The 57,671-nt window shown below is 67.3% G+C and carries 28 protein-coding genes, 1 pseudogene and 1 riboswitch (2 of these 30 running past the window's edge); of the genes and pseudogenes, 14 read left to right on the forward strand and 15 right to left on the reverse strand.

Features of this window, described 5'->3' with window-relative positions; translation table 11 throughout:
- The 7 genes from odhI to ACWDXS_RS02940 all read left to right on the forward strand — a co-directional run.
- On the forward strand, nt 1–238 hold the 3' portion of the coding sequence (gene odhI / locus ACWDXS_RS02910; RefSeq protein WP_101462719.1) for an oxoglutarate dehydrogenase inhibitor Odhl. The gene continues 248 nt to the left of window position 1, outside the view; the window shows 238 of its 486 coding nt (coding positions 249–486); its start codon lies beyond the left edge, outside the window; the stop codon is at nt 236–238.
- 70 nt (nt 239–308) lie between these two features.
- Nucleotides 309–1,097, forward strand: coding sequence for a transcriptional regulator FtsR (gene ftsR / locus ACWDXS_RS02915; protein WP_449961327.1), 789 nt, complete (start codon nt 309–311; stop codon nt 1,095–1,097).
- 159 nt (nt 1,098–1,256) lie between these two features.
- Nucleotides 1,257–1,730, forward strand: coding sequence for a bifunctional nuclease family protein (locus tag ACWDXS_RS02920; protein ID WP_067446263.1), 474 nt, complete (start codon nt 1,257–1,259; stop codon nt 1,728–1,730).
- A 158-nt stretch (nt 1,731–1,888) separates the two neighbouring features.
- A complete protein-coding gene (locus tag ACWDXS_RS02925) occupies nt 1,889–2,446 on the forward strand; it encodes a MerR family transcriptional regulator (protein ID WP_131816826.1) in 558 nt (185 codons plus the stop codon).
- Nucleotides 2,447–2,609: 163 nt separating this feature from the next.
- A riboswitch (glycine riboswitch) is annotated at nt 2,610–2,709 on the forward strand.
- A gap of 164 nt (nt 2,710–2,873) precedes the next feature.
- Complete coding sequence (gene gcvP, locus ACWDXS_RS02930) at nt 2,874–5,684, forward strand: aminomethyl-transferring glycine dehydrogenase (protein WP_449961333.1); 2,811 nt, start codon at nt 2,874–2,876, stop codon at nt 5,682–5,684.
- Between the two features lie 870 nt (nt 5,685–6,554).
- The gene (locus tag ACWDXS_RS02935; protein ID WP_449961335.1) at nt 6,555–30,926 is read left to right on the forward strand and encodes a non-ribosomal peptide synthase/polyketide synthase; all 24,372 of its coding nucleotides are present in this window, start codon (nt 6,555–6,557) and stop codon (nt 30,924–30,926) included.
- Nucleotides 30,926–31,699 carry an FkbM family methyltransferase gene (locus tag ACWDXS_RS02940; RefSeq protein WP_378991914.1) on the forward strand — a complete coding sequence of 258 codons (774 nt, stop codon included), beginning with the start codon at nt 30,926–30,928 and terminating at the stop codon, nt 31,697–31,699. Before ACWDXS_RS02935 ends, ACWDXS_RS02940 begins: the two co-directional genes overlap by 1 nt.
- A 31-nt stretch (nt 31,700–31,730) precedes the next feature.
- Here the strand turns inward: ACWDXS_RS02940 and ACWDXS_RS02945 are convergent, their stop codons facing one another.
- Nucleotides 31,731–32,321, reverse strand: coding sequence for a TetR/AcrR family transcriptional regulator (locus tag ACWDXS_RS02945; protein ID WP_378991915.1), 591 nt, complete (start codon nt 32,319–32,321; stop codon nt 31,731–31,733).
- A gap of 61 nt (nt 32,322–32,382) precedes the next feature.
- On the opposite strand from ACWDXS_RS02945, the gene ACWDXS_RS02950 reads away from it, so the two are divergent.
- Together ACWDXS_RS02950 and ACWDXS_RS02955 are read left to right on the forward strand one after the other, a co-directional pair.
- The gene (locus tag ACWDXS_RS02950) at nt 32,383–33,870 is read left to right on the forward strand and encodes an ABC-F family ATP-binding cassette domain-containing protein (RefSeq protein ID WP_449961338.1); all 1,488 of its coding nucleotides are present in this window, start codon (nt 32,383–32,385) and stop codon (nt 33,868–33,870) included.
- Nucleotides 33,854–34,708, forward strand: a complete 855-nt coding sequence (locus ACWDXS_RS02955) for a Vgb family protein (RefSeq protein ID WP_449961341.1) — start codon at nt 33,854–33,856, stop codon at nt 34,706–34,708. The genes ACWDXS_RS02950 and ACWDXS_RS02955 overlap by 17 nt, the downstream gene beginning before the upstream one ends.
- 19 nt (nt 34,709–34,727) lie before the next feature.
- Here ACWDXS_RS02955 and ACWDXS_RS02960 read toward each other — a convergent pair whose 3' ends face one another.
- The 9 genes from ACWDXS_RS02960 to ACWDXS_RS03000 all read right to left on the reverse strand — a co-directional run bounded on the left by ACWDXS_RS02960 (nt 34,728) and on the right by ACWDXS_RS03000 (nt 44,900).
- On the reverse strand, nt 34,728–36,395 hold the full coding sequence (locus tag ACWDXS_RS02960; RefSeq protein ID WP_449961343.1) for a VWA domain-containing protein: 1,668 nt from the start codon (nt 36,393–36,395) through the stop codon (nt 34,728–34,730).
- A 176-nt stretch (nt 36,396–36,571) separates the two neighbouring features.
- Entirely contained in the window at nt 36,572–36,826 is a 255-nt protein-coding gene (locus ACWDXS_RS02965; RefSeq protein WP_378991918.1) for a WhiB family transcriptional regulator, read from the reverse strand.
- Nucleotides 36,823–37,365 (reverse strand): HNH endonuclease, encoded by a 543-nt coding sequence (locus tag ACWDXS_RS02970; protein WP_379312263.1) that lies wholly within the window; start codon nt 37,363–37,365, stop codon nt 36,823–36,825. The genes ACWDXS_RS02965 and ACWDXS_RS02970 overlap by 4 nt, the downstream gene beginning before the upstream one ends.
- Before the next feature lie 59 nt (nt 37,366–37,424).
- The gene (locus ACWDXS_RS02975; RefSeq protein ID WP_378991921.1) at nt 37,425–37,655 is read right to left on the reverse strand and encodes a hypothetical protein; all 231 of its coding nucleotides are present in this window, start codon (nt 37,653–37,655) and stop codon (nt 37,425–37,427) included.
- Nucleotides 37,656–37,695: 40 nt separating this feature from the next.
- Nucleotides 37,696–39,249, reverse strand: coding sequence for a GMC family oxidoreductase (locus tag ACWDXS_RS02980; protein WP_449961348.1), 1,554 nt, complete (start codon nt 39,247–39,249; stop codon nt 37,696–37,698).
- Nucleotides 39,246–40,760, reverse strand: coding sequence for an aldehyde dehydrogenase family protein (locus ACWDXS_RS02985; protein WP_449961351.1), 1,515 nt, complete (start codon nt 40,758–40,760; stop codon nt 39,246–39,248). Before ACWDXS_RS02985 ends, ACWDXS_RS02980 begins: the two co-directional genes overlap by 4 nt.
- A gap of 10 nt (nt 40,761–40,770) precedes the next feature.
- A complete protein-coding gene (betT, locus tag ACWDXS_RS02990) occupies nt 40,771–42,924 on the reverse strand; it encodes a choline BCCT transporter BetT (protein WP_449961353.1) in 2,154 nt (717 codons plus the stop codon).
- A gap of 42 nt (nt 42,925–42,966) precedes the next feature.
- The gene (locus ACWDXS_RS02995; RefSeq protein ID WP_379312258.1) at nt 42,967–44,256 is read right to left on the reverse strand and encodes an acyl-CoA dehydrogenase family protein; all 1,290 of its coding nucleotides are present in this window, start codon (nt 44,254–44,256) and stop codon (nt 42,967–42,969) included.
- Between the two features lie 2 nt (nt 44,257–44,258).
- Nucleotides 44,259–44,900: a TetR/AcrR family transcriptional regulator gene (locus ACWDXS_RS03000; RefSeq protein ID WP_379312257.1), complete on the reverse strand. Its 642-nt coding sequence runs from the start codon at nt 44,898–44,900 to the stop codon at nt 44,259–44,261.
- Nucleotides 44,901–45,134: 234 nt separating this feature from the next.
- Between ACWDXS_RS03000 and ACWDXS_RS03005 the strand changes: the two genes are divergently transcribed.
- Together ACWDXS_RS03005 and ACWDXS_RS03010 are read left to right on the forward strand one after the other, a co-directional pair.
- A complete protein-coding gene (locus tag ACWDXS_RS03005) occupies nt 45,135–47,312 on the forward strand; it encodes a malate synthase G (protein WP_449961357.1) in 2,178 nt (725 codons plus the stop codon).
- Nucleotides 47,313–49,247: 1,935 nt separating this feature from the next.
- Nucleotides 49,248–49,691: a hypothetical protein gene (locus ACWDXS_RS03010; RefSeq protein WP_449961360.1), complete on the forward strand. Its 444-nt coding sequence runs from the start codon at nt 49,248–49,250 to the stop codon at nt 49,689–49,691.
- 83 nt (nt 49,692–49,774) lie between these two features.
- On the opposite strand, the gene ACWDXS_RS03015 is transcribed toward ACWDXS_RS03010, so the two are convergent.
- Both ACWDXS_RS03015 and ACWDXS_RS03020 read right to left on the reverse strand, forming a co-directional pair.
- Entirely contained in the window at nt 49,775–50,077 is a 303-nt protein-coding gene (locus ACWDXS_RS03015) for a hypothetical protein (RefSeq protein WP_449961362.1), read from the reverse strand.
- 147 nt (nt 50,078–50,224) lie between these two features.
- Nucleotides 50,225–50,554, reverse strand: a complete 330-nt coding sequence (locus tag ACWDXS_RS03020) for a class I SAM-dependent methyltransferase (protein ID WP_449961364.1) — start codon at nt 50,552–50,554, stop codon at nt 50,225–50,227.
- 805 nt (nt 50,555–51,359) lie between these two features.
- Here ACWDXS_RS03020 and ACWDXS_RS03025 point away from each other — a divergent pair.
- A complete protein-coding gene (locus tag ACWDXS_RS03025; protein WP_449961367.1) occupies nt 51,360–51,767 on the forward strand; it encodes a hypothetical protein in 408 nt (135 codons plus the stop codon).
- A gap of 348 nt (nt 51,768–52,115) precedes the next feature.
- Here the strand turns inward: ACWDXS_RS03025 and ACWDXS_RS03030 are convergent, their stop codons facing one another.
- The 3 genes from ACWDXS_RS03030 to ACWDXS_RS03040 form a co-directional block, all read right to left on the reverse strand.
- Complete coding sequence (locus ACWDXS_RS03030) at nt 52,116–52,952, reverse strand: hypothetical protein (protein ID WP_449961369.1); 837 nt, start codon at nt 52,950–52,952, stop codon at nt 52,116–52,118.
- A gap of 1,000 nt (nt 52,953–53,952) precedes the next feature.
- Nucleotides 53,953–54,864, reverse strand: coding sequence for a tyrosine-type recombinase/integrase (locus ACWDXS_RS03035; protein WP_449961371.1), 912 nt, complete (start codon nt 54,862–54,864; stop codon nt 53,953–53,955).
- Entirely contained in the window at nt 54,861–55,364 is a 504-nt protein-coding gene (locus ACWDXS_RS03040; RefSeq protein ID WP_449961374.1) for a hypothetical protein, read from the reverse strand. The genes ACWDXS_RS03035 and ACWDXS_RS03040 overlap by 4 nt, the downstream gene beginning before the upstream one ends.
- Before the next feature lie 837 nt (nt 55,365–56,201).
- On the opposite strand from ACWDXS_RS03040, the gene ACWDXS_RS03045 reads away from it, so the two are divergent.
- Together ACWDXS_RS03045 and ACWDXS_RS03050 are read left to right on the forward strand one after the other, a co-directional pair.
- Entirely contained in the window at nt 56,202–56,330 is a 129-nt protein-coding gene (locus tag ACWDXS_RS03045; RefSeq protein WP_449961376.1) for a hypothetical protein, read from the forward strand.
- Nucleotides 56,331–57,187: 857 nt separating this feature from the next.
- Nucleotides 57,188–57,671, forward strand: a pseudogene (locus tag ACWDXS_RS03050) (recombinase family protein) (its annotated part continues 425 nt past the right edge of the window); the annotation flags it as partial.

The following is a 57,671-nucleotide window of genomic DNA, read 5'->3' on the forward strand; positions in this document are numbered from 1 at the left end:
CATTTTTCTGGATGACGTCACGGTCAGCCGTCGGCATGCCGAGTTCCGTCAGGACGACGACTCGTTCCAGGTCGTCGATGTGGGCAGCCTCAACGGCACCTACGTCAACCGGGAGCCGGTGGACTCCTCGGAGCTGCAGAACGGCGACGAGGTCCAGATCGGCAAGTTCCGGCTGGTCTTCCTGACCGGTCCGCGCACGCAGGCGAACGAGTCGGCGTCGGGCGCGGGGTCGCGATGACCCCAACGGTACTGGTGCCCGTAACGGGCACAGTGCTGTGACAGGGGCGGCGCAGTGGGCGCGCGGAGGGATGTCGATCGGCTCCGTACTCGACCTGCTGCGACCAGATTTTCCTGATATCACCATCTCCAAGATCCGGTTCCTCGAATCCGAGGGCCTGATCCGGCCGGAACGGACACCGTCGGGATACCGGCGGTTCTCGGTGGCCGACTACGAACGGCTGCGCTTCGTACTGACCGCGCAACGCGATCAGTACCTGCCGTTGAAGGTGATCAAGGAGCAGTTGGAAGCGATCGACAGTGGTGCGGCGACGTTGGGCGTGCGTGAAGCGCGCGCCCGCGCGCACTCCCACCACGGCTCCGCGGAGGCCGGGCACGGTGTGTCCGGCTCCGCGGAGGCCGATACCGAGGCGACGAGCCGCGCCGAGCCGCGCCGCCTCGGCATCGTGACGGGCGCCATCACGCCCGAGGAATTGCGCGTCGACGTCGGCGTGCGGCTCACCAGGTCCGACCTGCTCGCCAAGGCCGACATCGACGACCGTTTCCTCGACGATCTGCTGCGCGCGGGACTCATCGTTCCCGGCGCGGGCGGATTCTTCGAGTCCGATGCGGTCACGCTGGCACACGCGGCGAAGGCGATGGCCGAATTCGGCCTGGAGGCTCGTCATCTGCGCGCCTTCAAACTCGCCGCCGATCGCGAGGCAGCGCTGATCGCGCAGATCGCCGCGCCGATCGCGAAGAGTCGCGATGCCGATGCGCGCGCTCGCGCCGAGGAGACCGTGCGCGAACTCGCGGCGCTGTCGCTGAACCTGCACGCCGCATTGGTCAAAGCCGCGGTGCGCACAGCCCTCGGCGGCTGACACACCCGGCCCGGTGATCAGGTATCGCCCCGGCTACACACCGATTTCGGCGCGAACGTCTTTCTTGCACGCCCCAGAATTCGCCTAGACTCGTTGATACGGCGAGCTGTGCAGCTGTCGTGCCGGCCGGCGGCCGAGTATGGGAGGCAGGACTTACTCATGAGCGAGATGCGTGTCATCGGCATCCGTGTCGAGCAGCCACAGAACCAGCCCGTGCTGCTGCTGCGGGAGGCTTCGGGGGAGCGGTATCTGCCGATCTGGATCGGGCAGGCCGAGGCCACCGCGATCGTGCTCGAGCAGGAGGGGGTCACGCCGATCCGTCCGCTCACTCACGATCTGATCAAGATTCTGATCACCGAGCTGGGACACACACTCAAGGAAGTGCGGATCGTGGATCTGCAGGAGGGCACCTTCTACGCGGATCTGGTCTTCGACGGCGATCTACGGGTCTCGGCGCGACCGTCGGACTCGGTGGCGATCGCCTTGCGCGTCGGGTGCCCGATCTACGCCGAAGAGCCGGTGCTCGCCGAGGCGGGCTTGGTGATGCCCGACGAACGCGAGGACGAGGTGGAGAAGTTCAAGGAGTTCCTGGAGTCGGTCTCGCCCGACGACTTCAAGGCGACCGACAGCTGATCACGATCTTCTAAACCTTAAGTAGAGGTCCAGGGAATCGCGGCGTTTGGTGCTTGGTGTGACAACACCGCAGGTCCGACAATGGCAGGAGTAACCTCGAAAGTCGGGCAACATCCGTCGTGACTCCGACCCGAGAACGTCGGCAGAAGGAGCGATCAGTGGAAGAACAAACGCAGGATGTCGTACAGCCTGGCTTGTTCCCGGACGACTCGGTTCCGGACGATCTGGTCGGCTACCGGGTGCCGAGCGCGTGTCAGGTCGCCGGTATCACCTACCGTCAGCTCGACTACTGGGCCCGGACCGGGCTGGTCGTGCCGTCGATCCGTGGTGCGGCGGGGTCGGGCAGCCAGCGGCTGTACTCGTTCAAGGACATCCTTGTCCTCAAGATCGTGAAGCGGCTGCTGGACGCGGGCATCTCTTTACAGAACATCCGGATCGCCGTCGATCACCTGCGCAGTCGTGGCGTGGGCGATCTGGCCGGGATCACCCTGTTCTCCGACGGCACCTCGGTGTACGAGTGCACCTCACCCGAGGAAGTCGTCGATTTACTGCAGGGCGGCCAGGGAGTCTTCGGGATCGCCGTCGGTGGCGCCATGCGTGAGCTGACCGGCGCGATCGCGGACTTCCCGGCAGAACGAGCCACCGCCATCACCGACCGCCCCGAAGACGAGCTCTCTTTTCGACGCAAGGTGAGGGAGAACCGGAAAACCGGTTAGTCGTGCCGACCGGCCGTCTCCACTCGGCCGCGTTTGCCGCCCAGCCCCGCACCTGAGTCCGGCCCGAAGGCGCGGAGAGGCGCGACAGTGATCAGCACTACACCCCCGGCGGGCCCCTGGTGGCGCGACCGGGGGTTCGCTGCATCTAGAATCGGTGGTGCGTCGCCGCCGTGCGGGAGAGTCCTCGGTTCGTGAGAATCGGGGCGCCGAAGGAGCAGCACCTCCCCGTCAATCTCTCAGGCAACAGGGACCGCACGGTGATTCGACGCCTCTGGAAAGCGGTGGCATCCGGCTGCCCGCCCACGGGGAAAGGGGCACGGTCTTCCCGTTTCGGGGGCCGGGTTTCCGAATCTCTCAGGCGCACAGACAGAGGGGGAGGGCTGGTACCCGTCGACCATGAGGTCGACCCGCCCGACCTGGAGCTGCCGTGACCCGTTCGTTCGCCGACCGCCACATCGGACCCGATTCCGGCGAACTCGCCCGGATCCTCGCGACCATCGGCGTCGAGTCCCTCGACGCGCTCGCGACCACGGCGTTGCCCGCCACGATCCTCGACGAGTCCGGCCTCGGCGCGCTGCCCGCGCCCGCCTCCGAGCACGAGGTGCTCGAGGAACTGGCCACGCTGGCGCAGGCGAACACCGTCGCCACCTCGATGATCGGTCTGGGCTACTACGACACCCTCACCCCGCCGGTGCTGGTGCGCAATCTGCTCGAAAACCCCGCCTGGTACACCGCCTACACCCCGTACCAGCCCGAGATCAGCCAGGGCAGGCTCGAGGCGCTGCTCAACTTCCAGACCATGGTGTCGGATCTGACCGGCATGGACGTCGCCAACGCCTCCATGCTCGACGAGGCCACCGCCGCGGCCGAGGCGATGACGCTGCTGCGCCGCGCGGGCAAGTCCAAGTCGAACCGGCTGCTGATCGACGCCGATCTGTTCCCGCAGACCAAGACCATCATCGGCACCAGGGCCGAGCCGCTCGGCATCGAGATCATCGAGGCCGACCTGTCGACCGGGGAGCTGCCGGAGGGCGAGTTCTTCGGCGTGATCGTGCAGACCCCGGGCGCCTCGGGCCACATCGTCGACTGGACCTCGCTGTTCGCCGCCGCCCACGAGCGCGGCGCACTGGTCGCCGCCGGCGCCGATCTGCTCGCGATGACGTTGAGCACCCCGCCGGGTGAACAAGGTGCCGACGTGTGCTTCGGTACCACCCAGCGCTTCGGCGTGCCGATGGGCTTCGGCGGCCCGCATGCCGGTTACCTCGCCGTGCGCACCGCCTTCGCCCGCCAGTTGCCCGGTCGCCTGGTCGGCGTGTCCGTCGACGCCGACGGCGCGCCCGCATACCGTCTGGCGCTGCAGACCCGTGAGCAGCACATCCGCCGCGAGAAGGCCACCTCGAACATCTGTACCGCCCAGGTGCTGCTGGCGATCGTCGCCGCGATGTACGCGAGCTACCACGGTGCCAACGGCCTGCGCGCCATCGCGCGCCGCGTGCACCAGCACGCCGCTGCCGTCGCGACCGGCCTCGGTGGGGCCGTGGTGCACAGTGCCTTCTTCGACACCGTGCTCGCCCACGTGCCCGGCGGCGCGGAAGCGGTTGTCGCCAAGGCGAAGTCGAAGGGGATCAACCTGCGCCTGGTCGACGCCGACCACGTCGCCATCGCCTGCGACGAGGCCACCACCGACGCGCATGTCGCGGCCGTCGTCGAATCCTTCGGCACCGCACTGACTCCCGACGCGGGCGCGGGCGCCGAGCCCGCTGCGATCGAGACCCGCACCTCGGACTACCTGACCCACCCGGCGTTCACCCGCCACCACACCGAGACCGCCATGTTGCGCTATCTGCGCGCGCTCTCGGACAAGGACATCGCACTGGACCGCAGCATGATTCCGCTCGGTTCGTGCACGATGAAGCTCAACGCGACCGCGGAGATGGAGCCCATCACCTGGCCCGGCTTCGCCCGCCTGCACCCCTTCGCGCCCACCGAGGACACCCCCGGCATCCGCACGCTGATCGCCGACCTCGAGCGGTGGCTGGCCGAGATCACCGGCTACGACGCGGTGAGCCTGCAGCCCAATGCGGGTAGTCAGGGCGAGTACGCGGGCTTGCTCGCGATCCGCCGCTACCACCTCGATCGCGGTGACGACCACCGCGACACCTGCCTCATCCCGTCCAGCGCGCACGGGACCAACGCCGCCTCGGCGGCCATGGTCGGCATGCGCGTCGAGGTGGTCAAGTGCCGTGCGAACGGTGACGTCGACCTCGACGACCTGCGCGCCAAGATCGCCGACCACGCCGACCGGCTGGCCTGCATCATGATCACCTACCCGTCCACCCACGGCGTCTACGAGCACGAGGTCGCCGAGTTGTGCGCGCTCGTGCACGATGCCGGCGGCCAGGTGTACGTCGACGGCGCGAACCTCAATGCCCTTGTCGGCCTTGCCCGTCCGGGCCGGTTCGGCGGCGACGTGAGCCACCTGAACCTGCACAAGACCTTCTGCATCCCGCACGGCGGCGGCGGCCCCGGCGTCGGCCCGGTCGCGGTGGGTGCGCACCTGGCGCAGTACCTGCCCGGTGACCCGCTCGAAGCCGGTTCGCACGCGGTGTCGGCGGCGAACTACGGTTCCGCGTCGATCCTGCCGATCACCTGGGCCTACATCCGGATGATGGGCGCCGAGGGCCTGCGCGCGGCGACGCTGACCGCGATCGCGTCGGCCAACTACATCGCCCGCCGCCTCGACGCTTACTTCCCGGTGCTCTACACCGGCGAGAACGGCATGGTCGCCCACGAGTGCATCCTGGATCTGCGGGAGATCACCAAGCAGACCGGCGTCACCGTCGACGATGTGGCCAAGCGACTGGCCGACTACGGTTTCCACGCGCCGACCATGAGCTTCCCGGTCGCGGGCACGCTGATGGTGGAACCCACCGAGAGCGAGAACCTCGAGGAGATCGACGAGTTCATCGCCGCCATGATCGCCATCCGTGGTGAGATCGACCAGGTGGCGGCCGGGGTGTGGCCGGTGACCGACAACCCGCTGCGCGGTGCGCCGCACACCGCTGCCAGCCTGGTAGCCGAGTGGAACCATCCGTACAGCCGGGAGACCGCGGTGTACCCGCGCGGTATCGGCCATGCTCGTCCGAAGGTTTGGCCTTCCGTGCGGCGCATCGACGGTGCGTTCGGCGACCGTAATCTGGTGTGCTCGTGCCCGCCGCTGGATGCCTACGAAGACTGACCGGTAGTCCTGACAACGGGCCCCGCCGATAAGGTCGGCGGGGCCCGTTGTCGTCTGTGCGGGCCAGGTGACGTTGCAGTCGCGGCATGGTTGCCGAAAGTGAATTCTCATCGGCCGTAATGGCGGCGCGTCACATACCGATTGCCTCGTTTTCGGCTATTCAGGGAATGTCCAGTATGTCTCGCGCCGTCAAATGGTCTCACTATTGAGTCAAGCCCCAAATGTTGGTGGCAACCGAATTGGTATATCCGCCGCGCGACACGCGCACAATCGGGATGTCCCCAACAAATCCGGGCTCTGGTTTCGCTCTCGGCATTCCGGGGGAGTGTCGAATGTCGACGCGGCAGTAATCGACAGATTCGGTCAGTCGATCAGTTCGGCTGAATTGTTTGCAAAATTTGCCGTACACGCTGGGGATGTGCGGTATCGAGACCGGAGATCGCACAGGTGGCGATCGGTCCGCATCGCGAGCGGCAGCGCTATGTCTGCGAACCTAGCGCCTGGACCTGCAGTGCTCTCGGAATATTGGTTTCGCGTGGAATGTCCGGATTCGTGATCGATCTGAATTGAATTGTTACTAGTGTGTTCCCCGTAAATCGTATGCCGGTTGTTAGCTGTCAGGCTAATCTCGGGGAGATGTTTCGGGTAGTAACCGGATGGGTACCGCACCTCGCGGGATGTCGGATCGGTGTCTAACGGATCCGTATCGGTCCTGAGAACAGCAAGGGGAATACGTATGGCTGCTCGGCAGTGAACGGACCCCGCATTCGGCGGTTGTGGTACACGTTGTTACGTGGGGTAGGAAAGCGCACGGATGTCCATACTCGGGGTCCGTGTTAGGTCGATAGCCATGCGAGGGGTCGGGTAATCATGGAGTCTGTCGAGAGCTGTGCCGGTAATCAGGATCTTATTCCGCTTTCCTCTGCGCAATATGGCATGTGGTACGCGGACGGCGCGCATAGTGGACCGGCGACGAACATCGCGCAGTACGTCGAGATAGCGGGGCGGATCGACGTCGCCCTGTTCAATACGGCGGTGCACGAGGCGGCCGAAGAGACCGAGTCGCTCATGGTGCGGGTGGTCGAGGTGGAAGGGCGTCCCTACCAGGTCGTCGACCGCGACATCACGTTCAACGAACTCGTGCTCGACTTCGGCACGCACAGCGATCCGATGGCCGCGGCGCTGGAATGGATGCGCCGCGACTACACCCGGCAGGTCGACATCACCCGAGATCAACTCGCGGTCACACGGCTGATCAGAATCAGCGATGACCTGCACCTGTGGTACGCGCGCGCCCACCATCTCGTGATCGACGGCTACGGCGCGTTCAGCGTGCTGTGCCGGGTCGCCGAGCACTACAACGCGCTGTCGGAAGGCAGGCCGCCCGCTCGACTGGTGGCCGCGCACCTGCGCGAAATCGCCGCCGACGAACAGGCTTATCGGGAGGGCACGAGGTTCGAGGCCGATCGACAGTACTGGCTGGACAAGGTCGCCGATCTCCCCGCGCCCGCCGGTCTGTCCGGTCGGTCGGCGCGCGCGGGAACCGTGGACGAAGTTGCGGCGCGCGAACTTCCGGCGCAGCTGTGCGCGCTGCTCGATCGTCGTTCGGCCGAACTCGACGCGTCGGCCGCGCAGGTCGTCGTCGCGGCGTTCGCGGCCTTCTTCACGCGGATGACCGGTGCCGACGAGGTGGTGCTCTCGGTCCCGATGAGCGCCAGGGTCACCGTGAAACTGCGCAACGCCGCGGCGATGCTGGCCAATATGGTGCCGATCCGCTTCGCGATCGATGACGCGACCACAGTGGAGCAACTGGTCAAGGCGTCGATCAGCGAGCTGGTCTCCGCGCTGCGTCATCAGCGCTACCGCTTCGAGGATCTGCGTCGCGAATCCGCCTCGATCGACAACTCCGCCAACACTTTCGGCCCCGTTGTCAACATCTTGTTCTTCGACTCCGAGATCCGTCTCGGCGACGCCGTCGGGCGCTATCACGCGCTCACCTCGGGCGCGCTCGAGGATCTGCAGATCAACCTCTACCGGACCGGGCCGGACACGCCGCTGCTGATCGAGCTGCACGGCAACGACAACCTTTACAGTCAGCGCGATATCGACGCGCACGCCGACCGATTCATCGATTTCCTGCACCGATTCATCGAGGCCGACTCCGGCGAGCGGGTGGTGGAACTGCCGCTGGTGTCCGCCGCGCAAGAGCTCTCGATCATCGGCGAGTCGGCCGGTGCCGAGAGTGTCGCCCCGGTCGAGACGCTGGTGGATTCGCTGTCGCGACAGGCTCGTTCGGCCCCGCTCGCGGACGCGGTCACCGCCGGGGACAAGACGATCACGTATCGGGACCTCGACGAGCGTTCCACCCGGCTCGCCCGGCGTTTGATCGGCCGTGGCGCGGGTCCGGGCACGCTGGTCGCCATTGCACTGCCGCGTGGCACCCAGCTGATCGTCGCGATGCTCGCCGTGCTGAAATCCGGTGCCGCGTATCTGCCACTGGATATCACCCATCCGCGGGAGCGGCTGGAATACGTTGTCGGCCAGGCGGATCCGACAGTTGTCATCGTCGAAGAGGTCGGACTGCCGGTAGGTCGGGGCCAGACTCTGGTTCTCGGGCAAGACGACGACCTCGACGGTGCCGCGGACCCGATCACCGATGACGAGCGCACCGCACCACTGCGGCCTGACGACGCCGCCTACGTCATTTTCACCTCCGGTTCCACGGGGCGGCCGAAGGGCGTGGTGATCAGCCACCGCTCGGTCGTCACCTACTTGGCGAATGCGTGTGCCGCCCTGGACATTCGGGCCGACGACGTGTGGACATGGCTGCACTCGATGGCGTTCGACTACTCGATCTGGGAGGTTTTCGGCCCGCTGGTCACCGGCGGCCGAGTCGTGGTCGCCGATACGCCGGCCACGCGCGCGCCCGATGAACTGGTGCGCCTGGTCGCCCGTGAACGCGTCACCGTGTTCAGCCGAACTCCCTCGGCGTTCTACCAATTCGCCGCAGCTAACCGGCGCTACCTTGCGGCGGGTGCGCCCGAGGGTGAGCTGGGGCTGCGGCTGGTCGTGCTGTCGGGCGAAGGTCTGGATCCGGCGGCGTTGGCGCCCTGGTACGTGGACAACCCGGAGGGGCCGGTCGTCGTCAACAGCTACGGCATCACCGAGACCACCGTGTTCGTCACCCACACCGACATGAGCGGCGATCTGGCGGTACCCGGCGCGCCCAGCGTGATCGGCGCGGCGCTCCCCGGCCTTCGCGCCTACGTGCTGGATCGGCGGCTGCGACCGGCGCCGGTGGGCGCGTGGGGTGAAATCTATGTAGCGGGAACACAATTGGCTCGCGGCTATCTCGGGCAGGCGGCATTGAGTTCGGGTCGATTCGTCGCCGACCCGTGGGGTGCGCCGGGGGAGCGGATGTACCGCAGCGGGGACGTGGCCCGCCGCGATCACCACGGCGCTCTCGAATACCGCGGGCGTGCGGATCAGCAGGTACAGCTGCGCGGGTTCCGCATCGAACTCGATGAAGTCCGTGCCGCGCTGCTGGCCCACCCGGCGGTGGCCGCGGCCGCGGTGGTGGTGCATCGAGCAGGCACCGACACGGCGCGTCTGGTGGGGTACGTCGTACCGGCGGGCGCCGACTGCGATGTCGAGGCCGTTGTCGCGCAGGCGGGTTCGTTGCTGCCGGACTACATGATCCCCAACGTCGTGCTGGTCGTCGATGAACTGCCGCTGACGGTGAACGGCAAACTCGATCTGCGTGCATTGCCCGAACCGGCGGCCGGGAGCGCCGCGAGCTATCTCGCGCCGCGCACCGATGCCGAAGAGACCGTCGCGCACGTCTTCGCCGAGGTGCTCGAGATGGACCGGGTCGGCGCGTTCGACAATTTCTTCGAGGTGGGCGGCAACTCCCTCACTGCGGCGGCCGCCGTCGCCCGGGTCGCCGATGCCACCGAATGCGCACTGTCGGTGCGTGATCTGTTCGGCAACCCGACGGTGGCAGGCTTCGCCGCGTGCGTGGGCCGGGCACGGCGCCGGGTGCGGCCTACACTCACACCGATCGCGCGCGACGGCCTGTTGCCGCTGGCTCCCGCGCAACATCGGATGTGGTTGATCAACCGCGTCGACCCGGAGTCCGCCGCCTACAATATTCCGCTGGTTCTGCGGTTGACCGGGCGACTCGATCCCGCCGCACTGCGCACGGCGCTGGGCGATGTCCTCGATCGCCATGAGGCGCTGCGAACGCGCTACCCCGCCCGTGACGGTCACGGTATGCAGGAGGTTCTGTCGGCCGAGGCGGCTCTGGCCGACTTCGACTGTGTCCCGGAACAACTCGGGCAGGACCGGCTTGCCGGCCGGATCCGCGAGCTGACGGCCGCCGGCTTCGATGTCTGTGCCCGCCCGCCGTTGCGCGCGGACTTGCTCACGATCGGCCCCGACACGCATGTGCTGGTGCTCGTCCTGCACCACATCTGCTGTGACGGTACGTCGTTGGCGCCCCTGGCAGCCGACTTCGCCGCCGCCTACGCGGCACGGTCGCAGGCAACGGCACCCGATCAGGTGCCACCGCGGGTGCAGTACGCCGACTACGCCGACTGGCACCGTCGCCTGCTCGGCGACGAAGCGGATCCGGATTCGCTCGCCGCTGACCAGTTGCGGTACTGGACAACCCAATTGGCCGATGCGCCCGCAGTGCTCGAGTTGCCGACCGACCGGCCCCGGCCTGCTCGCCGTTCGATGCGCGGCGAGGCCGTCACCACGCAGCTCTCCGCCCGGACCTACACCGAGATCGAGCGACTCGCCCGCGCCGCGGACGTCACCCCGTTCATGGTGGTCCACGCCGCACTCGCCGTCCTGCTGGCCCGGCTGTCGGGAACCGGCGACATCGTGATCGGCGCGCCGATGGCCGGACGGGGCGAGCCGGATCTGGCTCCGCTGGTGGGAATGTTCGTCAACACCGTGGCGCTGCGTACGCCGATTCGAGGCGAGGAGTCGTTCACGGCCCTGCTCGAACGCGTCAAGGACATCGACATCGATGCCTTCGCGCACGGCGAGCTGCCCTTCGACCGGGTCGTGGAAGAGCTCGATCCGCGGCGCTCGGCGGCCTACGCGCCCGTGTGTCAGGTGTATCTGGCCTTCGACAACACCGAACTGCCTCGACTGGTCCTGCCCGATCTCACGGTGGACGTTGTCGATCCCGGCGCCGAACCCGCGAAGGTCGACCTCGTCGTCACCGTGGGCGCGAACGCCGCGGGCACCGGCGACGTCGCGGTGCGGCTCAACTACGCGAGCGACCTGTTCGACCCCGCCACCGTCGAGCAGATGGCCGCACGGCTGGGCCGGATCCTGGACGCGGTGGTGGCGAACCCTGCTGTGCCGGTGGGCGATGTGGAACTGCTGTCCGACGCCGAACGCGCTGTGCTGCATCCGGTTCGGGGCGCCGACGCGGTACCCGGCGTGGCGCTGTCGGATCTGCTGGCCCGAGGTGTCGCGATCTCGCCGGAGGGTCCGGCTGTCGTGTCCGGGGCACAGTGCCTGGACTTCGCGGAGCTGGACGCGCTGTCGAACCGGTTCGCCCGGCGTCTGCTCGACGACGGAGCCCGACCCGGTGCGGTGGTGGCGATGGTCCTGCCGCGCTCGGTCGATTTCGTGGTCGCGGTATGGGCCGTCGCCAAAACCGGTGCCGCCCTGGTGCTGATCGACTCGCGCAACCCACGGGATCGGGTCGCCTCGATGCTCGCCGACAGCGCGCCCCGGGTGGTCTTGACCAGCGCCGAAGTCGAGGGCGCTGCGCCCGAGGGGCCGTGGACGTTGCTGGTGGTCGCGGACCCGGTCTCGCGCAGCATCACCGCCGGGTACTCGTCCGCGCCGGTGACCGACGCCGACCGTGGCAGGCCCGTGCACCCCGGCGACGTGGCGTATGTGATCTACACCTCCGGAACGACCGGCGTTCCGAAGGGTGTCGAGGTCACCAACCAGGGGCTGGCGAACTTCGCCGCCGAACAACAGGACCGCTATGACGTCGAGCCCACCGTACGGGTCCTGCAGGCCGCCGGCCCGGGATTCGACGCGGTGATGCTGGAGATTCTGCTCGCCCACCCCGGTGGCGCCGCGCTGATCGTGTCCCCACCCGATGTCTACGCGGGCACCGAACTGGCGGAACTCATTCGGGCACAAGGGGTTACCCATGCCTTCCTGACGCCGACCGTGCTGGCCTCGATGTCGCCGGAGAACCTGGAGTGCCTGCGGGTGCTGGTCTCCGGTGGCGAAGCCCTCACGGCCGAGCTCGGCGCGACCTGGGCGCCGGGGCGTCGGCTGTTCAACGGCTACGGACCCACCGAGACCACGATCATGGTCGCGATCAGCGACCCGATCCCCGTCCAGGGGCCGATCACCATCGGCGGGCCCATTCGCGGGATCTCCGCGCAGGTCCTCGACTCCCGGCTGCGGCCGGTGCCGGTCGGTACGGCGGGCGAACTGTATATCGGCGGTGTGCAATTGGCGCGCGGCTACCTCGGCAGGCCCACGGTGACAGCAGCCAGTTTCGTCGCCGATCCCCGTGGTGCGGGCACCCGGATGTACCGCACCGGCGACCTCGCCCGGTGGACCCCGGAGCAGACCATCGAATATCTGGGCCGCGCCGACCACCAGGTGAAGATCCGTGGCCAACGCACCGAACTGGGGGAGATCGAAGCCGTACTCGCCCAGGATCCCGCGGTGACCCACGCCGTCGTCGTGATCCACGGCAGCTCGGGCGCCGACCGGCTCGTCGGCTACCTGGTCGGCGCGGGCGTGGACGCGGAGCGGGTGCGCGCCGCCGCGCGCGACCGGCTGCCGGCGCACATGGTGCCCGATGTGTGCATGGTGCTCGACCGATTCCCGCTGACCGCCAGCGGCAAACTCGATCGCGCCGTGTTGCCCGAGCCGGTGTTCCCGCAGACCGCCCAGGCCATCGCGCCACGCACGCCCACCGAACAACTCGTCGCCGGCGTCTACCGCGATGTGCTCGGCGCGGCGCACGTGAGTGCGCTCGACAATTTCTTCGATCTGGGCGGCAACTCACTCACCGCGACCAAGGTCGCGGCGCGCCTGTCCGATGTGTTCGGCACCGACATCGCGGTGCGGGCGCTGTTCGAGTCGCCGACCGTCGACGCGCTCGCCCGCGAGCTGGATGCGGCTGGTGGACAGGCTGATCGGGGATCAGTCCATCGTCGGCTGGTGCCACAGCAGCGTCCGGATCGGATTCCGCTCTCGCCCGCGCAGACCAGAATGTGGTTCCTGAACCAGTTCGATACCTCGGCGGCGGTCTACAACGTGCCTGTCGTCGTGCGGATCTCGGGCCCGCTCGACGTCGACGCTCTTCGGTCGGCACTGGCCGACGTGATCACCAGGCACGAGACGCTGCGCACCCGCTACCCGGACAGCGACAGCGGTCCATGGCAGCAGATCCTGCCCATGGAATCGGCACCGCAGCTCCAGTGCCGCGAGGTCGCCGCGGCCGAGATCGCCGAACAGATCGCGCGGGAGACCGCCCTCGGCTTCGATGTGAGCACCGAGGTCCCGTTCCGGATCACGTTGCTGCGCACCACCGCCGAGGAATGGGCCGTGGTGCTCACCGCGCATCACATCGCCATCGACGGATCCTCGCTCGCGCCGCTGGCCACCGACCTGGCCGTGGCCTACCGGGCGCGAACGGCGGGCGAAGCGCCTGCCTTTGCGCCCCTGCCGGTCCAGTACGCCGACTACACGCTGTGGCAGCGGCGAAACCTCGGCGTGCAGGAAGACCCGACCAGTGTGACCGCGGGCCAGATCCGGTACTGGCTCGCGGCACTGGCCGACCTACCGCAGATGCTGGACCTGCCGACCGATCGGCCGCGTCCCGCACAGCAGTCCTACCGCGGGGCGACCATGTCGGCCGCGATTCCCGCCGACCTGCACCGCGACATCATCGCTCTCGCACGGCGCCACGACTCGACGCTGTTCATGGTCACCCATGCGGCGTTCGCGATCTTGCTGGCAAGGCTGTCGGGCACCGGCGACATCGCGGTCGGCACGCCGGTCGCCGGGCGCGGAGAGCCCGCCCTCGACCCGCTGATCGGCATGTTCGTCAACACGCTGGTGCTGCGGGTACAGGTCGATCCCGCGGCCCCGTTCACGGAGGTGCTCGAGCGCGCCCGCGAATGCGATCTCGGTGCGTTCGACAATGCCGCGATTCCGTTCGAACAGCTGGTGGAGGTCCTCAATCCGCCGCGCAGCACCGCACACGAGCCACTGACCCAGGTCGGCTTCTCCTTCCAGAACATCGATATCCCGACGTTGCGCCTGGGCGGGCTCACGGTGGCGGCCGACCTCGTCGAGCCGGGTGTCGCCAAGTACGACCTGCATCTCACCCTGGTCGACACGGTCGATGCGCACGGCGCTCCCGGTGACATGCAGGTCGAATTCGGGTATGCGACCGACCTTTTCGACGAAGCCACAATCATGCCGATCTTCGAGCGGTTCGTCGCCATCTTGCGCGGTGTCGTCGCCGATCCCGATGTGCCCGTGGGTGATCTGCCGCTGCTCAGCCCGCGTGAACTCGACGAACTGGCGCTACGCGAGTCCGGCCCCGACGTGCCCTCCGACGGCGCGACGATCGCGGATCTGTTCGCGAAGCAGGTCGCGGCGACGCCCGAACGCCCTGCGGTGATCGATGGGGAGAGCGGGGACGCGCTCACCTATGCCGCGTTCGGCGCCGAGGTGAACGCGCTGGCACGAGGGCTGATCGGTCGCGGTATCGGGCCGGGAAGCGTGGTGGCCGTGGCCATGCGCCGCTCGGTCGAGTTGCTCACCACGCTCTACGCCGTCCACGCGGCAGGTGCCGCCTACCTTCCGCTGGATCCCGACCACCCCGTCGACCGGCTGCGCACGGTCCTCGCGACCGCGCGACCCGACGCGGTGCTGACCGGCGACGACATCGACCTGACGGCACCGGCACCGGTCTGGCGTCTGTCGGATCTCACCTCGCCCACGACCGGCGCCACGCCTGTCACCGACGCCGATCGGATCAGGCCGCTGCGCCCGCAGGATCTGGCGTACGTCATCTTCACCTCCGGGTCGACCGGTGTCCCCAAGGGTGTGGCACTCACCCACGAGGCGGTGGTCAACCAACTGCGGTGGCTCACCGACCATTACGGGATCGGCACCGACGACGTGCTGCTGCTGCGCACGCCCGCGACCTTCGACCTGTCGGTGTGGGAATTGTTCACCGCACCCACCGCCGGTGCCGCGCTGGTCGTCGCCGGGCGCGACGATCACACCGACCCCGGCGCCGTCGCACGGCTGATCGCTCGTCACGGCGTGACCGTGGTCGACTTCGTTCCCTCGCTCCTGTCGGCGTTCCTCGAGATCGCGACCCCGGACGATCTCGCCGCCGTCCGCCAGGTGCTGTGCATCGGTGAGGCGTTGGACTCCGCGACCGTTCGCCGGTTCCGCGACCTCAGCGCAGCACGCGTCGACAACCTGTACGGCCCAACGGAAGCGGCCGTGAGCGTCACCGCCTACGAGATCGGCGAGCTCGACGGACCTGTCGTGTCGATCGGTACGCCCGAGGCGAATGCCGTCACGCACGTGCTCGACGCACGGCTGCGGCCCGTCCCCGCCGGCGTGACGGGCGAGCTGTATCTCGGCGGAATCCAGCTCGCCCGTGGGTACCATGCCCGCGCGGACCTGACGGCGAGCGCGTTCGTGGCCGATCCGTTCGGCTCGACGCCGGGGGCACGCCTCTACCGCACCGGCGACCTGGCCCGCTGGGACACGGCAGGCCGACTGCGGTATGTCGGCCGCCGTGATTCCCAGGTGAAGATTCGCGGCCTGCGCGTCGAACTCGGCGATATCGAAGCCGCGCTCCTCGCCCACGATCACATCGATGCTGCGGTCGTGCGGGTGTCTACGGTCGCCGAGGGGCAGATCCTGGTGGCCTACGCCGTGAGCGACGAGGCGATCGACCCCGACTCGCTGCGGACCTACCTGCTGTCGCGACTGCCCGCGTACATGGTGCCCGCCCAGGTGATTCGGATCGACACGATCCCGCTCACACCCAACGGCAAGATCGACTACCGCGCCCTCCCGGCCCCCGACACCCGCGCCGCCGCAACCCGTTACCGCGCTCCCAGCGGGATCGCGGAGGAGACCATCGCCGGCGTGATCGGCGAACTGGTGCAAACTCCCTGGGTCGGCGCCGACGAGAACTTCTTCACCCTCGGTGGCAATTCGCTGCTGGCGACCCGCGTGCTCAGCCGCATCGGCGAAGTCCTCGGCGTGACGATTCCCGTGCGCGCCATCTTCGAAGCGCCGACCGTGGCGGAACTGGCGCGGTGGATCGAACAGCAGCGCGCCGTCGGCGATGTCGCGGGACCGGTGGCGAAACCGCGGCCCGAGCGTATCCCGCTCTCGCCCGCGCAGAGCCGGATGTGGCTGCTCAACCAACTGGACCCGGAGTCGGCGAGTTACGTGGTGCCACTGTCGATCCGCCTCGACGGTGAACTCGACATCGAGGCCATGACGGCCGCGCTCCGCGATGTCATCGAACGGCACGAGATCTTGCGCACCACCTATCCGGCCCACGACGGCACCCCCGCGCAGGTCGTGCTGACCGCCGAGGACGTCGTCGCGTCCTGCGATCTCGCCGTGCACCCGGTGTCCGCCGATGAACTGCTCCCACGGCTGACAGAGTTCTTCGGCACCGGCTTCGATGTCTCGGCGGGCGCCCCGCTGCGCATGGCGTTGTTCCGGCTCACCGAAACCGCGCACGCACTGGCGCTTGCGGTGCATCACATCAATTGCGACGGCTACTCGGTGGCGCCGCTGGCCGCCGACATCATCGAGGCCTACCGCGCACGCCGGGCCGGTGCCGCGCCCGAATGGGCGCCGCTACCCGTGCAATTCGCTGACTACGCGCTGTGGCAGCGCGAGCTGCTCGCGGCACCCGACTCCGCGCCGGGCCGCGACCTGCTGTACTGGCGTACCCAACTCGCGGGGATCCCGGATGTGCTCGCGCTGCCCACCGACCGCCCGCGCCCGCTCGAGCGGTCCCACCGCGGCGCGACCGTCCACACCGCGGTGCCTTCCCAGGTGGCCGAAGCCGTGGCGGCCTTGGCGCGACGCAACGGCGTGACCCCGTTCATGGTGGTGCACACCGCCCTTGCCGTTCTGCTCGCGCAGTTGTCGAGCAGCGACGACATCGCCATCGGCATCCCGTACGCGGGCCGCGGCGACCGAGCCCTCGATCGCCTCGTCGGCATGTTCGTCAACACGCTGGTCCTGCGCACCCGTGTCCGCCCCGACCAGCGGTTCGCCGACCTGATCGACATGACCAGGCGCACCGACATCGAGGCGTTCGATCATGCCGCCGTCCCGTTCGAACGGCTGGTGGAAGTGCTGAATCCGGCGCGCTCGACGGCACATTCGCCGCTGTTCCAGGTGATGCTCGCCTACCAGAACATGGCGCCCGCCCAGCTCGAGGTACCGGGGCTCGAGGTCGGCGGCATCGATGTCGGCGCCGACGCGGCGATCTGCGATCTGCTGCTCATGATCACCGAGGACCGGGGTCCGCACAACGAGATCGCGGGCATGAATCTGCGCCTGACCTACGCCACCGACCTGTTCGACGACGCCACCGCGCGCCGGTTCACCGAACAGTTCGGGCGCGTCCTGGACGCGGTCACCACCGACGAGCGGGTCATCGCCGGGGAGATCGACCTCGCCGACGACACGACCCGCGATCGGCTGCTGCGCCCCCACGACGCACCACTGGTGAGCGCGGGCCGCACGCTGGTCGACGCCTTCGACGAGCAGGTCGCACGCACCCCGGACGCTGTCGCCGTCCGAGTCCCCGGCGGCCGCGCCCTCACCTACCGCGAGTTCGACGACACCGTCAACCGCCTCGCCCGCCACCTCATCGATCTCGGCGCGAGCCCTGAAACGACCGTGGCCGTGGCGATTCACCGCTCGATCGACCTGATCACCGCCGTCTACGCCGTCGTGAAGTCCGGTGCCGCCGTCGTTCCGCTCGATCCGGACCGCTCCACCGCCCGGCTGGCAGACGTCCTGTCGGTCGTCCGGCCACTGCTGCTCGTCACCACGTCCGGTGACGAGAGCTCCCTGCCCGACGGCATCGAGCGTGTCCGTCTCGACGAGCTGGACCTGAGCGCGCGCCCCGGCGGCCCGGTCGGCGACGACGAACGTCGCGCACCGCTGCGCGCCGGCAACACGGCGTACGTGCTGTTCACCTCCGGCACGACCGGCGCACCGAAGGGCGTCGCGCTCACCCATGCCGCCATTGCCCACCAGTTGGCCTGGGCGCAACGCGAATTCCCGCACGACGCGTCGGATGTGGTGCTGCACAAGACCCCGATCACGTTCGACATCGCGGTGTGGGAGTTGTTCTGGCCGTTGCAGATCGGTGCGCAGATCGTCGTCGCCGAACCCGGCGGCCACCACGATCCCGCCTACCTGGCCGAGATCATCGCAGAGGAGCAGGTCAGCACCGTGCACTTCGTCCCGTCGATGCTCGAGGTGCTGCTCGAGCACACCGGCACGACGCGGCTGCCGTCGGTCCGCTATGTGTTCGCGGCAGGTGAGGCACTGGCCCAGCGCACCGCCGTACGCGCCAGGCAATGCTTCGACCGGGCCGAGGTCGTCAACTGGTACGGCCCCGCCGAGGCGGAAGTTGTGACGGCCTACCGCTGCCCGGCGGATTCTCCGGCACGGCAAGCGGTCCCGATCGGTTGCCCGGTCACCGGAATGTCTGCGTACGTGCTGAACGCACGGCTTCGGCCCGTGCCGGTCGGCGTTGTCGGCGACCTGTACGTCTCGGGCGTCCAGCTCGCTCGCGGCTACCACCGCAGGCCGGATCTCACCTGCGGTCGGTTCGTCGCCGATCCGTTCGGCGAGCCAGGGGACCGCCTCTACCGCACCGGCGATCTCGTTCGCTGGTCACGGTCCGGGGATCTGGAGTATGTGGGCCGCAGTGACTTCCAGGCGATATTCCACGGCCAACGGGTCGAGCCCGCGCAGATCGAGGCCGCGCTGCGCTCGATCGAGGAGATCTCCGGAGCAGTCGCGATCGTTTCCGCTGACCGGATCACGGCGTATGTGTCGCCGATACGGGGTGCGACCCTCTCCGAGCCGAAGGTCCGCAAACGTCTCACCCGACTGCTTCCGTCCTACCTGGTGCCGGCAAGAATTCAGGTGCTCGACACCATGCCGCTCAGCTCCGACGGCAAGGTGAACAGGTCGGCCCTGTCGCACATGATCTTCGACGATGCGGACGGGTCCATCGCCTCCGACGCGGACAACGCCGCGACGCGCGCGACGATGCTGGCAGAGTTCGTCGCCCGCACAGACCGTGAGGCGGTGCTGGCGAAGATCGTCGCCGAGATCGTCGGTGCCGACCAGGTCAGTGTCGTTGCCGACCTGTTCGAGCTCGGGGTGAACTCGCTGTCGGCAGCTCAGGTAGCGGCCCGCGCTGAGGCCGCGCTGCACGTGCGCGTCGGTGTACGCGATGTCTTCGACGCGCCGACCGTCGCTGAGCTCGCCGAACGAATCGCGATGCGCGACGAACACGCGTCGGTGCCGCTGGTCCGTCGCCGGCACCGGACCGAAATTCCCTTGGCAGCCGCCCAGCGGCGTATCTGGATCCTCAATCAGCTCCATCCCGAGTCCGGTGCGTACAACATCGGTTTCGCGGCCAGGCTGAGCGGACCGCTCGATGTGGCGGCGCTGCGCGCCGCGATGGTGGATGTGGTCACCCGACACGAGACCCTTCGCACGACCTATCCCGCAGTGGGCGGACAACCGCATCAGTTCGTCCACGACAGCATGGTCGGCGCCGCCGATATCGAACTGGCCGATATCGACGATCCGACGGTGCTGGCAGAACGGCTGCGCGATGCGGTCGAGTCGGGTTTCGACGTTGCCACGAACACGCCGGTCCGCGTACGTCTGTACCGCACGGGCGCCGACGACCACGTGTTGGTCCTGGTGGTGCACCACATCGCCGCTGACGGTGCGTCGATGGGGCCGCTTGCCCGAGATGTGTTCGCCGCCTACCGGTCTCGTCGTACCGGCTCGGCACCGCTGTGGCCGCCGTTGCCTGTCGACTACGCCGACTACGCGGTCTGGCAGCGCGAGTTCCTCGGCGCCGAGGACGACCCCACTTCGCTGGCAGGGCGTCAGATTGCCTACTGGCAGCGGATTCTCGCCGACGCACCTGAACTGTTCGCCCTGCCGACCGACAGCCCACGGCCCGCGGTCCTGTCGATGGATGGTGGCAGCGTCGCCTTCACGATCGAGCCGGGTCTGCGCGATGCCGTCGTCGCACTCGCGCACGGCGAAGGTGCCACGGTGTTCATGGTTCTGCACGCCGCCCTGACGATTCTGCTCTCGCGCACCGCACACAGCGACGACATCTCGATCGGCACCCCCGTCGGCGGTCGTGGCCGCCCCGAACTCGACGATGTGGTAGGCATGTTCGTCAACACGGTGGTCCTGCGCACCCGCGTCGCCGAGCATCTGTCGTTCCGTGAATTCTTGGCCGACCTGCGTGGCGCGGATCTGGAAGCGCTGGCTCACGCGGACGTACCGTTCGAGCGCCTGGTCGAGATACTGGACCGGGCGGGGTCGACCGCGTATTCACCGCTCTATCAGGTGATGCTGGGCTTCCGGCATGCCGACCCCACTCGGTTCGAACTCGACGATATCGGCATCGAGGTGCTCGATCCCGGTGTTGCACAGGCCAAGACCGACCTCATGGTGATGCTGAACGAACGTGCCGACGGCGCGGGTATCGACGGTGAGATCGTCTACGCCACCGACCTGTTCACCGGGGCCACGGCGGCGCGGTTCGCCGACCGCCTGCTGCGGATTCTCGAAACGATCACCACGCGGCCGGACACCGTGGTCGGGGCCATCGACTTGCTGTGCCCCGAGGAGACCGCACACCTGCTCCCTGTCGGGCGCGAGACCGCCGTGGTGCCGAAAACGCTGCCCGCGCTGCTCGCCGACGCTGCCGCGGACCCGACGGCGACCGCGCTGATCGGTACCGACGAAACCCTGACCTATGGCGAACTCGACCGGCGATCCGATCGGCTCGCGGTGCTGCTGGCGCGAGCGGGTGCGGCACCGGGAACCTATGTCGCCCTGGCCGTTCCGCGGTCAGCGGCCTATCACGTGGTGCTGTGGGCGATCGCGAAAACCGGTGCCGCGTTCATGCCGATGGATCTGCGTTACCCCGCGGACCGGCTGGCGCACATGGCCCAGGACTCCGGCGTCACGCTCGGCGTGACTCTGCACGAGGCGCGCTCGTCACTGCCGGACACGGTCGACTGGCTGTGCCTCGACGACGACCGAGTGATCGCCGACTTGGCTACCGCGCCAACGGATCACACCTTCCAGGCAGCACGCCTCGACGATGTCGCCTACCTGGTGTATACCTCCGGCTCGACGGGCAAGCCGAAGGGCGTGGTCGTCACACACGCGGGGTTGTCGGCGTTCGCGCACGAGAAGCACCAGCACTATCAGGTGGATCGAGAATCGCGGGTCCTGCAGGTCGCCGCGCCCGCGTTCGACGCGGTGATGATGGAATCGCTGATGGCCTACGCGGCGGGTGCCGCCCTGGTCGTCTCGCCCGCCGAGGTGTTCGCCGGTGCGGAACTGACCGAACTGATTCGCACGCACCGGGTTTCGCACGCGTTCCTCACACCCAGCGTCCTGGCGACCTTGCGGCCGGAGGGTCTCGACGCGCTGCAGATGCTCACCATCGGCGGCGAAGCGCTGTCCGTCGAACTCGTCGCCGCCTGGGCGCCGGGCCGCCGCTTCCACAATGTGTACGGGCCGACCGAGACAACGATCGCGGTGTGCGTCAGCACCCAGTTGCAGCCCGGCGATCCGATCACCATCGGCGCCCCGATCCGCGGGGTGCGCGCCGTCGTGCTCGACAGCCGGTTGCGGCCGGTACCGGTCGGCGTCGTCGGTGAGCTGTACCTGGCGGGCAATGCGCTGGCGCGCGGCTACCTGAATCGGCCGGGGGCGAGCGCGGGCGCGTTCGTGGCCGATCCGTTCGGTGCACCGGGCACCCGGATGTACCGCACCGGTGACCTGGTGCGCTGGAGCGCCGAGCACACCATCGAATACGTGGGCCGCGCCGACTTCCAGGTCAAGATCCGTGGTCAGCGGGTGGAACTCGGCGAGATCGACGCGGCGCTGGTCGCCTGCCCGAACGTCGCCTCGGCGGTCACGGTGAGCAGGCGTGGCCAGGCCGGGCAACCGACGTTGGTCGGCTACCTGGTGGCCACCGAGGGGCGAACGATCGACACGGCCGCGATCCGCGACCAGATCTCGGGCGCACTGCCCGGCCACATGGTGCCCGCTGTGCTCATGGTGCTCGACGAGATGCCGGTCTCCTCGACGGGCAAGGTGAATCGAAGCGCGCTGCCCGAACCCGGTGCCGAGGTGCCGGATTCGGCGGAGGCCGCCGCGGCGAGCGAGTTGGAGGCGACCATCGCGGGGATCTTCACCGAGGTGCTCGGTGTGGTCTCGGTGGGTGCGGACGAGTCGTTCTTCGCGCGCGGCGGTGACTCGATCATGTCGATCCAACTGGCGTCGCGATTGAAGACCGCAGGCGTGGTTGTGACGGCACGGGACATCTTCGAGCACCGGACCGTTCGTGGGCTGGCCGCCGTGGCCGGGGGCGCCGGACGGGTGGGTCTCGAGGAGCTGCCCGGCGGTGGCATCGGCGAGGTGACGCGGACACCGATCGTGTCCTGGTACCTCGACCGTCCCGCCGACGACCGGTTCGCGCAGTCGCTGCTGGTCGAGCTGCCCGGCGACGCGCGCCCGGCCGACGTGATCGCCACCGTCCGGGCCGTTCTGGATCGGCACGACATGCTGCGTGCACGCCTGAGTGCGGCGCACCTCGAAGCGTTGACGCCCGGCGAGATCGATGCCGAGCAGTTGGTGTCGGTGTGTACGTTCGGTGCCGATAATGCCCCTGGCACTGCGGGTTTCGCGTCATTGGTGGAGGGTGCCCTCGAAGACGCTTCGGCCGCGCTGAACCCGGTGGATGCCGTCATGATGCAGATCGTCTGCCTGCTGCCCGAGCCCGGCGTGGCGTCGCGCGGGCGCGCGCTGATCGTGATCCACCACCTGGTGGTCGACGGTGTCTCCTGGCGCATCCTGCTCCCCGACTTCGTCTCCGCGTGGCAGCAGGTGGGTGCGGGGCGAGCGGTCGAACTGCCCGAGGTCGGCACATCTATGCGCCGGTGGGCCGAGGTCGTCTCCGCTGCCGCCGGTGGCCGTGCCGACGAGCTGGCGCTGTGGCAGCGGATGGGGTCGCGACCTGAACCGCTGCTCGGGCGCGCGCCTCTCGACCCGGCGCTCGACGTGCACGCCACGGTCGAGCGGCTGACGCTGGCGCTGCCTGTCGAGCTGACCACCGCTCTGACGGACGCGGTGCCCCGCGCCGCGCATGCCACCACCGACGATGCTCTGCTGGCGGGCCTCGTTCTCGCACTGGGACGTTGGCGTGCCCGGCGCGGTGTCGACCACTCCGGCGCGCGCATCCTGCTCGAGAGCCATGGGCGCGAAGAACAACTCGCCCCGGGCGCCGACCTGTCGCGCACCGTCGGCTGGTTCACCAGCGCCTACCCGGTGGACCTCGACATCGACGGCACCGATCCACGTGCCGCGGTGAAGGCGGTCAAGGAACAGCTGCGAGCCGTGCCCGACAAGGGAATCGGCTACGGCATGCTGCGATACCTGAACCCGGCGACCGCCGATCGGTTGGCCTCGCTGCCCGCGCCACAGATCAGTTTCAACAACCTCGGCCGGGCGGGCGTCGACATCTCGGCGCTGTCCGGGCTCGCCTGGATTCCCGCCGACGAGGAATTCGACCACCAGGGCTCGTTCGATCCGGACATGCCCGCGTCCGCCGCGCTGACCCTCGACATCAGCATCGTCGATACCCCCGTCGGGCCGACCCTCGCCGCGCAGATCGGTTATGCCGCGAGGATTCTCGATCGTGATGACGTCGACGAACTCCTCGACGAGTGGACGGCGGCCCTCGGGCAAATCGCGGAAGCGGCGGCACGCGAACAAGATTGGGGACTGTCCCCGTCCGACACCCCGTTGGTCGCCCTGACCCAACAGGACCTCGACGTGTTCACCGAACGCTACGGACCGATCGAGGCCGTCTGGTCGATGGCGCCGTTGCAGGCGGGGCTGCTGTTCCACGCCGAGCTCGCCGCGGGCGACCTCGATGTGTACACGGCGCAGTCGGAGATGACGCTCACCGGGCCGGTCGACGAGGCGCGGCTGCGGCGAGCCGCGGCGGACCTGCTGCATCGGCATCCGAACCTGCGGGCGGCGTTCACCCGAACAGCTGATGGTGTTGTCGCGCAGGCTATTCCGGCGGAGACTGCCGTGCACTGGCGCCGCATCGAGGCCCCCGAGACAGCACTGCCGCAGATCCTGACAGCCGAACGCGAAACGGCTTTCGACCCGGCCGATCCGCCGCTGGTGCGATTCGCCCTCGTCGCCGTCGCACCCACCGAATTCCGGCTGATCCTGACCGCGCACCACCTGCTGCTCGACGGCTGGTCACTGCCGCTGCTGCTGCGCGACCTGGTCGGGCTGTACGCGGCAGGCGCGGACGCCGCCCTGCTGCCGCCCGCGCCGTCCTACGGCGACTACCTGGCCTGGCTGGACCGGCGCGACACCACCGCCGGTGTCGAGATCTGGCGCGACACGATGGCGGGCTTCACCGAACCCACCTTGATCGCCGACACGGTCGGCGCGGCCACTGTCGAGGTGCCGACCGATCTGAGCATCGATCTCGACGACGACATCACCGCCGCTCTCGCCGAGCTCGCCCGCACCTCGGGCGCCACGATGTCGACGATTGTGCAATTCGCGTGGGCGACGGTGCTGGCCAACCAGCTGGGCCGCGAGCGGATCGTGTTCGGCGAGACCGTCTCCGGCAGACCGGCCGAGGTGCCGGGCGTCGAGTCGATGATCGGGCTGTTCATCAACACGCTGCCCGTTCCGGTTCTCGTGCGCGGTGACCGGACCATCGTGGCGGCGCTGGAACAGTTGCAGGCGAACAAGACCCGGCTGCTCGACCACCACCACGTCGAACTGTCCGGCATCATGGCCGCGCTCGGCGGCGGACAGCTGTTCGACACCCTGGTGGCATTCGAGTCCTACCCGGTCGACAGCAGCGGACTCGGTGACGCGGACATCGACGGAGTGCGGGTTGCGGGGGTGGCCGGCACCGATGCCGCGCACTACCCGATCACCGTGCAGGCCCACCAGACCGACACCGTGCACATCCGCCTTCGGTATCAGGCGGCTCGCGTCGACCGTGTGACCGCCGCCGGGCTCGCCGACCGTGTCGAGCGGGTCCTGCGTGCGGTCGCTACCGACCCGAACGGACGCGTCGGCGATATCGACCTGCTGTCGGCCACCGAGCATGCGGCACTCGTCCCGGCCAGAGGCGCGGAACGGGTGGCTCCTGAACCATTGACCGATTTGTTGCGCCACGGCGTGACCCGACACCCCGACGGTGTGGCGGTTGCGTCCGGGACCGAGACGGTGAGCTTCACCGAGCTGGATGGCCGAGCACATCGGCTGGCGCAGTGGCTGGTCGAGCACGGTGTCGACACGGGGGACACCGTCGGGGTGGTCATGCCGCGGTCGATCCCGTTGATCACCACGATCTGGGCGCTCGCCGAGATCGGTGCCGCGTGTGCGCTACTCGACCCACGCAACCCGCGAGAGCGGCTCGCGGTCATGCTGTCCGACTGTGCTGCCCACGTCGTGCTGACCGTCGCGGAGGTGAGTGAGGGAGTGCCGGAGGGGGAGTGGGCACGCCTGGTCGTCGACGATCCGGCAGCCGAGCGCGAGATCGCGAGCCGACCTTCGCGCGCGGTGGAACGGATCGTCCGCGACACCGACCTGGCCTATGTCATCTACACCTCCGGAACCACCGGCACCCCCAAGGGCGTCGCGGTGACCCAGGCGGGAATGGCGAACTTCGCCGCCGAGCAACGGGACCGGTACCAGGTCAGCCCCGATTCACGGGTGCTGCAGTGTGCCGCACCAGGATTCGACGCCGTCATGCTCGAAGTCCTGATGGCGCACCCGCACGGTGCGACGCTGGTCATCGCGCCGCCCGACACCTACGCGGGCACAGAGCTGGCCGGGCTCATCCGCGACAACGCGGTCACCCACGCCTTCCTCACCCCGACCGTGCTGGCGACCATGTCACCCGACGGGCTGGACAGCCTCAGAGTTCTGGTCGCCGGCGGCGAGGCCGTGCCCGCCGAACTCGCCGCGCTCTGGGCGCCACGACGCCAGTTGTTCAACGGCTACGGACCCACCGAGACCACGATCATGGTCGCCATCAGCGATCCCCTCGCGCCGCCCGAACCGATCACCCTGGGTGGTCCGATTCGCGGAACATCCGCGGTGGTGCTGGACTCGCACCTGCGGCCCGTGCCGATCGGGGTGACCGGCGAACTGTATGTCAGCGGCATCCAGCTCGCCCGCGGATACCTCGGCCGTCCCGGCGCGACCGCCGCCACCTTCCTCGCCAACCCCTACGATCCGGGCACGCGGATGTACCGCACCGGCGACCGGGTCCGATGGACCGCCGACCACACACTCGACTACGTCGGCCGTACCGACCATCAGGTCAAGATCCGTGGCCAGCGGATCGAACTCGGCGAGATCGAGGCCGTCCTCGCCGAACATCGATCGGTCACCCATGCGGTAGCGGTGCTGCGCACCGACGACAACGGCGCGGACCGGCTCGTCGGCTACCTCATCGGCGACACGATCGACCCCGAGCACGTGCGGGCATCGGCACGCCGCCGGCTACCGGCCCACATGGTTCCCGACATCTGCGTTGTGCTGGAACAGCTTCCGCTGACCACCACCGGAAAACTCGACCGCGGCGCACTGCCGATGCCGAGCTTCGTCGCTGCCGGATATCTGGCGCCGAGCAATCCGACCGAGTGCCTCGTCGCCGACATCTGCGCCGAAGTGCTGGACCTGCCCCGAGTCGGCATGCGCGACGACTTCTTCGACCTCGGTGGCAATTCGCTGACCGCGACGAGGCTGACCGCTCGCCTGAGCTCCGCGCTGGGCGTCCGGGTGGCGGTGCGCGACCTGTTCGAGTACCCGCGGATGGCCGACCTCGCCGCCCGGCTCACCGGCCGCGACCACGTCGAACGCCCGACGCTGACCCGGCGACCCGGCACCGGCCTGATCCCGCTCTCGCCCGCTCAGCAACGGATGTGGTTCCTCAACCAGCTCGACGCCTCTGTCGGCGCCTACAACGTGCCGCTGGTGATCCGGCTGACCGGCGAGCTGGAAATCCCCGCGTTGCGTACAGCCTGCGCGATGGTGATCGGCCGCCACGAATCGTTGCGCACGAAATTCCCGGTAATCGACGGTATACCGTGGCAGATGATCGTCGACGCCGACGAGGTCGTGCCCGACCTGATCCCGATCGCGATCGAGGAATCGGTGCTGCCGAAGGCCGCAGCGGCGGTGCTGTCGAAGAGTTTCCAGTTCTCCGAGGCACCGCCGGTGCGGGCCGAACTGTTCGATCTCGGCTCGGATGATCACGTGCTGGTGATCGCCGTGCACCACATCTGTGCGGACGGGCTCTCGATGATTCCGTTGGCCCGCGACGTCGCGGCCGCCTATCACGCGGTGATCACCGCGAGCGTGCCCGCGTGGCCGCAGCTCAGGGTCCAGTATCCGGATTATGCGCTGTGGCAACACGATCTGCTCGGCGACGAGCACGATCCGGAGTCGCTGCTGTCCCGTCAGCTGGACTACTGGCGCGCTACCCTCACCGGGCTGCCCGAACTCCTCGAACTGCCGACCGACATGCCGCGTCCGCCGGTCGCGTCGATGCGCGGCCGGACCATCGACTTCGACATCGAGGCATCGCTGCAGGAGCGGATCGCCGCGGTGGCGCGGGTCGCGGGCGCGACGCCGTTCATGGTGGCGCACGCCGCGCTGGCCGTGCTGCTGGCACGGCTGGCGAATACCCACGACATCGCGGTCGGTACCCCGGTCTCCGGGCGCGGGGAACGTGAACTCGACGACCTGATCGGCATGTTCGTCAACACTGTCGTCCTGCGGACGGAGGTCTCTGCCGATCAGCCGTTCGACGCGCTTCTGGCCGACGTCCGAGCAGCCGACCTGGCTGCCCTCGCACACGCGGAGGTCTCCTTCGAGCAGGTCGTCGAGGCGCTCAATCCGCCGCGTTCGACCGCGCATCTGCCGCTGTACCAGGTGACGATCGACTACCAGAATCTCGATGAGGTGGTGCTCGAACTACCGGGGATCTCGGTGGAACCGGTCGAGGACTATGTCGATCAGGCGCAGTCGGATCTCAATGTGAAGCTGGTCGAGCGGTTCGCCGCCGACGGTCACCCGCTGGGTACGCTCGGCCGATTGACCTACGCGACAGACCTTTTCGTCGAAGAGTCGATGGAGCGGTTCGCGCAGTGGTATCTGCGCATCCTGGAGGCGGTGACCGCGAATCCGCAGGCGATCATCGGCGACATCGAGTTCATGCAACCGAGCCAGCGCTACGAGGTTCTCGATGCGGCAGGCGTGGCCGGCGCACACGTTCCCGAGGAAACGATCGGTGGATTGTTCGCACGGCGCGTGGCGGTGGCCCCGGATTCGGTCGCGGTGACCGATGGGACGACGGTCCTGACCTACGCGGAACTGGATCGGCGCGCGAAGTCTGTTGCCGCCCAGTTGATCGCCTCCGGTGCGGGCCCCGAAACACTGGTCGCCGTCGCGATGCCGCGCTCGGCCGAGTTGGCGGTCGGGCTGCTGGCCGTGGTCATGTCGGGTGCGGGCTATCTGCCCGTGGATGTGACGTACCCGGCCGAGCGGCTCCGGTTCGTGCTCGACGACGCACGACCGGTAGCGCTGCTGACCACATCGGCGATGGCATCGCAGACACCCGAATTCGCCGGGCCGACAGTCCTTGTGGATGACGAGAACGTCGTCGACAGTGCGCAGAACGTCGCCGCGCTGCCCGACAACATCGCCTACATGATCTACACCTCGGGCTCCACCGGTCGGCCGAAGGGTGTCGCGGTCACCCACCGCGATGTGGTCACCCTGCTCACCCACACCGCGGAGAAGTTCGACGTCGGGCCCGACGATGTCTGGACACTGTTCCATTCCTACGCTTTCGATTTCGCGGTCTGGGAGATGTGGGGCGCCCTGCTCTCGGGCGGTCGCCTGGTGGTCGTCGACTACGACACCACGCGCACGCCCGATGCTTTCGTCGAGCTCGTGGCGCGCGAGCAGGTCACCGTGCTCAGCCAGACCCCGTCGGCGTTCTACGGATTCGTCGACGCGGAGCGCCGCTACCACGGCGCGGGTGGCGCCGACCTCGCCTTGCGCTACATCGTGTTCGGCGGCGAAGCGCTCGACCCGTCCCGGCTGACCGGCTGGTTCCTCGCCCACCCGGCGGGTACGCCGACCCTGGTCAACATGTACGGCATCACCGAGACGACCGTGCATGTCAGCTACGCCGAGGTCGATCAGGCGGGCGGCGGGATCGGGCGCGCCCTGCCCGGCCTGAGGGTGTACGTGCTCGACGAGCGCTTGCGGCCGGTGCCGGTCGGCGTCACCGGTGACCTCTATGTCGGCGGCGGACAGCTCTCGCGCGGCTACCACGGGGCGGGCGCGCTCACTTCGGGCCGGTTCGTGGCCGATCCGTTCGGCACGCCGGGTAGCCGCCTGTACCGGACCGGTGATGTCGGGCGGTGGCATCGCGGCGGGCACGGACTGGAACTGGACTACCGCGGGCGCGCCGACGCGCAGATCCAATTGCGTGGTTTCCGTATCGAATTGGGTGAGGTGGAATCGGCGCTGCTCCGTCATCCCGGTGTCGCCCAGGCGGCAGCCGCGGTGCATCGCCACGCCAGGGACGTCGACCAGTTGATCGGTTACGTCGTCCCCGCCGACGGGCAGGAACTGGACCCGGCGCGGGTTCGAGACACCGCCGCCGACCTACTCACCGGGTACATGGTGCCCTCGGCCGTCGTGGTGCTCTCGACGCTGCCGGTGACAGTGAACGGCAAGCTCGATCGAAATGCCCTGCCCGCACCCGACTTCGGCCGTAACGAGGACGAATACGACGCGCCGCGCTCACCGTCGGAGATCGCGATCGCCGAGGTCTTCGCACGGACCCTGAACGTGGCCAGGGTCGGTGCCGGTGCCGGCTTCTTCGATCTGGGCGGCAACTCGCTGCTCGCGACCATGGCGGTGGCCGAACTGCAGGGCCGCGGCGTGCAACTCGAACTGCCGTGGATGTTCGACGACGCGACACCGAGGGCACTGGCGCGCAGGGTCGATGCGGCCGAGGGCGGTTCGGGCATGCAGGTGCTGCTGCCCTTGCGGCCCGCGGGCGATGCGACCCCACTGTTCGCGATCCACCCGGCGGGCGGGCTGGCCTGGTTCTACGGCGGACTCGTCGGGCATCTGCGCGGCGATCGGCCGGTGTTCGGCCTGCAGGACCCGCACGTTGTCGCCGCCGAGCCCCCGGCCACATCGATCGATGAGCTCGCGCACCGCTATGTCGACGAGATCCGCCGGACCCAGCCGAACGGTCCGTACCACCTGCTCGGCTGGTCGCTGGGCGGCCAGATCGCCCACGTGGTGGCGACACAGTTGCAGGAACAGGGCGAACAGGTCGCGCTGCTGGCCATGATGGACAGCGCGGTCGGTGCGCCACCGATCACTCCCGACACCGATGTCGCGCCGGGGGAGCTGATGGCCGATCTGCTCGGTGGCTGGCGGGAACTGTTCGACCTCGGCGACACCGTCACCGCGAGCACCACCGAGCAGGCCTGGCAGGTGATCCGCGATCAGATCACCGGTACCGGCCTGTTCGGCGCCGACCAGGTCGACCGGGTGATGGAGAGTTTCTCCACCGCGGGCGAACTCGTCGGCGACTATCACCCGCGGATCTTCGACGGCGACCTGATCTTCTTCACCGCGGGCAAAGACCGCGACGACACCGAGGCCGTCGCGCAGACGTGGCAACCGCACGTCACCGGCCGTATCCACAACACTGTGCTCGACGCTCGCCATCTCGAGCTGACCCACCCGTCCGCGCTGGCCGTGATCGGCCCGATCCTCGAAGGATTCATGATCTGATGACGACACAGCAGCAACTGCGCCTCGACGACGGCCGTACCGTCACCTGCACCAGCCCCGCCGAAGCGCGCATGCTCTGGAACGAAATGATCGCCGACGGGTACTACCGCCAGGCTGCCGCGACCCTGCGCCCCGGTGACCTCGCGGTCGACATCGGCGCCAATATCGGACTCAGCGCGATGATGTTCGCCGAAACGCTCCCCGGTGTCCGCGTGATCGCCGCCGAACCCGCTCCCGCTATCTTCGACTGCCTGCACCGCAATATGGCAGCCCATGTGCCAGGCGGTGTCGCCCTCGAGGTCGCGGTGGGCGCCGCACCCGGTGTGCTGCCGTTCACCTGGTACCCCCGCGCCACCGCGAACTCGAGTCTGTATGCCGACCGTGAAGCCGATGACGATGCGACGAAGACCTTCCTGCGCAACAGTGGCCTGCCCGACGACGCGATCAGCCTCATCACCCGCGGCCTGCACGACGGGGAGCAGATCGATGTCGAGGTCACCACGGTGTCGGCGATCCTTGCGCAGGAAGATCCGGTTGCCGAGATCGGCGTGCTGAAGATCGACGTCGAGCGCGCCGAATTCGATGTCCTGCTCGGCATCACCGAATCCGACTGGCCGCGCATCCGCGCCGTCGTCGCCGAGGTGCACGACCGCGACGGCCGCCTCGCCGAATTCTGCGAGGTCCTCAACCTCCACGGACTCACTTCGCGTATCAGGCAGGACCCGTCGCTGGCAGGCACCGAACTGCACGAGGTGTATGCCGTGCGAGCCTGATGGCACGGGTCGTACTGTCGCGCAAGCTGATTCAGGTGCCGATCGGTGTTCTCGCCAGCGCGGCGGCCACGTCGGCGGCTCGGCGCGCCTGGTCGGCAGTGACGGGTTCGTGGGTGATGAACAGCCGGTGGAACAGTGGTGCGACCGCGAGCCGGATGATCTCGGCGGCGTCGACCTCCGGGTCGACTTCACCGCGCGCGACCGCCCGCGCCACGATCGCCGCCGCCTCGTCGTGTCTCGCCGCGTAGAAGCCGCGCAGCGCGTCGGCGGCCTCGGGATGTTGCATGCCTGCTGCGATGAAAGCTGTTGCCAGCGAGCCTGATTCGGGATCGGTGAAGCCCTGTCGGAGCAATTCGGTCAGCGCACGGAGATCTCCGGTGAGGGTGCCCGTATCGGGGATCGGCCATGGCTGTTGCGAGGCGCGCTCGAGCGCGTCGGCGACGAGCCCCTCCGGGCCGCGCCAGCGCCGATAGACGGTGGTCTTGTGCACTCCGGCGCGCTGAGCGACAGCTTCCATGCTCAGGTCCTGGTAGCCCCGCTCGGCGAGTTCGTCCGCCGTCGCGTCGAGAACGGCTTCCCTGACTCGGGCGCTGCGTCCGCCGGGGCGTCGTTGTGGTTCCAAAAACAACTCCTGTTGCGTTAGCTGTCGCGGTTTTGTACTGTTAAAGCTACACGAGTAGCGATTGGAGCACTGTTTGACCACTCAACTGTCCCTGCGCGGAGTCTCGAAGTCCTATGCGGACCGGCCCGTGCTCGACACCATCTCGGCCTCGATCCGGCCCGGTGAACGCGTCGGCATCGTCGGCGAGAACGGCGCAGGCAAATTGACGCTGCTCGACCTGCTCGCCGGGCTCGCTCGACCCGACGCGGGCACGATCACCGTCACCGCCGAGGGCGGGATCGGCCACCTCGCGCAAACACTGCCCGGCGACACGGTCGGTGCGGCCATCGAACTGGCGCTGGCCGAACTGCGCGAACTCGAGGCAGGCATGCAAGCCGCCGCCGAAGGGCAGGACATGGACCGCTACGGCGCGCTGCTCGCCCGTTTCGAGGCGCGCGACGGCTACGCCGCCGATGCCAGGGTGGACGCGTCGATGCACGGACTCGGAGTGGCGGGTATCGGCCGTGACCGACCGCTCGACAGCCTGTCCGGCGGCGAACGGGCCCGCCTCGGGCTGGCCTGCCTGCTCGCTGCCTCGCCGGAGGTGCTCCTGCTCGACGAACCGACCAACCACCTCGACGACGCCGCGCTCACCTGGCTGGAACACCGCCTGCGCACCCATCAGGGCACAGTCGTGCTGGTCTCGCACGACCGGACCTTCCTCGATCGGGTGGTCACCGCGGTGCTCGAGGTCGCCGACGGCGCGTTGACCCGCTTCGGCGGCGGCTACACCGGATTCCTGACGGCGAAGGCGGCCGCGCGCATTCGCTGGGAACAGGCCTATGCGCAGTGGCGCAGCGAGATCGGGCGGCTCGAGGAGTTCGCCACGAGCACTGCCCAGCAGGTCGCGCCGGGTCGCGCGATGACCGACAACAACAAGATGGCCTACGACCGCAATGCCGGGCGGGTGCAGAGCTCGGTCGCGTCGCGGGTGCGCAATACGGCCGAGCGCCTGCGCCGGCTGCGCGAGGACCCGGTGCCGCGACCACCCGAACCGTTGCGGTTCCGCGGCCGATTCGCGGCAGGCAGCGGCGTGGAGTTCCACCTCGGCGCGCTGACGCTCGGCCCGCGCGAGCGGCTGCTGATCCACGGACCCAACGGTTCGGGCAAGTCGACACTGCTCGACGCGATCCACGCGGCAGCCCCGGGACGCATCGGCTACCTGCGCCAGGACGAGCGCTTCGATCCGGCCCGAAGTGTCACCGACACCTACGGATTCGGACGCGATTCATTGCTGGCGACAGGGCTGTTCGCCCCCGAACTGCTCGATCGTGAGGTCGGTACCCTCTCGGAAGGTCAGCGGCGCAGGCTCGCGCTGGCCGGTGTGCTCGCCGGTGAACACGACCTGTTGCTGTTGGACGAGCCGACCAACCACCTGTCGCTGACCTTGGTCGAGGAAGTCGAACGCGCGCTGAGCGAGTATCGGGGTGCGGTGGTCGTGGTGTCGCACGACCGGGCGCTGCGCCGCCGTTTCCGCGGAATACAGAAGGGAATTGAAGACTTTGGCTGAGATCGTGCAAGTGATCGACGTGCCCGGCGCTCCGTACGGGATCACTGTCGGGCCCGACGGGGCGCTGTGGTTCACGCTGGTGACGCAGGGCGTGATCGGACGTTGCGCGGAGGGGATCGTGCGGTCCTATCCGCTCGCGCAGTCCGACGGGCAACCGACGGTGATCGTCGCCGGTTCCGATAATGACCTGTGGTTCACCGAGTTCCAGGGTGGTCGGCTCGGGCGGATCACCGTCGACGGTGGGGTAACGAGCCTGCCCGTGGAAGGTCCCTACGGTGCGTGCGCCGGGCCGGACGGAGCGCTCTGGTTCACCGAATTACAGGCGGGTCGGGTCGGGCGACTGGCCGCGGACGGCAACCTCACCCGCGTCGAGGTCGACGGTATGCCCTCGATGATCACGCCCGGGCCCGATGGGGCGCTGTGGCTCACGGTGAACCAGGGCAATGCGATCGCCCGCGTCGACACCGACCTCGCGCTGCGCGTCTACCCGATCCCCACGCCCGCGGCCGCGCCGGTCGGCATCACCGCGGGCCCCGACGACGCCCTGTGGTTCACCGAAATCGGCGCGGGTGCGATCGGGCGCATCGACCTCGACGGCACCGTCGCCGAATTCGCGCTCCCGGCGACCGACGCCCGCCCGCACGCGATCGTGGCGGGCCCCGACGATGCGCTGTGGTTCACCGAGTGGGCGAGCTGCCGTCTCGGCCGGATCACCACCGACGGCACGATCACTCATCTCGACCTACCGGGCGCCGAACCGCACGGACTCACCGTCGACGCTGCCGGTGACCTCTGGGTAGCGATGGAATCCGGTGCAATGGTGCGGGTTTCCCTGTAGCGGCCGCCGTGCCGGTGACCTACGGCGTGGTCAGCGCCTTGACGACCGCGGTGCCGAAGCCGAGGTCGTTGCTCGTCGGCATGCGGGTGTAGGTCCCGCCGGTCTGGTCGGCGAGGGTCTGCAGGGTTTGGGTGCCCTGGCCGCCGACCACGACGATGTCGATGCGAATGGGCTTGCCCGACTTGGTCGCGGCGGTGATCTCGTCGACCAGCGCGGTGCCGGTCAGCGTCGAATCGTCGTCGGGACCGTCGGTGATCAGCAGAATCGAATTCGTGCGACCGGGGGAGTAACCGGCCACCGCCGCGCGGTAGGCGGCGAGCAGGCTCGGGTAGGCCTGATCCGCGGCGAGCTGGCTCGGCTTCACCGCGGTGACCGCCGAGCCGACCGCATTGCGCTGGGAATCGGTGAGCAGCGCGGTGGCCGCCTGCACCTTGTACGGAGTGGTGCCGTCGAGGTTCTTGCCGAACGTCCACAGGCCGAGCCCGAAGTCGGGCGGCATCACCTGCAGGGTGGAGGCGACCGCGGCAATCGCGTTCGACAGCCGGGTGGTCGAGCCCTCGGCGGTACCCATCGACGACGACACGTCGAGCAGGACTGTCGCGTTCACCCCGAGCACCGGGTTGGCCAGCGTCGACTGCACCTTCTCCAGTGCCGCGCGCGGCGGATTCGCCGGTGCCGAACCGATGGCGGGCCCGAAGCCCTCGGTGGCGAGCGCACCCGCCTGCTCCGGGGCCCGCAGGAAGTCGATGAATCGTGACGCGATCAGATTCTGGGTCTTGTCGACCCACGGACCCGACATCAGCGCGGCGGGATAATCGGCCAGCGGCGCGCTGCCGACCGGCCGGAACGCGGTGAGACCGTCGGTGCCGAGCTGCTGCTGCGTCGCGGCGACCGCGTGCACATCGTCATCGAGGGGATTCGCGCTGATCTCCGACATGGAGGTCATCAGGTCGGCCGGTGCCTGCGCGCCGGCGGCGAGCCCGGAGATCGCGGCGACGACCTGACCCGACTTGGCGGCCTGCTCGGTCAACGGTTCGGTGCCCGAGATCGCCGCGCCGATGGACGCGGCGGCGGCGGTCGTGGCGTCACCGGCGGGCAGTGCCATGCTCAGCCCACCCCAGCCGGACAGGCCGACCTCGTCGAGTGAGCCCTGCTGCAGTCGTGGCAGGTCGGCCCAGGAGATCTGATGCTGTTCGAGCGCTTGACGCAGGGCATCGGGCACGGCGAGCACGATCGGGCTGGTGGCGATCGAGGCGGGTGTGCCCTCGATCAGACCCGGCACCCGAACCAGCTCGATCGACCGGCTCGAATCGGCGATCCACAGCCCCGGCTGCGGACCGAGACCCGGATCCCATTTCGTGGTGTCGGCGAGACCGGCGACCAGCGCGCTCGACGGGCGGGCCGACACCTTCACCTGCGCGCAGTGGTCGCGCACCCGAGGCTTGGTCGCGTTGAACCGGTCGGCCGCGGCACGCACCGGGCCCGAGATCGCCGGATCGACGGTGACGTCGAGCTGTGAGGCCCCCTCGACGCACTCGGCGGCGGCCGCGACATCGGTGGTCGCCGCACGATCGCTGAGCTGGACCCAGGCGAAGACGGCGACGATCACCAGCACGATTGCCGATGCCGCGATAACCGGACCCTTGCTGATACTTCGAGAACTGGTCCCGTTGCGATGCGTACCCACGCGGCAAGTTTAAGGACACCGCGCGCAACCGCAGCACAGCGCATACCGGTGCGCATCGCCGCAGGTCACAGCATGTGGCAAGAGTGGTCAGCCTCGGTCGAGGCAGCGCATGCAACCGTGCGGTGCGTGCCGGACGCGCAGAGCCGGGTGCCACAGCGGACACCCGGCGCTGCCGGTCACGCGCGAATCACGCGGCCGCGATCGTATTCACGACCACCCCACACCCCTGACTGACCCGTCTGTGCCGCGTACTCGGCGCACCCCGCGAGCAACGGGCACCCGGCGCAGATCTTGCGGGCGTAGTCGAAGTCCTGCGACGGGTAGGGAAACCACGCCTCGTGGTTGGGGTCACCACGGCAGGCGGCGCGGTGCCATTGCCCCGAATCGGACAGGGTCAGCAGTTCGGTCAGTGCGAGGTCGGTGGTGGTCACGGCGCGTACTCCTTCCAGATCCGGCGCTGCTTGCGAGCGAGCGGGTCGGGAGCCTTGGGCTCCCACAGCAGCCGCATCCCCGCCTCTTCCGGGGTGCGGTCGGCCTTGCCTGAATTGCACGGTGCGCAACAGGCGACGAGATTGCTCCAGGTGTTCGGTCCGCCCCGGCTGCGGGGGCGGATGTGGTCGACGGTGTGCGCCCAGTCGGCGCAGTAGCCGCAGCGGTGCTTGTCGCGACGCAACACGCCGGCCAGGGTGGCGCGGCTGTCGTCACCGATCGGCGTGACGTGCGCCAGGTAGACGTAGCGCACCAGCCGGATCGTCTCGGGCAACGCGATGACCAGATGCTGCGAGCGGATCGGGAACCGGGGTGCCCGCTCGATCACGGTCTCGGCGGCGCCGCTGATCAGCAAGGTCACGGCCCGATCGGCGGTGATCTCGTCGAGGGCCTCGTAGCTGGCATTGAGCACGAGCACCCTCGTGTGTATCCAGGTGTCGGGAGCGGGCGCCGTCGGGTCGACGGCATGACGAATCAGCATGGGAATCACCATGTTTCGAGAGAGGTGTGAACGTCGGAAGCGGAGGCGGGTCGGACCCGTCAGGCCACGATCAGGAAACGGCCGGAGCCATCGATATCCAGGCGCATCGCGCGATGGACCGAACTCGCGCGGCGAAAGGTCTTATCCGATTCTCGCTGTGGCGCTTGCTGTTTCACGGCCGTCTCCTCCTCTCGATGCTGCTCGTCGGTTCCTCGCCCGATGCGAATCACCTGCGTGAAATCATGGTGGCACACCGTGTCCGAAATGTCGGCTGATTTATTTCGGGGCACAGAGTTCTGCTGCGCGGGGACGGGCCGGTCCTCGGCTGACCTACGTCCGATCGGCGGCGACCAGTTCGGCGCAGCGTTCGCCGACGAGCATCACCGTGATGTTCGGATTGACCGTGGTGTGCGCGGGGAACACCGAAGCGTCGGCGACACGCAGACCCTCGACGCCCTTGACCCGCAGCTCGGGGTCGAGGGGACTCATCGGGTCGTCGACCGCGCCCATGCGGACCGTGCCGACGGGGTGGTAGACGGTGTTGTGGGTTCGGCGGACGTAATCGGCGAGTTCGGCGTCGGTCTGCGCCTCCGGCCCCGGATACAGCTCACGCGCCACCCAATCCGACAGCGGTGCGGTCGCGGCGATCTCGCGTGCCTTGCGCAGACCGGCGATCATCACGCGCATATCGTGACCGTCGGGGTCGGTGAAGTAGCGCGGGTCGACCTTCGGCTTGTCCCGGAAATCGCGCGAGCGCAAGCGCACCGTGCCGCGTGAGCGGGCATGGGTGACATTCGGCGTCAGGCAGAAGGTGTTCTCGGCGGTCGGATACCCCTGCCGCAGTGTGTGCATGTCGAAAGGCACACTGCCGTAGTGCATCATCAGGTCCGGCCGGTCGAGGCCGTCCTCGGTCGGGGTGAAGATACCCGCTTCCCACCACTGGGTGGAGCTGTCCACCATCGGTCGCGTCGTCTCGAAACCGATCACACCCTCCGGATGGTCCTGCAGGTTCGCGCCGACACCGGGCGAGTCGACGACCACCTCGATGCCGTTCTCGCGCAGGTGAACTGTAGGCCCGATGCCCGAGAGCATGAGCAGCTTCGGCGAGTCGATGGCGCCGGCGGAGACGATCACCTCACGGTTCGCCGTGATCCGGGTGGTGCGGCCGAACGCGTTGTCGGTGATGTCGACCCCGACGGCCCGCCCGTTCTCGATCACGATCTTCTTGGCCCACGCGCCGGTCCGGATGGTGAGGTTCGGCCGGTCGAGATGAGGGTGCAGATAGCTCACCGACGACGACGAGCGCGTTCCGTCGGTTCGCCGGTTGATCTGAAAGAAGTTGGCGCCGTTGACGACTGTGCGTCCCGCGTTGAACTCGGCGCGCGGGATACCGACCGCCTCGCAGGCGTCGAGCAAGGCGACACCACACGGATCGTGCGGCGGCACCGTCATGATGTGCACCGGGCCGCCGCGGCCGTGGTGCTCGCCGGGGGCGTCGTTGGTCTCGATCCGCGGGTACAGCCGATACACCGAGTCCGCACCCCACCCGGTGGCGCCGTGCTCGCGTTCCCAGGAATCCAGGTCCTCGCGCGGAGCCCAGAACGCGATGCAGCTGTTGTGCGAGGAGCAGCCACCGAGCACCTTGGCGCGGGCGTGACGCATGAACGAATTGCCGTTCTCCTGCGGCTCGATCGGGTAGTCCCAGTCGTAGCCCGATTCCAGTAGCTCCATCCAGCGATCGAGTCGCAGGACGGCCGGGTCGCCGACATCGGACGGTCCCGCCTCGAGCAGACAGACGGTCACCGACGGGTCTTCCGACAACCGTGCCGCGACGGCCGCTCCCGCGGAACCGCCGCCGACGATCACGTAATCGTATGTGGTCACCGCTGTTCCTCCCGATCGGCGAACCAGCCGGTGACGCCCGGCCGGAGATTCTCGTAGACGTGCTTGGCCTCGCGATACTCGTGCAGGCCGGACGGACCGAGCTCGCGCCCGACACCCGAGCGGCCGAAACCGCCCCACTCGGCCTGTGGCAGGTACGGCCCGAAGTCGTTGACCCACACCGTGCCGTGCCGCAGCCGGGCGGCGACGCGGCGGGCGCGCGCGGCGTCACCGGACCAGACCGCGCCCGCGAGCCCGTATTCGGTGTCGTTGGCGATGGCGACGGCCTCGTCTTCGGTGGTGAAGGTCTCCACGGTCACGGTGGGCCCGAACGCCTCGTCGTGCACGCACGCCATCGCGCGGGTGGCGTCGTCGATGACGGTCGGCAGGTAGAACCACCCGTTGTCGAGATTTCCGGAGCCTCGGTCGCCGGTGGCGAACGCGCCACCGGTGCGGACGACGGCACCCTCGGCGCGGGCCTGCTCGACATAGGCGTTCACCTTGTCGCGGTGGGCGGCCGAGATCAGCGGCCCGGTTTCGGTCCCCTCGGCGAAGGGCAAGCCGAGCCGGATCTGCTCTGCGCGGCGCACCAACTCGTCGACGAAACGGTCGTGTGCCGATTCCTCGACGACCAGGCGCGCGCCCGCCGAACACACTTGACCGGAGTGCAGGAAGGCCGCGTTCAGTGCGTTGTCGACGCTCGCGGCCAGCCGTTCGTCGGTGTCGCAGGCGTCGGCGAAGACGACATTCGGGTTCTTGCCGCCCAGCTCGAGTGCCACCTTCTTGACCGTGGCGGCCGCCTCGCGCGCGATGATCTTGCCGGTGGCGAGCCCGCCGGTGAACGAGACCAGGTCGACATCGGGATGTTCGGACAGCGGCGCACCCGCGGTGGCGCCCGCGCCGAGCACGAGATTGGCCACCCCGGCGGGCACGCCGAGGTCATCGAGCACCGACATCAGCAGAATCGCGGTGTGGGGAGTCAGTTCAGCCGGTTTGAGCACGAACGTATTGCCTGCCGCCAGCGCTGGGGCGACTTTCCAGGCCGCCTGCAACAGCGGGTAGTTCCACGGCGTGATCAACCCGCAGACCCCGACCGGTTCGTAGACGATGCGGGAGTCGATGTCAGGGGAGCCCGCGTCGACGATCCGGCCCGCGTCGTCGGCGGCGAGCTTGCCGAAATACCGGAAGCAGTTCGCGATGTCGGACATGTCGATGTCGGACTCGTAGGGGCGCTTGCCGGTGTCGAGGGTCTCGGCGCGCACGAACTCGTCTCGTCGCGCGTCGATCGCGTCGGCGACCCGCAGCAGCAGGTCGCCCCTCTCGGCGGCGCCGGTGCGGCGCCACGGGCCTTCGTCGAAGGCCCGCCGGGCCGCGATGATCGCGGCGACCGTGTCGTCGCGGCCGGCCTCGGCGACGACCCCGACGAGGGAATCGTCTGCCGGGCAGCGGATTTCGCGCGTCTGCCCGGACGCTGACGGTCGCCAGGAACCGTCGATATAGAGAGTGTCGCTCATGCTGATCCCTTCACAGTTCGCGGTCGGTGCTGTCGACGTCGCCGGATTCGGGCTCGTGGTGATCGCTCGCCGCGCGGCGCAGGTGCAGATAGCCGAGGTGGCGTTCGTACTGGTCGAGAATGTCACCGATGATCTGCTCGCGGCTGTAGCCGTTGAGCGAGTAGCCCTGCGACCCCTCGGCCAGGTAGACCTCGCAGCGGAAGTAGCGATCCCCGGACCGTTGCGCGAGCACGGCATAGGTCGGGGCCGGTGCCGAGACCGGCCAGATGCCGTACTCGAACCGGGGCTCACTGGCCTGATCGACCAGCAGTCGCGGGGACGGCAAACCCTCGTTGGACTGGGAATCGTCGATGGTCGCCGTCATACCCATGTGCTCGAACTCCGTGGCGACATCGTGCATCGCCGGATCGACGGTGCCGCTGATGAATTTGCGGGTGGCCGCGGGCCCCGGGTAGTTGATGGTCGAGAGCAACCGGCGACGCCAACTGCTGAGTTCGGCCGGTCCACGGCCCGCGGCGAAAGCCTTGGGCAACGAGGTGCGGTAGCTGTCGAGTTTGAACGACTCGTTGCGGACAGCGCGCAGCAGCGCGATGCCGATCAGCGCCAACACGAACGAGAACGGCAACCCCATGATGATGGTGGCGTTCTGCAGGGTCGTGATGGACCCGCCCGCACCGGCGAACAGCATCGACAGGGTGAGCACGCCGATCGCGGCCGACCAGAAGATGCGGGTGCCGGTGGCGCAGTCGGCCATCGGATCGGGCAGCTTCGAGGTGAAATTGCCCATGACCAGCGACCCGGAATCGGCGGTGGTCACATAGAAGAGCAGCCCGGTGATGGTCGCGACGCCGAGCAACAGTGTCGCGCCGGGATATTTCTCGAGCAGCGAGTAGAAGCCGAGTTCGGCTCGGTCCGCGGTCTTCTCGGCGAAGGCTCGGTCGTCCCTGGCGACCTCGAGCGCGCTGTTGCCGAAGATCGAGATCCACATCAGGGTGAAGCTGAACGGCACGACGAGCACGCCGAAGATGAACTCGCGCAGCGTGCGTCCGCGCGAGATGCGCGCGAGGAACAGGCCGACGAACGGTGCCCAGGCCACCCACCACGCCCAGAAGAACAACGTCCAGCTGTCGAGCCAGGTCGACGGCGCGTTCGCCGTCTCGGGGTTGCGCTCCCACGCGAAAGTGTCGAGGGTCCGGTCGGGGAAGGTCGACAGGTAGTCGCCCGCGTTCTGGGCCAGGCCGTTGAGCAGGAAATCGGTGTTGCCCGCCACGAGGATGTAGATCAGCAGCGCGATCGCCATGATGACATTGAGCTCCGACAATCGCCGGATGCCCTTGTCGACGCCGGTGGTAGCGGAGATCGTGGTGATGGCCACCGACAGTGCGATCAGCCCGATCTGGGCGGCCTTGCCCTGGGGGATTCCGAACATCTGGTGCAGTCCGTAATTGAGCTGGACGATGCCGATGCCCAGCGAGGTGGCGATGCCGAAGATGGTGCCGAGCACCGCGGCCACGTCGATCGCGTCGCCCCACCGGCCGTGTACGCGCTTGCCGAAGATCGGATAGAGCGCGGCACGGATCGTCAGCGGCAGGTTGTGGCGGAACGCGAAGTAGGCGAGTGCGCCGCCCATCAGTGCGTACATCGCCCAACCGGTGATGCCGTAGTGGAAGATCGTCCAGGCCACCGCGTTGCGGGCCGTTTCGTTGGTGCCCGGCTCACCCAGCGGGGGACGCAGGTAGTTGTAGACGGGCTCGGCGACCGAGAAGAACATCAGGTCGATGCCGATACCCGCCGCGAACAGCATCGACGTCCAGGAGAACAGGCTGTACTCCGGCCGTGACTCCTCCGGTCCCAGCCGGTAGCGGCCGTACCGGCTGGCGCCGAGGAAAACGACGAGGCCGAGGATGGCCGTGGCGAGCACGAAGTACCACCACCCGAACCAGGTGGTGGTGAACGTCTTGACCTCGCCGACGATGGTCTCGGCGCTCGACGGTGAGGCCAGTGCCCAGATCCCGAAGGCCAGCACGGTGCCCGCGGCGATGAGGAACACCGGCTTGTTGACCGAACGACGATTCGCGACCGGATGTGCCGGGACCGCTTCGTCCTCGGTCCCGGCAGGTGATCGTTGCGTGCCGTTGTCCCCGGGATTGCTGACACCACCCATGCGAGGCAGGCTAGTTCGTGCCTACCCCGCGATCGGGGACCTTCAGTGGTTGCCGACCTCGTGTTCGAGCCTGCGCGCCACCAGATCGCGGGCTTGTTCGCGCAGTGCCGGCCGGTAGCCACTCGGATACACCGGATCTCCCGGCGCGTAGTTCTTGAGCACTTCCTTGGCGAGGGTGATCTTGTGCACCTCGGTCGGGCCGTCGGCGATGGCCATGACCTCGGCGTAGGTGGTCATGTCGAGGAAGGGCAGGTCGGTGCTCACGCCCATCGCGCCGTGTAGATGCAGTGCGCGGCGGGCGATGTCGTTCATGACGGTCGGCATGGCGATCTTGATGGCGGCGATGTCCTTGCGGACGGCGCGATAATCCTGGGCCTGGTCGATGCGCCACGCGGTGCGCAGGACCAGCAGGCGGAACTGCTCCATCTGGATCCAGCTGTCGGCGATGCGTTCCTGGGTCATCTGGAAGCCGCCGACGACACCTCTGCGGGCCGGGCGCGACACCGCGCGCTCACACATCATGTCGAAGGCCTTGCGTACCAACGCGACCGTGCGCATCGCGTGATGCACGCGTCCGCCGCCGAGCCGGGTCTGCGCGACGATGAACCCCGCGCCTTCCGCGCCGAGCAGATGATCGGCGGGCACCCGGACATCGGTGAATCGCAGATGCCCTTCGTGTTCGCTGAACCCGGGCACGGTGAAGTTGCGCACCAGCTCGAGCCCGGGCGCATCGGCGGGCACGATGAACATCGACAACCGCTGGTGCGGTTCGGCTTCGGGGTCGGTCACGACCATCACGATGTGGAAGGTGGCGAATTCGGCGGCGGAGTTGAACCACTTCTCGCCGTTGATGACCCACTCGTCACCGTCGCGCACCGCGGTGGTGCGGAACGCGGTCGGGTCGGAGCCGCCGGTGGGCTCGGTCATCGCGTAGCAGGAGCCGATCTCGCCGTCGAGCAACGGCTGCAGGTACTTCGCCTTCTGCTCCTCGGTGCCGAAGTGCGCCAGGATCTCGGCATTGCCCGAATCCGGTGCCTGACAACCGAAGACGAGCGGCGCCCACATCGAGGTACCGAGCACTTCGTTGAGCAGTGCCAGCTTGAGCTGGCCGAAACCGGGACCACCGAGCTCGGGACCGAGATGGCAGGCCCACAGGCCCTGATCCTTGACCTGCTGCTGCAGCGGCCGCATCAGCGCGCGGATCTCGGGGTCGGCGCGGTCGTAGGGGTTGGGGTAGAGCAGATCCAGGGGCTCGACCTCGGTGCGAACGAACTCCGCTACCCAGTCGAGCTTGCGCTGGTACTCCGGATCGGTCTCGAAATCCCAAGCCATGGTCAGCCTTTCGTGTTGTCGCCCGTGGCGCGCAGCCCGGACAGGACGGTGTCAGTGAGGATGTCGGCGATCTCGGCGGGGGAATGGGAGCCGCGCTCGCGGTACCAGTAGCCCAGGGAGTTGAGCATGCCGAGCATGCCGTTGGTGACGATGTGGTCGGCGGTGCGTAGTTGACCGGCCGCGTGGCCCGCGTCGATCACGTCTTGCCAGTGGCGCTGCAGCCGATCGCGCAGTTGCTGGAGCACGACCGCGTGTTCGTGGGTGAGTGCGTCGGCGTCACGCAGGTGCACGGCCACCGCGCGCCGATGGGTGACGATCAGCTCGACGTGACTGCGAATCAGCAGGCGCAGGGTCTGGACGGGGTCGGCATCGGCCTCGATGATGCGTTCGGCGTCGGCGAGCAGCAGCCGGGTGTAGTCGCGCAGGATCGCCCACAGCAGGTCTTCCTTGGAACCGATGTGGTAGTACAGCGCACCCCGCTGGACGTCGGCTTTCGCGCCGATCTCGGCCACACCCGTGGCGTGGAATCCGCGTTCGGCGAACAGCTCGAGCGCGGCGTCGTGGATCCGCTCGCGGGTGTCGGCGCGCTCGGTGGCACGAGGGCGTCCGCGACGGCGCACGGGCGATACCGGTTCGGTGGTCACGGCGCCTCCGTTCGGTCCGGCACGCGACTTAATGTTCCGATCAGTACATTAATTGCCTGCGCACCTACAATCAAGGGGTGACCCGCCGCGCCCATGCCTCCGACCTCGGTGGCTCGGCGTGGCGGAATGGACGGAGGCCGCAGGGCGTTCGAACCCACACGAGGTGTCACCTCTACCCACGGGTAACATGACATCGACTTTTCCCACCCGGTTTTCACCAAAGTGAGGCAGTAGATGACAGAGCGGATTCAGGTCGGCGGGCTCCAGGTGGCGAGCGTTCTTCACGATTTCATCGAGAACGAGGCGCTCCCCGGTACCGGCGTAGATTCCGCCGCGTTCTGGGCCGGTGCCGAGCAGATCATCAACGACCTCGCCCCGCGTAACCGCGCTCTGCTCGCTGAGCGCGACGAGTTCCAGGGCAAGCTCGACGCTTGGCACGGCGAGAACCCGGGCACCGGCTACGACAAGGCCGCCTACAAGCAGTTCCTGACCGAGATCGGTTACCTCAAGCCGGAGCCGGCCGCGTTCCAGATCGCCACCGAAAACGTCGACACCGAGATCGCCACCACCGCGGGCCCGCAGCTCGTGGTGCCGGTGATGAACGCGCGCTTCGCGATCAACGCCGCCAACGCGCGGTGGGGCTCGCTCTACGACGCGCTCTACGGTACCGACGCCATCCCCGAGGCCAACGGCGCGGAGAAGGGCAGCGGCTACAACCGCGTGCGCGGCGACAAGGTCATCGAGTGGGGCCGCAACTTCCTCGACGACGCGGTCACCCTGATCACCGGTTCGCACCTCGGCTCGGCGTACTACAAGATCGTCGACGGCGAGCTCGAGATCGGTCTGGAAGACGGCACCGACATCGGCCTGGCCGATCCGTCGCAGCTCGTCGGCTACCTCGGCGACCCCGAGGTCCCGACCTCGATCCTGCTCAAGCACAACGGGCTGCACATCGAGATCCAGGTCGACGCCACCTCGCCGATCGGCTCCACCGACACCGCCGGTGTCAAGGACATCGTCCTGGAGTCCGCGCTCACCACGATCATGGACTTCGAGGACTCGGTCGCCGCGGTCGACGCCGACGACAAGGTCGTCTGTTACCGCAACTGGCTCGGCCTGATGAAGGGCGACCTGGCCGAGGAAGTCTCCAAGGGCGGCAAGACCTTCACCCGCACCATGAACCCCGACCGCGTGTTCACCGCGCTCGACGGTTCCGAGCTGGTCCTGCACGGTCGTTCGCTGCTGTTCGTGCGCAATGTGGGTCACCTGATGACCTCCGACGCGATCATCGACGCCGAGGGCAACGAGGTCGGCGAGGGCATCCTGGACGGCCTGATCACCTCGCTGATCGCCGTGCACTCGCTCAACGGTGACAACACTCGCCTCAACTCGCGCACCGGCTCGGTCTACATCGTGAAGCCGAAGATGCACGGCCCCGACGAGGCCGCGTTCACCAACGAGCTGTTCGGCCGGATCGAGGACGTCCTCGGCCTGACCCGCAACACCCTCAAGGTCGGCATCATGGACGAGGAGCGCCGCACCACGGTCAACCTCGCCGCGTCGATCGAGGCCGCCAAGGACCGCGTGGTGTTCATCAACACCGGCTTCCTCGACCGCACCGGCGACGAGATCCACACCTCCATGGAGGCCGGGCCGATGGTCCGAAAGGCCGAGATGAAGGCCCAGACCTGGATCACCTCCTACGAGGACTGGAATGTCGACACCGGCCTGGCCAAGGGCCTGCCCGGCAAGGCGCAGATCGGCAAGGGCATGTGGGCCATGCCCGACCTGATGGCGGGCATGCTCGAGCAGAAGATCGGCCACCCCAAGGCCGGCGCCAACACTGCCTGGGTGCCCTCGCCGACCGCTGCCACCCTGCACGCCACCCACTACCACCTGGTGGACGTGTTCAAGCAGCAGTCGCAGATCGCCAAGGGCGGCCCGCGCGCCACCGTCGACCAGATCCTCGAGATCCCCCTCGCGCAGTCCACCGACTGGACCGACGAGGAGAAGCGTCAGGAGCTGGACAACAACTCCCAGGGCATCCTGGGCTACGTGGTCCGCTGGATCGATCACGGTGTCGGCTGCTCCAAGGTGCCCGACATCAACGACATCGGCCTGATGGAAGACCGTGCCACCCTGCGCATCTCGAGCCAGCTGGTCGCCAACTGGCTGCGCCACGGCATCGTCACCGAGGCCGACGTGATCGCCAGCCTCGAGCGGATGGCCCCGGTCGTCGACCGCCAGAACGCGAACGACAAGACCTACCGCCCGCTGGCCCCGAACTTCGATGACAACATCGCGTTCCAGGCCGCCAAGGAACTGGTCCTGGAAGGCACCACGCAGCCCAACGGCTACACCGAGCCGATCCTGCACCGGCGTCGTCGTGAGTTCAAGGCCGCGCAGAAGTAGTTCTGCCGATCGCTTGAAAAGTAGCTCGTAGCAGCACTTTTCATTTGAGGCCCCGCATCGGAGACATCCGAGGCGGGGCCTCTGCCATCACCGGAGATCACCTCGGATACCGGCTCGTCACGCTCAAAACGGTCACCAAAACGGTCACAGACAGAACGTGCTGACATCGTCCACAGAAGTTGTCCACCATCGGGTTCGCTTCTCTCCTTCCGCTGACGTTGCGGCAATGCGGCATGGGTTGTGGCCGCCCGGTGTCGGATACAGGACCGCTTCGCAGACTTCCCGAGTCCCCGATACTTGGGCGAGTGCATATGTAGACGCTCGCCTTGAAGTTGCCCGGTCGTCGGCGTGTCGGAGTACGACGCGCGGGGGAATTGCAGGACTTAGCAACCAGGCAGCTAACTGCCTATACTGTGAAACGTCAACCATTAGCTTGCATCAAGCCTGTGCGCGGCCGATTACCCAATCACGAACGCCCCGAACTCGTCCTACCTGGCCAGCTCGGGGCGTTCGGCGTTGCACGGATAGGAGGCCGCGTGGTCTGCGCGACCCCGCTCATGCCATGCGCGGCCTGCGCAAGATCCTCACTTGGTCCCGGCTTCAGTCATGTGGGGGTGCCGCGCCGAGTGTCCGCTGCCCGAGCGGAGCGCGGTCGGGACCGGCCTGGGCTGATCTTGTGGGTCTCTCGGTGTGGGGTGGTGTGAGTTCGGTGAGGCATCGCGCGGGTGACGATTAGGACCTGCGTGGTCGCGGGCGGTGCATCGGCAACCAGAAGCGCGGAGTCGTCGGCGGTCCGGCCGGGCACGGGGCATGGCTGAAACAAGCAAGACGTCCGGTAGTCGCCGAAGGACGCTGCTGTCCCATTGGGGCACACGGTGTGCGACGGCTGCGAGGAGGGTGCGCATTCCTGGGGCAGCGAGACCCCCGGGGTAGGGCGTGGGTAAGTATGTTGGCTTGGGTCCAGAAGGCATGCGCACGTTGTTCTCAGTGGTGCGCTGAACTTTGGTGGATATCGGTGGCACGGCAATCATGTGTCCGTTCAGGTGTTGGTGGCTCTGGATGCTGCGGTTCGGCATCAAGTGGGATGTGTCCGTCGCAGCAGGCGAGTAGTCGACGATGATCCGTGCCGGCTCGCGGGACTGTTCGAACCAAAGTAGACGTATTGCCTAACATAGATATGCGTATCTAAGCATATTGTGTGATTCCCTCTCGGCGTCGGGAGTCATCCTCGGTTACATACATTCGCTGCCGAGCAGGTAAGGCCTCGGGCCCAAATGCGTGGCGCGTATGGCAGTTCCGGGTCGGCCGCTGAAAATCTGGACCCGATCGGCGCAAATGTGTCCCCGCAGTTCGGCGGCAGATTCTGCGTACATGCGCGTGCTACGAAACCATCAGGCACAACGATGGGCGACGTTCATGCAGAAAACTGTGTCCGGTACGGGTCATCGTGTGCCATCGGTTCGATCTACGCTTCCGGTCCTGGACCTCCCGGAGCGCCGAGGCGCGGTGACTGAGGAGAGCGCCGTCGTGGCATGCATGTCGAGGTCGAGGCCTGCGCCGCCGCGTCGGCCGACGCTGGATTTTTCCGGTTTGGGCCAGGAATAGTCTGACGTGCTGCAGCGGCGTCCCGAGGGATCGCGCTATCGCACTGAACGATTCCCCCGCTCGCCACCTACGCCACACCTCGTCCTGACGAGCCGTAGACATCCAAGACCGTCGAATACATCGCGATCTTGACCGGTTCTACCGGACACATCGCTGTCGATATGCATGTCGCCGGATTCGTTCGCGGCGCTGGCGTCCACTGTCGCGAGTATGGTCCGATCAATGCCCTGATCACACAAGCTTCCGTCGAATTGGATTGCAGTGCAGGTGCTCTCGATGCTGCGATCTGGAACTACATGAGCGACCCAGATCGTAGAGGGGACACCACGATTGCGTGACCTGCCGGAACTTCCGCAGCGTGGCCGGCTCTATCTCGCCACCGGCATTCCATACCGGAAGGCGCTGAAGGACTACTTCAACCAGGAGGGCAATACGAAGGTCTGGACTTTGGACTACGGCTACCGTGCCGGCGATCTCATCTTGACCGCCATCCAAACTTCACCGCGGATGTTCATCGCGCTTGAAGTCGCGCTGACAGGCGGCGCCGAGGGGGCTAGCATCCAGGTCGACGGAGACCGCAGCGTCGAGTTCAACAACGGCATTCTGGCCGACGCGGTTGCCAAGCGCGCCGGGATCGATCGGTTCGACTTCCAGCACTATTACAAGGGCTCCGATGCTCGACGCATCTGGAAGGCACTCGACGAGGAATACTGGCTGAACAAGCCATGGTTCACTCCCGAACGCTGGACCGATCTGCAGGACGAGCGGGAATGACCGCCGTTCCGTCGCCCCTGCCTGGTGGGAATTGCCACTGTCGGAGAAGGGCGAGCTCGGGCTCGACTGGCCGCGCCCGCCGGTCAGCTGTCCGCGATCGCGGCGACGACCCCGAGGTACTCGTACTGTTCTCGCACCAGGCTACTCATGCCGGAGTGCGGCGAGACGGATACCACATCATCTCCCACCGCGATCCCGGTCAGAAACAGGCCTGTTCCATCGAGCAAGAGCATCAGATCGGCGGGTGTGTAGCACCGCAGGGTCTGGCTGATGGGGTGGTCCGGATCGGCCGGTTCCCACCAGGTGTCGACCACGGTGCAGGTCACCGGGTCGAAACGGACCCGCTCTCTGAGCTCGTGGTCGTAACCAGCAGCGGCATTCGGCATCCGATGCTCCTCGTTGCCGTCCCAACCGGCCCAGACAAACGGGTTGAAGACATCGATGAGGGCTGTTCCGCCCGGCCGAAGCCACTCGTACCCGATCCGGCAGAGCAACCGGCGCTGGTCCGCATCGGAGCCGACTCCGAATCCGTTCTAGTAACACACAGCATCGAATCGTTCATCGAGATGGACTTCGTAGAAGTCGGCCTTGTGAACGATCAGGCAGCTGGCCGCGAAGTCCTGAGCCAGTCCGGCGGTAAAGTCCGCGCGGTCGCTGACCTCGACCGCAGTCACCACGTATCCTGCCAGGGCAGCCGCCACGGCAGTCGAGCCATACCCGGACCCCAGTTCCAGAATCCGTCCCTCCGGACTTCCGTGCGCGCGGAGAAGATCCACCCGGCGACGGTCCCGCTCGGTCAGCCGAGCCTCGGCTCCGCCCCACCACGAACCGCTCCTGGAGTAGAACTCGCGCACCCATTCCACGGACGCAGTCAAACAGACGCCACGTGACCGAACCAAGCGAATTACAGGCGGCGCAGGTGGATCGCAACCATCCGGACTGCGAGATGGTCGACGTCTCGGTCCGCTTCGTCGCGCCGATCCCGGTCTAGGCGGTGTGACTGATCGCCGAAGTCGCGAGCCGAGGTCGAGAGACCGACACCGAGGGAATTTGGGACGGTTGAACACCGCCTCTGCCAGGCGACTGCCCCATCAACCAACAAGGGCACCAACACATCCCGAACAGGGGCAATTGCCAGTGTGTGCCAGATGTGGTTTTCAGTGAGCGTCGACCTAAATGGTCTGGTGGACAGAAAGATGCGTTTTGACGGGTAGCCGCGGTCAACAATCGCGGCTCGGCCTCCGCGGCGGTCGCCGGTGAATCGACGACGGTGCCATGGAGACCGAGCACGTCGATCAAACGCACGGACGAACTCTTCGTGAGTCGGCGACGATCCGACGACGACCGGTTTCGACTCGCGATTGTCGGTTACTTCCGCAGCGACGCCATCATCCTTTCGGCGTTTATCCGGGCACCGAAAATAGCCTGGCTGAATGCAACACCTCAAGCGCACCGGCCAATTCAGTCTCCTGACATCGTCCTCGCCGTCGGGTGGCACGACGTAGCCGCCCACAGCCGTGTGTTGTACTTCCTCGGCGAGGGCGGCTGGCATTGCCGGACAACATCATTCGTTCGCGGTGTCCTGGTGACGCCAACCTTGTCGCCCCACCGCATCGCTAATGGGCGCCCGCCGCCGTACCCCAATCCTCTTGTGCCACAATCGCCGGAATGACCACATTCAGACTTGCGTCCGCCTCGCTCGCCCTCGCGGTCGCTGGTGTCCTCGCCACGCCCGTCACCGCTGCGGCCGAATCCTATCAGCCACCCCAATTGGCGTTTGTCGCCACCGGCGAGGACGCGATCACCGCGACGATCACCAACCCGAATTCATCGGGAGTCTGTTGGGCGGTGATCGCCGTCGATGGGTCGGTCCATGAATTCGCCGAACACAACCCCGCTGGCACTGCGAGCGCGGGCGCGACCATCCACCCTGTGCGTTCGGGGTTGGCAGCGGGTAGGTACCGGCTCAGCGGTTTCTGCGGAACCTCGCACACCTCACCGGACCAGGTCAGAGGCGCTGATTACACCGTGGACGTACCCGCGACAAAACCGTCGACCGGATCAGCGGGGCTCTAACCCGGGTCGGCACGCTAGGTTGAGACGTCACCGGCTGCGCGCCTGGTCTCGACGACCAGTCCGTTGAGCTACAGGCGCTGGCCCACGCATCGCCTCAAGCATGCCTGCAGCTGACCTGACTGGGACTTCCGTCGGCGCGCAGCGGGAGTGAAGCTGCGGGCGTCGGGGAGGGGAACGTGGATGGCGCGCTCGGTCGGCGTCACTCCCCAGGCGGTCGACGGCTTTCTGAACAACCACGAGCGCCAGGCCCGCAAGTTCGACGCCGATCCCGATGAGGCCAGACCCCGCACGATCGCACAGTGGGTCGAACCGCGTATCGTCCCCACGATCGAAGCCTTCGCTGACTTACTAGTCCCCATCCTCCATTTCGACAACGATCCCACCGAAGTGCCCCTCCTGTATGGTCGCGGGATGCCCGTCGATGAAGCACACACCGCTTCGGCTGACCTCGAGGCATTCCTCCGCGGGGGAGCCCTCCGGGCTTTCGCGAGTGTCAGCGTAGTAGGCGATCATTCCGCCACTCAGGTGAGTGTTGAAGCCGGTGACCCGGCGGCCCGCCTTGTCGGTCGTGCGGTAATAGCAGTCACCGCAGACCGCGCGGGGATAGCGTTCCTGGTAGATCGCCGGTCGCTGGCAACGCGGGCAGGGCTGGGTGTATCGACGTCCGGCGACCGGGCCTGACATCAGGAAATCGTGGCGGGCGAGGATACTTCGCGCAGTGTCTTCGCGATGGGGGCTGCGCCGCAGTTGGATGAGAACGAACTCGGCGTAGTCGGCTGTCTCGGCATCGATCGCCGCGCGGCCTGGCATGTCATCGATGCGGGTGAGGCCGCCCTCGTAGGCCTCGATCGCCACTCGATGTGCGGCCGAGAGTTCGTGGTCGGGGATGTCGCGGTGGGAATGCTCGGCTCGTGCCAGGTGTTCGGCGATCACTGAGTCGATGGTCTTCCCGGCAATCGACAGGAGCCCGCTGCCGCAGCCGACCGTGGATACCAGAACGTAGCCGTCTGTGTCACCGTCCTCTCGCCCTATCGTGTGCAGGAAGGCGAAACCTCGCCCGTAGTGGGCATTCTCGAGCAGGTCGTGTCGGTACGGGACGAGGGTGTTGGGATTCGAGGCAAAATCGCGCGCGGCAACCAGCGCTTCTTCCAAGGTCGACGGAGGGTTCCAGTTCGGCCGCTTCATGATCACGAGCCTATAGTGTCGGTATCGCTCATCTGTTCGAGTATTCTGGTGAACATTTAGGTAGACGACCTAGTTCGGATCGGAGCGGGTGGGGTTTCGCAGTTTCGAGTCCTGGAGATCGACGAAGAGCGAGCCTTGATCGAGACCACACTGGATTGTTCTGGCTCTGGCAAGTGCCCGTTTCGGCTCATGGGAATCGATGAGAACGGCCGTTTCGTGAAAAAGCCTGGGGCTGAGCACTATTGGGCACTGACGGGTGGGTTCTGGACAATTGGAACCCGCGCCAAGTGGTCGCAGGTTCAAATCCTGTCAGCCCGACAGTTGAAACCCCTCTGACCTGGTTCGGAGGGGGTCTTCTCGTATCTGGGCATTTGACGTTTTTTGCCCCGCCACCACAGAAACCCCTCATTTTTGAATCTGATCGGTTGTCCAGGATGGGTGGATGCCCCACCGTGCGTCCTGATCTTTCGGCTCGCCCGCCCCATAGACCCGCACAGCGCCGACGGTACTCGAATCGAGTGCTTCCTCCGGGCGATAGCGGGCGAGCGAAGAGGGATGTACGCGTGCGGCTCGCCATCGCGTGTGAAAGTCCTCCTCGCTCGGCGATGGCGGATGAAGCGTGGCTCGTGTGATCGAGGTACCCAACCGCATAGGGTGGGACCGCCCCGCGACGTGGCGGCGGCGCGTGGGTGAATGGGGAAGGCTCGTCTCGGCCGATCGATCGGCCGAGACGAGCACGTTCGCGCACGAGTCGAGAGCCTCAGCCTGGGTTTCCACGAAAGACGCGCATCGTTGTTGTGGTTTGTCGGGCAAGGGATGTCCGCGATCTCATCGCGGCGGCGATCGGGCCCGGCCCGCAGACCTGGAGTGACTGGCCCGATCGCCGCCTCTAGGCGTGGTAGTGGGATATGGCGAGTGGGTGGGGTTCCTGCGTCAGTGTTGCCAGGGCGGTCGCGATTTCGTGGATGTCGGCTTTGACGTAGGTAGTGGTGGTGCCAGGTCAGTGGGTGGTGTGGCCGGCGTAGGCACGGGCGGTGGCGTAGCCGTAGTGGCGTTCGACCCAGGTGAGGGTGGTGTGCCTGAGCCAGTGTGTGGTGACTTGTTGTGCGGCGACCCAGGGGATGTGGGCGGCCAGTCTGGACCAGAGGTTGTCGTAGCGGCGGGAGGTGAGGGGCCGTTTGTCGCCGAAGCGCAGTAGCGGGGTGTCGGGGGTGCTGCCGCGTCGGGTCCCGTGGCATATGAGATGGTTCATGAGGGTGGGCGACACGGGCTGCCATCGGTGGTCGCCCTTTTCGCGGAGGCGTACGAGGCAGTGCTGGGGGTCGAGGTCATCAGGGCGCAGTCGCAGTGCGCCCTGGCGGCGGCATGCAGTTTCGGTATGCAGGCGCAGCAGCAGGGAGTCGAGCGCGGGATCGTTGCCGGTGGTGGCGGCGGTATCGCAGATTTGTTGAAGGTATTCCGGTGGGATGGCGTGGCGGTGCGACGGTGTGCGGGCGGGGATGATCAGTGTGCGGGCGGGGTTGTTGTGGGGATGGATCCATTTGTTGTGTTCGGCGTACCGGTAGAGGCAGCGCACGGCACTGACGAAGTGCTCGCGTGCGCTGGCGCCGTTGCGTGTGCCTCGTTGTGTGCGGCTGTGGGTTTGAGCGTGTTGGGCGAGCTGGGTGAGTTCGGCGGTAGCCGGTTCGTCGAGTGGCCGGTCTGCCCACAGTGTTTCGAGGTTGCGCAGGTGAGTGTTGTAGGTCCTCAGCGTCCCGGTGGTCAGGGTCGGTCGCAGCTCGGGCACAGCGCACGCGAATGTCGGGGCGTTGCTGGGGAGCTCGAGTAGGTCGTGGGGCGTCAAGCCCAGATGGGCGAGGACCGAGCGTGCCGTATCGAGAGCAGGGCGAGTTGCGGGAGCGGGCGTATTCATCGGGTGGTGTCCACACCGGTGACGGCGGGTGAGAACAGGTGGTCCAAGGCTGATGGAGGATAGATTCTCAGTTGCCCGGCGGATTGGTCGGCGACGAGCAGGACCTGATCGCCGATGGTGATGTTGGCCTGTAGGCGTCGCCGGTTGGGTACGCGGAAGTAGTGGTTGGACGTGACGTGGGTTTCGCCGGATTCGTCACGGCGGATTGTCAGATGGTATTCGTCAATCTCGATTGCCAGGGGAGTCCCTGGTTCCCAGCACAGTGTGTCGAGTACGGCGCGGTTGAGGATGCGGCCTGCTGGTCCGAGTTGCCCGGTGCGATATGTCAGCGGAGTTCGCTGGGTTGGTGTCGCAGCAGGTGCGGTGCGTGGTGCTGGCATGGAGCGGTTGGGTGCTATGGGTTGTCGTGTGCCGAACGGGATGAGAGGTGGGGCGATGCGCTCAGGCGAGGCGACGCCACGGTAGCCGCGTGTGGGTGCCGGGTTCTGGATGGAGAGCACGGTTCCTCCGAAACTTGGTTGCCCGCTGCTGTGTTGGGATGCGGGTAGATGGGCGTGTCCGGATGTATTCGACACCGATCGTCTCCGCGGACGCGGTGTGTGAGCGCTCTTGACAGTTGATCGTGGCATCGCGAGTGCTGCACGGCTTGGGGCTCTCGGATGGGTTCAGCAGTGTGGTGGCCGGTCCGAATGTGGTTGGGCTGGTTTGGTTCCCGAATCCGGCAGGGTTGGTTGCAATGCTGGGTCTGCTCGCGCTTCGCTCACGCGAAGCGGCGGCACGGGCCAGTCTGAGCGCGGAGAACCGTGCTTCGTGCGCGAGCAGTTTCGTAGCTCACTCGCGCACGCCAAGTTGGAGCATTTGTGACGCAAGTGATGAAATGTTACCGATTTGGAATAGGAATTGCCCGAAAAGGGTGATGAGTGTGCGCAAGAGGGGACTTCGACCCACGCCACCTGGGGTTTTGTGGGGCATTTCTGACCACCCAGTCATCTATCCCGCCACTAGATGTGTCGCTCGGCGCCTGTGCGCTGCACTGGCTGCGCCGAAGAAGTCCGACACCTACTTCCCGTCTGTGTTCGAAGTGGCGGCTTCGCCGAGTGTTCACTTTTCTGAGATTTCACGGTTTGTCGGTGACGGTCTCTGGGCGGTCGATGTAGTGCGCTTGGGCTATCGCGCGGTGTTGCCGAGCTGGCGGGCTTCGGGTTCGGGATCTTCGTAACCGTTGTCGACTGTGGGGGCGGCACCTTTTCGGATCCGGTGTCCTCGAGGGCATCGCACATTGCTTCAGCGAGGCGGTTTGGTGCCTCGCCTGCCGTGTGTACGGTGCGTCCGATGGTTTGGATACCTCATGTGCCGCAGTAGCAGGCGGTGGTGTGCGCCAGGTGCCGTTGCCGAAATTTCCGATGCGCACCTGTGTGCAGAGTGTGCTCGGCATGCGATTGCTGCCCGCGCTGCAGTTCCTCTGAGGGAGGGAGCTCGGCCACCAAATCTGTGACGGCACGGCGCATGAGGTCCGTGCGAAACGACGACTTCGCCACTCGGACATACCCTAGGGCGACGACGAGAAGTAGTCCCTCCGACGTATCCAGATGCGCTGACCGAAACGCGGATCGACTGAACGGAGTATCGACTTGTCGGCGTGCGCACGGCGCGCAGGGCTCAACAGGCGTGTGCGCACGACCGTGTGCACATAGGTATTCAGCGTCTTGCAGTATCCGGTTGACCGGTTGGCCGCGACCCAACTTAGGGAAGACGAGCTTTGCGGTCCGGCCATCCACGTAGTGGCCCGAGCGAACCTGTGTCACCTATGTCGGGGGCACTTTATCGGCGGCTACGCAACTTCGACGCGTGCGCACGCCCCTTGGTGGAAGACTACGCGGAGTTATGGCGGCCGCACCCTTGTGTCGTGCGCACACCCGGGGTGGGCAAATGCCCTGACCCGCAGCCGGTCCGGTAGATGACCGCAGAAGCGACGTGAGCTTGACAGGTACAAGATGGGCTAATCAACGTCCAGTCGAGTAGCGACCGTTCGTCGCATCGTGTGAATTGACTGGCGCCCAGACGAAAATTCAGGTTTCATGGACGGTGGAAGAGCCGCTGACAGGGGTTACAGGAGTTCTGTCATGTCATCTTCCAGTCAACCCCCTTCGCCGGATCCGGCTAACCGCCCGGTCGAGCGTGATGGTGATGCCGATCCCGACGCGGTCCGGGTCGTCGCCCCTCGAGACCTACCCGTTCTCAATGCTGCTGCAGCAGCTGCACTTTTGCGGCTGCTGCAGCGAATCCCGCGTTCAGCGCCAAACGACGACAGTTCGGAGAGATCATGACTCAGCTCAGGTTCGCGTTCGCCGGACGCGTGTCGACAGAGGATCAACAAGACCCCGAAGCTTCCCGCAACTGGCAACTGGGGCGGGCCAACGCGTTGATCGAGCGCCACGGCCAGGTCGTCGCCGAGTTCTTCGATGTCGGCCAATCTCGCTCGATCCCGTGGAAGCGCCGACCTCAGGCCAGCCGACTTCTCGAGCTACTCAAGAACCCTGACCGCGGCTTCGACGCGGTAGTGATCGGAGAGCCTCAGCGCGCGTTCTTCGGCAACCAGTTCGGCCTGACCTTTCCCGTCTTTGTCCACTACGGCGTCCAACTCTGGGTACCCGAAGTCGGTGGCCAGATCGACCCGGACTCCGAAGCCCACGACATGATCATGTCGGTCTTCGGTGGAATGTCCAAAGGCGAACGCAACCGAATCAAGATCCGAGTCCGCGCCGCCATGGCAGCACAAGCGCGGGTCGAAGGCCGCTACCTCGGCG

Source organism: Nocardia sp. NPDC003183, assembly GCF_053590715.1.

Coding starts and splice junctions, on each gene's coding strand:
- ftsR (WP_449961327.1), top strand. CDS start 309: ATGTCGATCGGCTCCGTACTCGACCTGCTGCGACCAGATTTTCCTGAT.
- ACWDXS_RS02995 (WP_379312258.1), bottom strand. CDS start 44,256: ATGGCTTGGGATTTCGAGACCGATCCGGAGTACCAGCGCAAGCTCGAC.
- ACWDXS_RS03025 (WP_449961367.1), top strand. CDS start 51,360: ATGACCACATTCAGACTTGCGTCCGCCTCGCTCGCCCTCGCGGTCGCT.
- betT (WP_449961353.1), bottom strand. CDS start 42,924: ATGGGTGGTGTCAGCAATCCCGGGGACAACGGCACGCAACGATCACCT.
- ACWDXS_RS03030 (WP_449961369.1), bottom strand. CDS start 52,952: ATGAAGCGGCCGAACTGGAACCCTCCGTCGACCTTGGAAGAAGCGCTG.
- ACWDXS_RS02940 (WP_378991914.1), top strand. CDS start 30,926: ATGACGACACAGCAGCAACTGCGCCTCGACGACGGCCGTACCGTCACC.
- ACWDXS_RS02970 (WP_379312263.1), bottom strand. CDS start 37,365: ATGCTGATTCGTCATGCCGTCGACCCGACGGCGCCCGCTCCCGACACC.
- ACWDXS_RS03015 (WP_449961362.1), bottom strand. CDS start 50,077: ATGCCGAATGCCGCTGCTGGTTACGACCACGAGCTCAGAGAGCGGGTC.
- ACWDXS_RS02920 (WP_067446263.1), top strand. CDS start 1,257: ATGAGCGAGATGCGTGTCATCGGCATCCGTGTCGAGCAGCCACAGAAC.
- ACWDXS_RS02985 (WP_449961351.1), bottom strand. CDS start 40,760: ATGAGCGACACTCTCTATATCGACGGTTCCTGGCGACCGTCAGCGTCC.
- ACWDXS_RS03005 (WP_449961357.1), top strand. CDS start 45,135: ATGACAGAGCGGATTCAGGTCGGCGGGCTCCAGGTGGCGAGCGTTCTT.
- ACWDXS_RS03035 (WP_449961371.1), bottom strand. CDS start 54,864: ATGAATACGCCCGCTCCCGCAACTCGCCCTGCTCTCGATACGGCACGC.
- ACWDXS_RS02935 (WP_449961335.1), top strand. CDS start 6,555: ATGGAGTCTGTCGAGAGCTGTGCCGGTAATCAGGATCTTATTCCGCTT.